The 44,152-nt window shown below is 47.6% G+C and carries 32 protein-coding genes (1 of these 32 cut by a window edge); 23 read left to right on the plus strand and 9 right to left on the minus strand.

The genetic code is table 11. From position 1 onward, the window contains the following. Both AC1RR2_RS14145 and AC1RR2_RS14150 read right to left on the minus strand, forming a co-directional pair. Positions 1-1,004, minus strand: partial view of an L-cystine transporter gene (locus AC1RR2_RS14145; protein ID WP_493222903.1) — the 5' portion only. 403 nt of this gene lie to the left of the window's left edge; only the first 1,004 of its 1,407 coding nucleotides appear in the window; the start codon lies at positions 1,002-1,004; its stop codon lies off the left edge, out of view. A gap of 212 nt (positions 1,005-1,216) precedes the next feature. Continuing rightward, a complete protein-coding gene (locus AC1RR2_RS14150) occupies positions 1,217-2,176 on the minus strand; it encodes a D-2-hydroxyacid dehydrogenase family protein (RefSeq protein WP_493222904.1) in 960 nt (319 codons plus the stop codon). A gap of 389 nt (positions 2,177-2,565) precedes the next feature. Here AC1RR2_RS14150 and AC1RR2_RS14155 point away from each other — a divergent pair, with 389 nt between their 5' ends. The 3 genes from AC1RR2_RS14155 (at position 2,566) to AC1RR2_RS14165 (ending at position 6,282) form a co-directional block, all read left to right on the plus strand. Beyond that, positions 2,566-4,425 (plus strand): phosphoenolpyruvate carboxykinase (GTP), encoded by a 1,860-nt coding sequence (locus AC1RR2_RS14155; RefSeq protein WP_493222905.1) that lies wholly within the window; start codon positions 2,566-2,568, stop codon positions 4,423-4,425. A gap of 187 nt (positions 4,426-4,612) precedes the next feature. Further along, entirely contained in the window at positions 4,613-5,560 is a 948-nt protein-coding gene (locus AC1RR2_RS14160; RefSeq protein WP_493222906.1) for a LysR family transcriptional regulator, read from the plus strand. A gap of 53 nt (positions 5,561-5,613) precedes the next feature. Further along, positions 5,614-6,282, plus strand: a complete 669-nt coding sequence (locus AC1RR2_RS14165) for a riboflavin synthase subunit alpha (protein WP_493222907.1) — start codon at positions 5,614-5,616, stop codon at positions 6,280-6,282. Here the strand turns inward: AC1RR2_RS14165 and AC1RR2_RS14170 are convergent. After that, positions 6,279-7,511 (minus strand): MFS transporter, encoded by a 1,233-nt coding sequence (locus AC1RR2_RS14170; RefSeq protein ID WP_493222908.1) that lies wholly within the window; start codon positions 7,509-7,511, stop codon positions 6,279-6,281. The genes AC1RR2_RS14165 and AC1RR2_RS14170 overlap by 4 nt on opposite strands. A 130-nt stretch (positions 7,512-7,641) precedes the next feature. After that, on the minus strand, positions 7,642-8,499 hold the full coding sequence (locus AC1RR2_RS14175; RefSeq protein ID WP_493222909.1) for a PhzF family phenazine biosynthesis protein: 858 nt from the start codon (positions 8,497-8,499) through the stop codon (positions 7,642-7,644). Between the two features lie 225 nt (positions 8,500-8,724). Between AC1RR2_RS14175 and AC1RR2_RS14180 the strand changes: the two genes are divergently transcribed. The 5 genes from AC1RR2_RS14180 to AC1RR2_RS14200 all read left to right on the plus strand — a co-directional run bounded on the left by AC1RR2_RS14180 (position 8,725) and on the right by AC1RR2_RS14200 (position 11,905). After that, positions 8,725-9,219 (plus strand): FKBP-type peptidyl-prolyl cis-trans isomerase, encoded by a 495-nt coding sequence (locus AC1RR2_RS14180; RefSeq protein WP_493222910.1) that lies wholly within the window; start codon positions 8,725-8,727, stop codon positions 9,217-9,219. 10 nt (positions 9,220-9,229) lie between these two features. Continuing rightward, positions 9,230-9,466, plus strand: a complete 237-nt coding sequence (locus tag AC1RR2_RS14185) for a VF530 family protein (RefSeq protein ID WP_493222911.1) — start codon at positions 9,230-9,232, stop codon at positions 9,464-9,466. A gap of 29 nt (positions 9,467-9,495) precedes the next feature. Beyond that, positions 9,496-9,987 carry an asparaginase domain-containing protein gene (locus tag AC1RR2_RS14190; RefSeq protein WP_493222912.1) on the plus strand — a complete coding sequence of 164 codons (492 nt, stop codon included), beginning with the start codon at positions 9,496-9,498 and terminating at the stop codon, positions 9,985-9,987. 20 nt (positions 9,988-10,007) lie between these two features. After that, positions 10,008-10,526, plus strand: coding sequence for a hypothetical protein (locus AC1RR2_RS14195; protein WP_493222913.1), 519 nt, complete (start codon positions 10,008-10,010; stop codon positions 10,524-10,526). An 83-nt stretch (positions 10,527-10,609) separates the two neighbouring features. Then, positions 10,610-11,905: a glycosyltransferase gene (locus AC1RR2_RS14200; RefSeq protein ID WP_493222914.1), complete on the plus strand. Its 1,296-nt coding sequence runs from the start codon at positions 10,610-10,612 to the stop codon at positions 11,903-11,905. A 36-nt stretch (positions 11,906-11,941) separates the two neighbouring features. Here the strand turns inward: AC1RR2_RS14200 and AC1RR2_RS14205 are convergent, their stop codons facing one another. Further along, positions 11,942-14,941, minus strand: a complete 3,000-nt coding sequence (locus AC1RR2_RS14205) for a bifunctional diguanylate cyclase/phosphodiesterase (protein WP_493222915.1) — start codon at positions 14,939-14,941, stop codon at positions 11,942-11,944. 195 nt (positions 14,942-15,136) lie between these two features. Continuing rightward, complete coding sequence (locus AC1RR2_RS14210) at positions 15,137-16,690, minus strand: B12-binding domain-containing radical SAM protein (RefSeq protein ID WP_493222940.1); 1,554 nt, start codon at positions 16,688-16,690, stop codon at positions 15,137-15,139. 274 nt (positions 16,691-16,964) lie between these two features. Between AC1RR2_RS14210 and AC1RR2_RS14215 the strand changes: the two genes are divergently transcribed. Then, the gene (locus AC1RR2_RS14215) at positions 16,965-17,291 is read left to right on the plus strand and encodes a hypothetical protein (RefSeq protein ID WP_493222916.1); all 327 of its coding nucleotides are present in this window, start codon (positions 16,965-16,967) and stop codon (positions 17,289-17,291) included. A gap of 200 nt (positions 17,292-17,491) precedes the next feature. On the opposite strand, the gene AC1RR2_RS14220 is transcribed toward AC1RR2_RS14215, so the two are convergent. The 3 genes from AC1RR2_RS14220 to AC1RR2_RS14230 are packed head-to-tail and all read right to left on the minus strand — an operon-like array spanning position 17,492 to position 23,532. After that, positions 17,492-18,454 carry a diguanylate cyclase gene (locus AC1RR2_RS14220; RefSeq protein WP_493222917.1) on the minus strand — a complete coding sequence of 321 codons (963 nt, stop codon included), beginning with the start codon at positions 18,452-18,454 and terminating at the stop codon, positions 17,492-17,494. Positions 18,455-18,472: 18 nt separating this feature from the next. Next, positions 18,473-23,347: a PAS domain S-box protein gene (locus AC1RR2_RS14225; protein WP_493222918.1), complete on the minus strand. Its 4,875-nt coding sequence runs from the start codon at positions 23,345-23,347 to the stop codon at positions 18,473-18,475. Next, on the minus strand, positions 23,332-23,532 hold the full coding sequence (locus AC1RR2_RS14230) for a hypothetical protein (RefSeq protein WP_493222919.1): 201 nt from the start codon (positions 23,530-23,532) through the stop codon (positions 23,332-23,334). The genes AC1RR2_RS14225 and AC1RR2_RS14230 overlap by 16 nt, the downstream gene beginning before the upstream one ends. Before the next feature lie 123 nt (positions 23,533-23,655). Between AC1RR2_RS14230 and AC1RR2_RS14235 the strand changes: the two genes are divergently transcribed. From AC1RR2_RS14235 to AC1RR2_RS14300, 14 genes are all read left to right on the plus strand, one after another. Then, positions 23,656-24,663, plus strand: coding sequence for an adenosine kinase (locus AC1RR2_RS14235; protein WP_493222920.1), 1,008 nt, complete (start codon positions 23,656-23,658; stop codon positions 24,661-24,663). 162 nt (positions 24,664-24,825) lie between these two features. Further along, positions 24,826-28,464 (plus strand): EAL domain-containing protein, encoded by a 3,639-nt coding sequence (locus AC1RR2_RS14240; RefSeq protein WP_493222921.1) that lies wholly within the window; start codon positions 24,826-24,828, stop codon positions 28,462-28,464. A 311-nt stretch (positions 28,465-28,775) separates the two neighbouring features. Next, on the plus strand, positions 28,776-30,413 hold the full coding sequence (locus tag AC1RR2_RS14245; protein ID WP_493222922.1) for a TldD/PmbA family protein: 1,638 nt from the start codon (positions 28,776-28,778) through the stop codon (positions 30,411-30,413). A 13-nt stretch (positions 30,414-30,426) separates the two neighbouring features. Further along, the gene (locus AC1RR2_RS14250; RefSeq protein WP_493222923.1) at positions 30,427-31,761 is read left to right on the plus strand and encodes a TldD/PmbA family protein; all 1,335 of its coding nucleotides are present in this window, start codon (positions 30,427-30,429) and stop codon (positions 31,759-31,761) included. Positions 31,762-31,976: 215 nt separating this feature from the next. Further along, positions 31,977-33,614, plus strand: a complete 1,638-nt coding sequence (locus AC1RR2_RS14255) for a TldD/PmbA family protein (RefSeq protein ID WP_493222924.1) — start codon at positions 31,977-31,979, stop codon at positions 33,612-33,614. Positions 33,615-33,661: 47 nt separating this feature from the next. Beyond that, entirely contained in the window at positions 33,662-34,990 is a 1,329-nt protein-coding gene (locus AC1RR2_RS14260; RefSeq protein ID WP_493222925.1) for a TldD/PmbA family protein, read from the plus strand. A 170-nt stretch (positions 34,991-35,160) separates the two neighbouring features. Then, positions 35,161-35,781 carry a DUF4159 domain-containing protein gene (locus AC1RR2_RS14265; RefSeq protein ID WP_493222926.1) on the plus strand — a complete coding sequence of 207 codons (621 nt, stop codon included), beginning with the start codon at positions 35,161-35,163 and terminating at the stop codon, positions 35,779-35,781. Between the two features lies 1 nt (position 35,782). Continuing rightward, positions 35,783-36,787: an AAA family ATPase gene (locus tag AC1RR2_RS14270; protein WP_493222927.1), complete on the plus strand. Its 1,005-nt coding sequence runs from the start codon at positions 35,783-35,785 to the stop codon at positions 36,785-36,787. Between the two features lie 6 nt (positions 36,788-36,793). Then, complete coding sequence (locus AC1RR2_RS14275; RefSeq protein WP_493222928.1) at positions 36,794-37,678, plus strand: DUF58 domain-containing protein; 885 nt, start codon at positions 36,794-36,796, stop codon at positions 37,676-37,678. Then, entirely contained in the window at positions 37,675-38,805 is a 1,131-nt protein-coding gene (locus tag AC1RR2_RS14280) for a hypothetical protein (RefSeq protein ID WP_493222929.1), read from the plus strand. The genes AC1RR2_RS14275 and AC1RR2_RS14280 overlap by 4 nt, the downstream gene beginning before the upstream one ends. After that, positions 38,789-40,912, plus strand: a complete 2,124-nt coding sequence (locus tag AC1RR2_RS14285; RefSeq protein WP_493222930.1) for a hypothetical protein — start codon at positions 38,789-38,791, stop codon at positions 40,910-40,912. The genes AC1RR2_RS14280 and AC1RR2_RS14285 overlap by 17 nt, the downstream gene beginning before the upstream one ends. Then, complete coding sequence (locus AC1RR2_RS14290; protein WP_493222931.1) at positions 40,905-42,584, plus strand: hypothetical protein; 1,680 nt, start codon at positions 40,905-40,907, stop codon at positions 42,582-42,584. Before AC1RR2_RS14285 ends, AC1RR2_RS14290 begins: the two co-directional genes overlap by 8 nt. Positions 42,585-43,119: 535 nt before the next feature. Continuing rightward, the gene (locus AC1RR2_RS14295; RefSeq protein ID WP_493222932.1) at positions 43,120-43,854 is read left to right on the plus strand and encodes a hypothetical protein; all 735 of its coding nucleotides are present in this window, start codon (positions 43,120-43,122) and stop codon (positions 43,852-43,854) included. A 23-nt stretch (positions 43,855-43,877) separates the two neighbouring features. Further along, positions 43,878-44,099, plus strand: a complete 222-nt coding sequence (locus AC1RR2_RS14300; protein WP_493222933.1) for a hypothetical protein — start codon at positions 43,878-43,880, stop codon at positions 44,097-44,099. Positions 44,100-44,152: the final 53 nt, after the last annotated feature.

Consider the following 44,152-nt stretch of genomic DNA (forward strand, 5'->3'; position numbering starts at 1 on the left):
AAATTGGCGATGCCTTCACTAGTACCCAACCGGTCACGTTGAATTTGAACACTCATGGGAATGGCACCAGCACTAGTACGTGAGGTGAAAGCAAAGACCAGAACCGGGAAAACTTTCTGTAGATATTTTTTCGGGTTTAAGCCGCACGCGGTGATAATCGCTAGGTGCACGCCAAACATGAGGAAGATAGCGCTGTACGAAGCTAGTACAAAATTAATTAAATTGAGAATATCGTTGCGGTTTGATTTTGCGACGACCTGTGTCATCAAGGCAAAAACACCATAAGGCGTGAGCCGCAAAATAATAGTCACCAGGCGCATGACGATGGTTTGCGCGACCTCAATGAAATGACTAAAGGATTTAAATACTTCGGCCTTCTTTTCTGCGATACCCGTTGCAGCGATGCCGACTAAAAGGGCAAAAATGACGACAGCAATGGTGGATGTTTTGCGCGCACCCGTCATATCAAGGAAGGGATTTTCTGGGATGAAACTTAATAACATACTCGGCAAAGTAATCGCCTTCGCGCTTGCCAAAGTGCCTTCTAAATATTGTCCGCGTGCGAATTCGGCCGATGAGTAGTTTAATCCCAGTGTCGTTAAGCCGAAAATTTTAGCCATAAGTAAACCAATCAGCGCCGCAATAATAGTGGTTGTGATGAGTGTGCCTATGGTGAGTGCGCTGATCTTGCCGAGCGAGCTGACATTTTTTAGTTTCAGTATGGCGCTGATGATAGATACCAGAATTAAGGGGATGACTATCATCTGTAGCAGTTTGACGTAGCCAGTGCCTATGATGTCGAGATAGGCATTAGTGCTACTCACAACGGCTGAATCGCTGCCGTAATAATACTGAAAAAATGCACCCAATATGATGCCTAGTCCTAAACCTGCAAATACGCGTTTGGTGAAAGAAATATGTTGATTCTGTAGCCAATAAAGAGTCGCACATGCGCTCAGGGCGGCTGTTAGATTGAGAATCAAAGGAAGAATAGGAAGGCTCATCGGCTTGTTTTTCTGGTTATTGTCATTTTGATCGGAGTGGGCATTCTAGCCCATATTTTTATCGCTATGCTACGTAGAATTGCTTCTTTGTTTATCGCGTTTTCTGCTATCAAGATGTAGTCAGAAATTCATGCCTGTTGATTTGTAGGACTTACGCAAAACAGACGCTGGCGTTGTTGCGTTCGCCTCGCCAGCGCAATTTTGCGTAAGTCCTAATTTGCATTGCGCCTGCAAAAGTCCAGAATGTTTTGAAATGCAGCGCCAAAATAAAGTTCATAACTATCCTTTTCTACATAGCCCAAGTGCGGTGTCAGCAAGACATTTTCTTTATTAAATAGGACGAAATCTCTTGGCAGTGGCTCGTTCTCAAACACATCCAGTGCGGCAAAGCCAGGACGTCCTGAAGCTAGCGCTGTGTTGAGCGCATCAGTTTCAATTAGCTCGGCGCGACTAGTATTGACGATCAATGCGTCGGTTTTCATGCGCTGTAAATCACTGAGTCGAACGATAGCCCGGGTCGCTGCATGCAGACGCAAATGCAAGGAAATCACATCGGAGGTTTCAAAAAATTCTTGTTGTGAAGATGAACTCTGAAAACCATCACGCACAGCTTGCAGACGACTTGCTTCGCTACCCCAAACTACTATATGCATGCCAAATGCGCGCGCGTAGCCTGCCACGAGTTTGCCGATGCGCCCATAGCCCCAGATACCTAGCTGGCGTCCCTTCAATACTCTACCTAGCTGATTGTATTGAGGGTGAATTGAGGCGGTCTGCCACAGTCCGTCTTGCAGATGTTGCGTGTAGTTGAAGATCTTGCGCGAGGATGCCATGATCAACGCCCAGGTAAGTTCGGCTGGCGCAGTTGGATCACCTACCCCCTCAAGAACTGTGATGCCGAGGTCGGCAGCTGCTGCCAGGTCAATATTGCCAGCGACCTTACCGGTTTGTGAAATCAATTTCAGCCTAGGCAATTTACTCAATAAGGCTCGATTCAGCACGGTACGCTCACGGATTAATACCAGTGCATCAAAAGAACTTAAACGAATGGCTAGTTGACCCAAGCCCACTGCGCGATTATTAAAGATTTTTACCTCATGTTCTTGGAGTAATGAAAAACAGTCTAAATGACGTACTACATCTTGATAATCATCTAAGATCGCAATCTTCATATTTCGCCTTTTTTGCAATTACAGTAAGTATATTTTCAAAAACAATTCCATTTTGATATGGATTGTGACGCAATTTTCGCCAGATCTTGGCTGGTCGGTGTAGAATACGCTGCACGTAGCTTTTTGAATCTTCCGTTTCGTGCCTCTTCTTCTGACAGACATAGAACGTAAGCTTGGATCTCAGACTCCAAATTTCACCTTGTCTGTGTTCCTGATTCCGACAAAAATTGCCGCTATCGTGCCAGTTGTGCTTGAGCTTGGATTGTTTTTGAATTCGGAAACGAATTTAGCCCACATTAATACCACTTGCTCGCATCACTCGCCTCCCTAGCCATTCTTGCCGTGCCGCTACACCGATTTTTTATTGAAATGGCATTGGAGTTAGTATTATGAATCAACCTTACACACAAGGCGTAGCTGCCGCATCTTATTTACAAGATGTGCCCGCGCACGTAAAGCATCAAAAACTCATCAATTGGGTAGCGGAAATGGCGGCTTTAACTAAGCCAGACCGTATCTATTGGTGTGATGGCACACAAGAAGAGTATGACCGCTTGTGCGCTCAAATGGTCGCCGCTGGCACCATGAAAAAACTCAGCGAAGCAAAACGTCCAAATAGTTATCTGGCATGTTCCGATCCTTCAGACGTAGCGCGCGTTGAGGATCGTACGTATATCTGTTCCGCGAAACAAGAAGATGCTGGTCCCACCAACAACTGGATGGCGCCAGACGAAATGCGCGCCACACTAAATCCTTTGTTTGATGGCTGTATGCGTGGTCGCACCATGTATGTCGTGCCATTTTCTATGGGCCCGCTCGGTTCTCCTATCGCGCACATCGGGGTTGAATTATCGGATTCGCCTTATGTTGCTGTGAATATGCGCATCATGACGCGTATGGGTAAAACCGTTTATGAGGTACTCGGTACCGATGGCGATTTCGTGCCTTGTATGCACACCGTTGGCGCGCCTTTGGCGGCTGGTCAGGCAGATGTGGCTTGGCCATGCAATGCGACCAAATACATCGTGCATTATCCAGAGACGCGTGAAATCTGGTCTTTTGGTTCTGGATACGGTGGTAATGCCTTGCTCGGCAAAAAGTGCTTTGCTCTGCGTATCGCTTCGACCATGGGACGTGACCAAGGTTGGTTGGCCGAGCATATGCTGATTTTGGGCGTCGAGTCACCAGAAGGCAAAAAACATTATGTCGCAGCGGCCTTCCCATCTGCTTGTGGCAAGACCAACTTTGCAATGTTGATCCCCGCGATCAAAGGCTGGAAAGTAACCACCATCGGTGACGATATTGCCTGGATTAAACCGGGTGCTGACGGACGCTTGTATGCGATCAATCCAGAAGCAGGTTATTTCGGTGTGGCGCCGGGTACTAACACCGCGACCAATTCCAATTGTATGTCTTCCTTGACCGCGAATACGATTTTCACCAACGTGGCTTTGACCGATGATGGTGATGTATGGTGGGAAGGCATGAGCAAAGAAGCTCCAGCGCATGTGATCGACTGGCAAGGTAAAGACTGGACTCCAGAAATCGCTAAAGAAACCGGTCGTAAAGCTGCGCATCCTAACGCACGCTTCACCGTGGCGGCTACACAAAATCCTGTACTTGATCCGGCGTGGGATGATCCAGCAGGCGTGCCTATCTCCGCATTCATCTTCGGTGGCCGTCGTTCTACCACGGTGCCTTTGGTGACTGAAGCGCGCAATTGGGTGGAAGGTGTGTACATGGCGGCGACCATGGGATCAGAAACCACGGCGGCGGCTGTTGGACAACAAGGTGTTGTACGTCGTGATCCTTTCGCGATGTTGCCATTCATGGGTTATAACATGAGTGAGTACTTCCAACATTGGCTCAATATGGGCGAGAAAATCACCGCACTCGGTGCTAAACAGCCCAATATTTACTGCGTTAACTGGTTCCGTACCGATGCGAATGGTAAATTCGTTTGGCCTGGCTTTGGCGAAAATATGCGTGTCTTGAAGTGGATGTTGGAGCGTATCGACGGTGCCACGACTGGCCAAGAAAACATTTTTGGTATCAGTCCAAAGTTTGAAGACATCACCTGGGACGGTTTGAATTTCACGGCAGAACAATTCGAAACGATCACCTCCATCGACAAAGATGCTTGGAATGCCGAATTGCTATTGCATACAGAATTGTTCGATAAATTGAAATACCGTTTGCCAGCAGCGCTCGAGGCAACAAAAGCAAGTTTAGCGAGCCGTTTGTCTTAAGCTGTTTCAGTGACCGAAGTTGCCTTTAGTGGCGGCAAGTAATGCTAATGGTGAAAAAAAGCCTTAAGGATTACTGGTAATTTGGCTAAAAGCGCGTACCCCACAAAAATGGAGACGCGCTTTTTTTGTGCATTGCAACTTTTTTGTCTAAATCTGGGATAATCAAGACTTAATAAGGAGCGTGCCCATGAATTTCCTGACCCTGGATCTTAATTTATTGCGCGTATTTGACACCGTCATGGTCGAGCAAAACTTGACTCGGGCGGCTGACAAACTGGCGATGACGCAGCCAGCGGTATCGAATGCGATTAAGCGTTTGCGTTACTCCTTGAATGATGAATTACTGATACGCACCGCCTATGGCGTGAAGCCGACACCGCGCGCTGAGACTTTGTGGCCTTCTATACGTGAGGCACTATCGACTTTGGAAGCGGCCATTGCGCCTACCAGTTTTGATCCATCGAAAGCGATTGCAACTTTCAGGATGGCGATGGCGGATTCGACGGCCGCTTTGTGGATGCCTACTTTAATCACTGCCTTTGAACGCGAAGCGCCGCACATGAATGCGCGTATGGTGCCGTTGACAACGCGTGAGCCACGACCATTGCTAATCCAAGGCGATATCGATATCGCGGTGGGATTTTTCCCCGGCGTGGTAGCTCAATTGTCAGGCGGCCAAGGTGCTGCACGCAGCCCGATTCGCCACGAGCGTTTGTATTCTGGGCATTATGTGTGCGTGATGAGTAAGAATCATCCTCTTGCCACGCAAGAATTGACGCTGGATAGTTACTGCGATGCCAATCATTGTCTGGTCAGTTTTTCCGGACGCGCGCATGGTCTGATTGATGACGAATTATTGAAAATGGGACGTGAACGACGCATCCTATTAACTGTGAATCAATTCTTCACCGGCGGTAAAGTTGTGGCGAATTCTGATTTATTAACGGTCTTACCTTTGCACTTTATCGCCTCTACCGGCATGAGTGATTCCTTGGTGTGGAAAGAGTTACCGTTCGAAACGCCTGAAGTTCACGTAGATATGTTGTGGCATGAACGAGATGCACGCAATCCAGCCCATAAGTGGTTGCGGGATCATTTTGTGAATATGACGCACGAAATGTTTCAAGCGCCTTAATAGTAAGTGACAGCTAAGCGGGTTTTGATAATAAATCGTAAGAGAAAGAAATTATGTTTACAGGTATCGTGCAAGGCGTAGCGAGCATACAGAAAATTGTTGATCAAACCGGATTGCGTACCGTGCAATTGGCCTTCCCCGACGGCTTCGATCACGATCTTGCGATTGGTGCCAGCGTTGCGACTGATGGTGTGTGTCTGACCGTGACCAAGTTGCTGCCCAACGCGGCTGAGTTTGACATCATGCAGCAGACTTTGAATATTACGACTTTGGGCGGGTATGCAGAACTAAGCCAAGTGAACGTAGAACGTGCCGCGAAGGAGGGCGCTGAGATTGGCGGACATCCATTATCCGGGCACGTCGATTTTGTGGCAAAGATCGCGCAGATTCGTCAGATTGAAAACAATTATGTCTTGCGCTTTGCTGTGCCTGAACAATGGATGCGCTACATTTTTGCCAAAGGTTATATCGCGATTAATGGTGCGAGTTTAACGATTGCAGAAGCCAATCGCGACGAACATTGGTTTGAAGTCTGGTTAATTCCAGAGACTTTGCGGATGACGGTTTTTGGGCAAAAGCAAGTCGGCGATGCGGTGAACATAGAAATCGAAAGACAAACTCAAATTGTGGTTGATACTGTGCGAAGTATGTTGCAAGACACTTTGGGCCCCTTGTTGCCAGCCTTAGAAGCACTGTTGGCGCAACAAGGAAAATCGCTCTAGTTTGAAGTGACGACAATTTGTGGTTCCGATTCTGAATTCGACTCCAATTGTTTTTTCCAAACACCAATACGCCACGCAGCCCACGCACTAAGCGCTGCGCCTAACAATAAAATGACGCGGGTGTCGATCAAGGTCAGCACGGCACCAGCCAAAGCCATAATGATATTGGCCAGGCAAAAAGTGGTGGAAATTAAACCCATCACCGCGCCATGTCCGTGATGACCAAATTTTTCTGAGCACCAGCTTGGTAGCACGGCGTTATAAAACGCATTTGGCAAGCCAAATAAAATAATCGCAATCAAACCCAACCAGATATTGCCTATCCCAACAAAGGCAATTGCCAGCGCGGCAAAATAGGCATGAATACGCACCCGTTTTAATGGTTCGATTTTACTAGGACGTCCGGCAAAGATAGAGCTGAACATCATCAAACCGCACAAGCCTGCGGTGACCCAAGCAATGCCTTGCGCATCATAAGCACCGTTTTCGACCAGCCACAGCGGGAAAAATTCATAAAACGCCGTGACACCACAGGTATAACTAAGCTGAATAATAAACAGGGTGCGCATGACGGGGTCGCGCACCAGATTCAGTGAATGTTTGTCACGCGCGACTTGCCACCATGACGTGGTTAAATGTGATTCGGCTTCTTTCGGTAAAGCAATCGCGATCAATGCGGCTGTCAGTAACAGCGCCACGACCGCGGTCCAAAATGGTACCGTGATGCCCCAGATTAAAGTGATACCCGCCAGCAATGGCCCGGCTAACCATCCAGCATAAAACGCGCCATTCAGCCACGCCAAAGCTTGTACTCGCAAATCGCCAGTTAATCTATCCGCCAGCATGGCGCGCGCGACGGAAGAATTACCTTCCAATAAACCGGTCACAAAGCGCGCAAAAATAAATAAGGGATAAGACTGTGCGATTAGCGCCCAGGCCGTAATTGCATGACCCATTGCCGCACCCACCGCGCTACCCAATAAGATAGGACGACGTCCATATCGATCCGACAATGGCCCAAGTAAACCTGAGCCTATAAGTAATCCAAGTGGATTAATACTCAAGGCGATACCAAATAATAATTTCGGCGGTAAACCCAGAAAATGGTTGAGATCATTGCTCGCATCGGCGGCGAATAAGGGCGGCAAAATCGGATAAGGCAGCGATGCGCCTATGGTGGAGAGTATCGCCAATAAACAGGCGGCCGCAATGAGTAATGAGGTTTTCATAACAGAGTTGGGGCGAATCCGGGCAAGTACGGGCAAGCAGAAAATGCCAAGATTGTACCTTGTTGCGCCTATCTGCACTTTGCATGACTGCGAACGCCACGGAGCATCAAGCCGCAGCGGTATGCAGATTTTAAATTTCCAAAACGCCTTTGCTGACCGGCCAAACCTGACCACCCACCAAGACTTCGCCAAGTGAATTGATCATCGTATCCAAGCGACTCGGACGACCGAGGAAGCGTCCCTGATGGAATTGCACGACATCCTGAATTCCTGATAAGCCATGGGTGTAATAATAGGCAGCAGCTGGACCGGCGGCACTGCCAGTGGCGATGTCTTCGACTTTGCCCAGATTGTCCCAAGTACGTATTTCCTTGTGTTCGACATCGAGTACAAACACAAACTTAGCACCGAGTTTCATCAATTCTGATTCCAAATCCTGCCCGCAAATCTTCGTTTTTTCTAAAGCAAGACCATGCACTGGAAGTATTAAGTAATCTAAACCGGTAGCTATCACTTGCGCGGGTAAATCTTGCCTTAAATCTTCGGTTTTTAAATTCATGCTCTGGAGTATGGGCAGAAGTCGTTCTGCTGATATGGGAACATCGATGCGGGGGCGGCCCTGATTCATCTGACAGACAAAATGGTCTTTGTGTTTCCAGCTTTCCACCTGTATGGTGTTGTGCGCTAAGCGAAGCGACCATTGTGCATAGTCATTTGCTGCCGCTTGGATTCTATGCAAGACGGCGGCAGCACCTAGTATGGGATGTCCGGCAAAGGGTAATTCTTCTTCTACCGTGAAGATACGAGCGCGTGCTCCATTGCTGCTGATTTCGGATAAAAAGATAGACTCAAACTGACGCATTTCTTGTGTTAGATTTTGCATCCATGCCTGATTCCAGCCTTCTGTGTTAAGAAAAACACACAGTCCATTACCGCTTAATGGGGCATGGGCAAACACGTCTACATGATAAAAATTTTCGGATTGCATGGTCAGGTTTATCGCTTTATGGATTTCGTTAACTAAGCCTAAGAATCAAGGGGAAATCATAATTGTAGAGGGAAATCGCACTGCGCCTGCGTCAGCTTGCTCTTCGCTGGCTTGAATTCGCCGTAAATTCCCCATGAAATCACAAATTTTTCGATTATCATGCAGCTATCGGCATTAATCTAAATTTTTATTTGAAATCTCTACTTAAACGACTCGGAACGCTTTATGAAATACAGTTTTTTCTTAGGTCTATTTGTCTCAGCCATGGCGTGCGCTCAGTCGCAATCGACCAGCCCTAATTCAGCAAATCAGGCATCGGTGGATGCAAGTGCCGCCAGTGCGCCACAAGCGGCGGCACCAGCACCTTTGCATATTACTAAGCTGGGCATTATTGATACCGTGATCGGTACCGGTGAAGAAGCGACTAACGGTAGTACTGTCGAAGTACATTACACAGGCTGGCTTTACAACCACAAAGCCTTGAATTTGCATGGGGCGAAGTTTGATAGTTCACGTGATGCTGGCGCGCCATTAAGCATACAGCTAGGCATGCGTCAGGTGATACGTGGTTGGGACATGGGTTTGTTAGGGATGAAAGTGGGTGGAAAACGTACCTTATTGATCCCTGCGTATCTGGCCTATAGCACTCAGGGTTCTGGCAATATTCCACCTAATTCACATCTGGTGTTTGATGTTGAATTAGTTTCTGTGAAGAAGTGATAAAGTGATAATGGCGCGTAGTTTAGAAGGCATAACTTTAGAGGCGTTATTGACAGAGTTGGTGGCCGTCTATGGTTGGCAGCGCTTAGGCGAATTAGTACCTGTTCAATGTTTTCTAAACGACCCTAGCATCAAGTCTAGCCTCAAATTCTTGCGCAAGACAGCCTGGGCCAGGACTAAAGTTGAGCAGCTCTATTTGGGTATGGAAACGAGTAGCGAAGTTATGCGTACTGAAATTAAAAAATAAGAAATTTGTAAAACCAAGAAAGACATTGTATGACATTGAGAATTATCGCCACAGGCGGCACTTTTGATAAACATTATGACGAATTGGCGGGCAAACTTACTTTCTCTGAAAGCCAATTGCCGGATGTGTTAAAACGTGCGCGTCTGACAGTGCCGGTTGAATTGGAAGTGCGTAGCAGTTTGATTGATTCACTCGATATGGTGGATAAAGACAGACAAGAGATTTTGCAGTCTTGTAAAGATTCGCAAGAAAAAGCAATTGTGATTATTCATGGCACCGACACTATGCGCGAAACGGCCCAGGTGTTGGGTGCTGCCAATTTGGATAAGACGATCATTTTTACGGGAGCGATGATTCCTTACGAAATCGCCAATTCAGATGCCTTGTTTAATTTGGGATTTGCTTGTGGTGTAGCACAGTTATTGGCACCTGGTGTCTATGTTGCGATGAATGGTCAGGTGTTTTCATGGGATAACGTGCAGAAGGATCGTAGTGCCGGGGTGTTTGTCACAAACGCATAATTTACTGATATAGGTATCGCATGAATCGACTGTCACGCTTCCCTTTGTTCGCTGTCTTAACGGCGCTGCTGCTGAGTCTGCTAGCCTGCGATACACCCATCGTGCCGCGTTTTGATTCTGTCTATTTCTTTCAAGAAGAAGATGTTTTAAAAGCGAAGAAAGTCAATTTCGAAGAGATGTCGATCTACACCCGCAGCCTGCAAACGGCTGTCGCCAAAGTGCTTAAAAAATCGCAAGTGAAACCGGGCAATGGTTACATCGTCGTGGCCGTTCGCTCTGATCAGGAGACCGCAGTCTGGCTGGATATGGAGCCAGCCTTACATGAATACTACGATTACGAAATCGTCGAAGCGATCAAGAAATTGCGTCCGTTTGCGGTCGATAATGGGATCGTGGTGTTTGCAATTAAGATGGCTATAGAAACGCCGAAACACACGGAAAAAGCAGTGCCAGAACCGCAAGCATGGAAAGACGCGAAGAAGAAAGTCGCTGACCCAAATGATGTGGAACAACTGGTTTTATCTATCTGGCCCGAATAGATAGAACAAAAAAAGGAGGCAAAGAGTAAGCAACTGAATACGATTTGCATCCTTTTTCTTATCTCAACAAAGCTCCCTGATTTATGCAAAAAGTCCTGTATTTAGGCTATGTTTGGCCGGAACCGAATTCGTCCGCCGCCGGCAGCCGGACTATGGAATTTTTGCGCCTGTTTCGCCAACAAAATTGGCAAGTCATGTATGCCAGCGCCGCCAGCCTATCTGAGCATAGAGCCGACCTCGCTGCATTCGACATAACAGAAAAAGTGATCGCCATTAATTGCGATAGCTTTGATCAGCTGCTGCAGGCATATCAGCCGGACATGGTGGTGTTTGACCGCTTTTTCACAGAAGAACAATTTGGCTGGCGGGTGGCGCAACATTGCCCGCAGGCCTTGCGTGTGCTCGATACCTGTGATTTGCACAGCTTACGTGAGGCGCGCCACCAACTTCTAAAGCAAGCGATGGCGGTCCACGCGAAAGAGGTAGAACGACATCAAGTGGCGGCGGTCACGGCTGACGCAGTTACGCTGTATGAATGTATGGCGGACAGTGATTTGGCGCAGCGTGAGATTGCGGCGATTTATCGTTGTGATTTGAGTTTGATGATTTCCTCTTTCGAGGTGAATTTATTGCGCCAGTATTTTTCGGTACCAGCGTATTTGCTGTGCGAGACTAATCTGATGTTGGTGCCGGCTGAAACTTCGCAGCTAACTTCTGCGTTCAGCTACGAGCAACGTCGGCATTTTATTAGCATAGGTAATTTTCGTCATGCGCCGAACTGGGATGCTGTGTTGTGGCTGAAGCACGCGATCTGGCCGCGCATTCGTCAACATTTACCGCATGCTGAGCTGCATGTGTATGGCGCTTATCCGCCCCCTAAGGCGATGGCCTTGCATCAGCCGCAACAAGGTTTTCATGTGCGCGGTTGGGCTGAGAATGCGCAGGCGGTCATGGCACAAGCCAGAGTCTGCCTGGCACCTTTGCGTTTTGGTGCAGGCATTAAAGGCAAATTAGCTGATGCGATGGCGGCTGGTACACCGAGTGTGACAACGCAGATAGGCATAGAAGGTATGTGTGGCGATTTGCCTTGGGGTGGCTTACTTGCCGATGAGAGCGAGGCTTTTGCCGAGGCTGCGGTAAGGCTGTATCAAGAGCAAAATTTATGGGCTTTATCGCAGCAACGGGGACAGGCTATTCTGCGACAATTTTTTAGTCGTGACGTGAATACCCCCAGTTTTTTACAAGCCTTATTATTGGCGCGTCAGCAGCAAGCGCAGCGACGATTGCAGAATTTTACCGGGGCGATGTTGCGACACCATTTGCATAAGAGCACGCAGTATATGTCGCAGTGGATTAGTTTAAAAAAACAAAAAATCTAATTGCACGGCCTGAATTTGTGGTTCTTCATTGGTCAATTACTCATCTGCATCGGGCGGTGTCAGTAAGAAATGGTGTTCACTGGCATCACCTTCTAATAAGGCATTTAAACCTTCAATCGGGATCGGTTTAGAATACAAATAGCCTTGGAAGGTCAGGCAATTATGTTCAATCAGGAAGCGGCGTTGTGCCACGGTTTCTACCCCTTCGGCAATCACATCTAAGCCCAGATTTAAACCTAGAGAAATAATCGCACGGACGATAGTCGCATCGCTTTCATCATCGTTCAAATCACGCACAAAAGACTGGTCGATTTTCAATTGATTCAGAGGAAGTTTTTGCAGGTAGGCCAGCGAAGAATAGCCAGTGCCAAAATCATCCATAGAAAAAGCGATACCGAGTTTTTTCAACTGCTGCATTTTCTCCGTAGTCGCATCAACATTATCAAGAATAGTACTTTCGGTTAGTTCGATTTTAAGGCGGCTTGCATTGATATTGTGTAAGCGTACGATTTCGGTGACCGTCTCAACAAAATTCGATTGCTGGAATTGTTTGGCGCTGACGTTGACCGCCAGACTCAGATGCGCCGTCTTAGGATTGCGCGCCCATTTTTTTAATTGATTGCAGGCGGTTTCTAAGACCCAGGTGCCGATCGGAACTATCAAACCGGTCTGTTCGGCGATAGGAATGAACTCTAGCGGCGAAATGAAGCCGCGGTCGGGATGTATCCAGCGTAACAAGGCCTCGGCTCCCACCACTTGGCCTTCTGCATCAACCTGAATTTGATAATACAACTGGAATTGTTCTAATGCTAAAGCCACCCGCAGATTCGACTCCAGCATCATTTTGACAACTAATACCGCTTGCATAGCCGGATCAAAAAACCGTACCGCATTGCGTCCTGAGGTTTTCGCTTCGTACATTGCAGTGTCTGCACGTTTGAATAAATCTTTGACCGTGATATCGCCACCTTGAAACAAGCATACGCCTATGCTGCCAGCCCCGTGGTGTATGAAATCCGTAATCTGGTAGGGTTCATTTAACAATAAGCGTATTTTCTCCGCGATGCGATCAGCCTGTAGTGCGGCCTCGTCTCGTTCAGCACTCAAGGCCTGTAGTACCACCACAAATTCATCACCGCCCAGACGCGCTACGGTATCGCTCTCACGAACACAAGTTTGCAAGCGCTGCGCGGCTTCAATCAGCAATAAATCGCCAGCATCGTGACCGCGCGTGTCGTTCAGTGTTTTGAAGTTATCCAGATCGATGAACAGAATGGCACTGTGCGCCTCATCCCTTTGATTCATGGCGATCAGATGCTGCAATCTATCCATCAGCAAACGGCGATTCGGTAAATGGGTCAGTGGGTCATAAAAGGCTAAATTCAGGATTTCATCTTCGTAGCCTTTGTGACGACTGATGTCAGTGAAAGATCCTATGTAGTTACTGATATGCCCGCTCTCATTGACAATCGCAGTTAAGGTTATGAGCTGCGGATAGACTTCTTGATTTTTTTTCTCAGACCACAATTCGCCTTGCCAAAAGCGATGTTGATCAAGTGCTTGATAAATGCCAGCAAAGAAGTCAGCATCTTGTTGTTGGCTGATATGACGTGGTAAGGGTTTGCCTATTAATTCCTCTGAAGAAAAGCCAGTGATGCGGGAATAAGCCTGATTGATACGTAAAACATTCCATTGATTATCCGCGACAAAAATACCTTCTTGAGATTCGAAGGTAATCGCAGCGACGCGTAAATCTTGTTCCGCGCTTTTTCTATCAGTGATGTCGCTAACGAAGCAATGCCATAAGGTACTGCCTTCGGGTTCTAACTCGGGTAAGGCATCGAGATACAGCCAGCGCACCGTGCCATTGAGTTTATGGTAGCGAAATTCCATTTGGTAAGGAATTAAGTGTTCGGTCGCGTATTCATGTTTTTGTAAAAAACGCTTTTTATCCGCGGTATCGATACGTTTCACCATCGGTGAAGCATTGTGGCGTATGTCTTTGGCCTTCATTTCAAACATCGATTCTATCGCGTCACTGACATACAGCACGCTGGTGCTGCGGTCAGGTTGAATCCGGTATTGCATAATTAAACCGGGCAAGCGCGAGGCAACTTTACTAATCCGTTCAAAGGCATCGCGTAATTCATTGGTTGCAGCAAGCCGTTCTGCTTGTAACGCAGTGATCAATAAAGCGGTGATGGAGAGCGTCGCCATATAGAGCCATAGCACGATAGAGCTTTCGGATGGCTCCAGCGACTTGAATGGGCCTATGCCTTGGTAGGTCGCAATTACTGCGATCGTCGATGAGGCCAGTACGGTCACGGAAGTAAATAATTGTCCCAGTCGTAAAGCTGCCCAGATCATCACGGCCATGGCGACAAAGGTCAGATGTAGCAGGCTTTGTTTAGAGAAAAAAATCAACCAATGTGCAGCAATAAAAAGTCCAATAAAGGCGAGATTTTCCTGTACGGTTTGTTTCAGCTTTTTACCTGGTTGGGTCAGTGCCAGCAAAAATGGAGCCGCTAAAAACAGGCCAACTGTGTCCCCAGCCCACCAACTAAGCCAGGCAAATAACGGGCTGGGAATGATGCCTGCCTGCCACAGACTCAAGCTGCCCATGGTGGCAGAAATACACATGCCCACCGCACTCGCCAGACAGAAACGTATCACATCTTCGCGGTGCAAAAAACTCATAGAGAAATTCTTGTTGCGTAAATAGATTGCGACGCAGAGTGGCGCTGAAGTATTACCAATGCCGATTAAGAATGAAGTAAAAACCGGCGCGCCGGTAGATACGTTGAGTAAGACCGATGCCAAAAAAATAGCAGGCGCCATACCCAAACCTGCTCTGACTAATGCCGCCAGTGCTATCCCAGTGGGTAGCCAGATTAAGGTGACATTGGGTGGGATGAAGGGATAACTTAGCCCTAGCTTGCCCGCCACAAAATAGGCGACAAATGTCAATAGCAGGCGCATAGCGAGACGCCGGCGGCTGGGATTGTCATAAAAGAGAAAGCTGCGAGACTCTGACATACTCAACAATAATTCCACACAAAGCAATTCTTCTATTATGCGCGAAACCATCTTGAAAAACATTCTCTGTGGCAAATTTCACAGGGAAATGCGCACAATTTTGCCTAAGCTCAATTATTTTAATGCTATGAGTTTGTCTTCAGTTGGTCGCCTGCTTGTGGATGTCGTCTCTTGCCCAGCACGACTTGAAGCGATTCAACTGAGTAAATGCCGTACTTGGCGTTTAGGAGCCTTGCTGGTCTGGGGGGAAATGTTGCCTGGTTTATTGTCGAGTGCAGCATGCACTTGTGCCAATACTTCCGGGCTTTGCTTGTGCTTCGCATCGCCAGCGTAGTCTTTACCTATCATGGTCTGCGCCGCCTGCAAATCCATGCCACGCTCTTGGCATAACCATTTGGTGACCAAATTGGCCAATCGATCCAGAGCGATTTTATGGGTGGCATCGGTTTGTGCATATATCCAGTCCGATAAATCCATAAAGTTTTCAAATGCTCGGGTACCGAGTATCACAGGCAAGGTATGCGTGAAGCGCCCCGAGTTGGCGATCAAGTCCCAGTAGCGGGCAAAACGTATCAACCTCTGCATCGCGGCAAATGGAACATCTTTATTCGCCAAAATAGTGTAGGGCGGATAAGGATCAAAACGCATGCCAAAATCTTCGGTGTGACGAATAATAGGCGTGCCACGCAAACGTTTTAAGATGCCAAATTGAATCTCATGCGGCCCTAAGGCGTGCAATTGATTAAAGCCTTGCGCAAAACTATCCACGGTCTCGCCAGGTAAGCCCGCGATCAGATCGACGTGCAAATGCGCCTGTGAATGTTGCATCAGCCAGAGAATGTTTTCAGCTGCTTTGACATTATTTTGTTTGCGGCTGATACGTGCTTGGACTTCAGGGTTAAAACTCTGTATGCCAATTTCAAATTGTAGCGTTCCGGCGGGGAATTTTTGTATGCCTTCTTTCAACGCATCAGGTAAATGATCGGGCACTACCTCAAAATGGGCGAACACCGGATCGTCTGGATTCGCTGCCAGTTTGTCGAGGAAGAATTGCATAATCTTCAGACTGGTTTTGATGTTCAAATTAAAGGTACGATCAACGAATTTAAATAGCCGCGCGCCGCGCGCATGCAGGTCTTCCATTTCTTCCAGAAAACGATCTATGTCAAAAGGCCAGGCGGTTTTATCTAAAGCGGATAAACAAAATTCACATTTGAACGGGCAGCCACGTGAGGCTTCCACATACAAAGTACGATGCTTAATGTCTTGATCGCTATAGTATTCGTAAGGCAGGCGCAGTTCATCCAAGTTGGCTTGTACACCGGCATGAATTTTCATCAGTGGTTTGGGACCATACAATATCTGCTGGCACAAAGCGGGAAAACTGACATCGCCCCACCCCGTGATGACATAGTCTGCCATGCCGACAATCGCTTGTTCTTGGGATTCGTAAGACACTTCGGGACCACCCAAGACGATGATAATTTCCGGTGCAACGCGTTTGATCAGCGCCACTAAGCGCGAGGTTTCTTCCACATTCCAGATATACACGCCAAAACCTATGATGAGTTTTTCATCGCTAGCTTGCCAAGACAATAAGCGCTCTAACAAGTCAGTGGTTTTGGCACCGATTACAAATTCCTGCAAATGGGTTTGCTCCTGCAATGCCCCCATATTGGCGTAAAGATAACGCAATCCTAAGGATGCATGGGCATAGCGGGCATTCAGGGTGGACAGCAGGATGGTCATAGCAACAAGAGCAGCGGGCGGGAAAGCCTCTATTGTACGCTGGACTGTCTGGTTCATGCCAAAAGGGCTGATGAAGCGTGGGATGTTACAGAAGCAATTAACTTTCGCAATCTGATTTTGTAGCTTTGTCCCTGCCTTTTTGCATTTCGTCGCAAGCCGCTCGCACTGCCAAAAGCAAATCTCTATAGTTCAACCATCGACAAACGTCGACGAGTTCAAAAAACACAGAACTGAATTCAACTGAACTTAATTTAACTTAACTAGGAAGAACAAAATGAAAACCTCTCTCTCTACAAAAACTTTTCTTGTAATCGCTTCTTTAGCTGCAGTCATCAGTGCAGCAACCGCGTTTCAAGGTAAGGCTGCTAATCAGCAAAATGCAGGCAATAAAGTGGCGGCACAAAAAATGCAAAAAGTGGTCGTCAGCGCAAAACGTATGAGTGCCGAAGAAAAATTATCGTTTGACTTGCAAAACAGCGCCATGCAAACCGTCGTGATCAGTGCCAAACGTTTGACAGAAGAACAGAAATTAGCCATCGATGCACAAGAGCGCGCTCAGCAAACTGGTTCAGCAAAAGCGATGCGCGCTACTAAAGGCTAATCGTATGAAACAATTATTTAATCCAAGTGTGAAGTAGGGCGCAAATTCATCCACGAATGTGATTGCCAGTGTGGTGGCAAACTACTTCACCCCTTGTTCGCTTATAAATCAAAGTCTTTTTTTGCACTAAGCTATTGAGAAGTTTTTGATTTGTATTCGAATAAAGCAAAAAAATCTGAAATCAAAAATGGATCAGATTATTAAGCCTCTAATTCAGCACCATAGATGCGGTGGCGCCCCTGCTCTTTGGCTTTGTACAGTTGGGTGTCGGCCAAGCTAATCAGCGTCATTGCGCTGCCATGAATATTGGCAGGTTTGCAGCCTACGCCGAGACTGACCGTGACATACGGGGCAACCGATGACTCCGCATGTTCAATTTGCAGACCTTTGATCTCATGTCGTATCGCTTCTGCTAACAGCATCGCACCGTTATAGTCGGTATCTGGTAACAGGCAAACAAATTCTTCCCCACCATAACGTGCAACGTGATCGCCTGCACGCATCAAACTATTTTTTAAAGTGCTGGCGACACGCCGCAAACAATCATCACCGGCCTGGTGTCCGTAGTGATCGTTATAACGTTTGAAAAAATCTACGTCCAGCATGACCAGACTCAGTGCGGTCTGATTGCGAATGGCGCGACCCATCTCAGCATTGACACGCTCATCGAAGAAACGCCGGTTATGCACGCCGGTCAAGCCATCCAGATAGGCCCAGCTGCGTAGTAAGTCAGATTGTGCTTTCAGCATCAGATGGGTCTTGACCCTGGCCTTAACGATGCGGGGATTGATAGGCTTAGAAATAAAATCGACTGCACCGCAGTCAAAGCCCATTTCTTCTGCAGATTCATCAGTTTGTGCGGTAATAAAAATCACCGGAATGTCACGCGTGACGGCATCATCTTTCAGACGCTGACAGACTTGATAACCATCAATATCAGGCATGATCAAATCGAGTAATACCAGATCAGGTTGGCGCGCAGCACAGAGTGCCAAAGCTTGCGCGCCACTGGTTGCCATGAACACTTGATAATCGTTAGATAAAATCTGATACAAAATTTGAATATTGGCTGGTTGATCATCAACCACTAAAAGGCGCGGCCTGGTCTGCGCAGGGAACAGTGCATCATGGGTCGCAGCAGATGAAATGATATGGTTAGCCATTTGTGTTTCGCTTTTGAATCACTTTTGAGTCACATCGTCTAATAAAGCCATGCATAGTTCCTGCGCCAGCATAAAGTCCAGTGCGCTGATCGCCGTTGCCAGAGGTACTAGCTTATCATGTAAATCCGCGCCGAAACGATTTTGTAACTGTATGATAGATTCGGTTGCTGCCATATCGGCATTCTCTAGCTGCTCAGCTAAATTGAGCAGGCTACGGCGAAATAAAACAGGATCAAATAGTTGCGTGGCATCGGGCTCTGGCGGTGCGGGTTCAGAAGCTAAATGCGGGACCAAGGCGGACAAATTTTGCGCCAGTGATTCAAAAATTTGACAGGCATCGCTGATCAATTGCTCAAATGCTGATGGCATTAAATCGCCATTCATAGACTTCTCTATCGCTGCTAAAGCAGCCGCATGAGAATTCGCCCCCAAAGTTGCGGTCAAGCCTTTGATGGTATGTAGTTGGCGTAACACGGCCTTGTTATCGACGGCCGCCGCATCGCGCAATTGTTGAGGTGCGGCTTGCAGATCGTTCAGGAACATGGTGAGCATACGCAAGTAAAGCGCCTGTTTTCCTCCCAAGCGATTGAGCGCGGGCACGATATCGATGTCCAAAGATGAAGCCATCTCGATCAGGCTGTCATCCGGTGGATTCGATTGATCGACATGATGCTCAAGGAAAGCGGTTGATTGTTTCGTGTATCGAAGTATTACCTGAACCAGATTGTGCAAATCAAATGGTTTTCCTATGTGATCATTTAAGCCCGCTGCCAGGCACGCCGCTTTATCTGTGGCCATCACATTGGCCGACATAGCGATTATCGGTAATTGTTTACGACCAAGTTCATTACGTATTTTTTTGGTCGCGGTGTATCCATCCATGACTGGCATCTGCAAATCCATCAGCACAATATCAAATGGAATTCTTTCGGTGGAAATGAACTCAATCGCTTCCAATCCATGATTGGCTATCTGCACACGAGCCCCTTCGGCTTGCAATAACTCACACGCCACTTGCTGATTATTGATATTGTCCTCGACCAGTAAGATGCGCAGATTATGTAGGCTGCTGAGGCTCGGCGGTGCGGATTTTTTTTCATCGGATTGAACTACTGGCGTTGCGGCAATTTTGTTGCTCAGGTTCGCTAACAGTTTTTGCTTGGTCAAGGGCTTATTCAGTACAGCGTCAAATAATAATTGTTCTTTGGGCGCGACTTTTTGTAGCAGGTCGCGCTCATTTTCACGCATCAACAGGAATAAGGATTGACCAGTCTGGTCGGCCAGGCCGCGCATGGTCCAAATATAGCCCCAACCGTCGACTTCGACGATGTCCCAGTCGATCAAGATGGCCTGATGCACTACTTTACTGGTTTGCATCGTTAATAAGGCCGCCATACTACTGTCGACAAATTCGGCATCGAAGTTGAGCTCTCTACAGGCCACTTTAATGTTTTCTCGTACGAAAATATTCGCCTCGACAATTAACAGGCGCGCCGACAATTGATCGGGAAGCGCTTGTTCAGTGTTCAACGCTAATGAAGAAGCGACTGGCAACTGGACATCAAAATAGAAACATGCCCCCTTGCCCAATTCGCTCTCTAAGGCTAGCGAGCCGCCCATCATAGAGACCAGCCCCTGACTGATGGCTATGCCTAAACCTGAGCCGCCAAAGCGGCGCGTGGTGGAGGTCTCTGCTTGAGTAAATCCCGTAAAAATTTTCTCGTGGTTTTCAGGTGCAATGCCTATTCCCGTATCTTTCACTGAGAAATGCAGATCCACTGTTTGCGCGTCTTGGCGCACCGCTGAAATAGCGATAATCACTTGTCCTTGTTCGGTAAACTTCACCGCATTACTACCGAGATTGGTCAGGATTTGGCGCAATCGCAAGGCATCTCCTACCAGATATTTGGGAATATTTCTGTCTATATCAAACAGAATATCGACAGGCTTACTACCCACTGTGATCGCTAACAAATCCGATAATTCGCCGAGTAGTTGATCGAGCTGGAAAGGGTGAGGATCCAGGCTCATTTTGCCGGCTTCGACTTTGGAAATATCTAAGATGTCGTTGAGCAAATTGAGTAGCGAGCGAGCCGCACCCTCAGTTTTGGCTGCGTAGTCATTTTGTTGCGGCGATAGCGGGGTTTTTCTGAGCAAACTTAACATGCCCAAAATGGCGTTCATAGGCGTGCGGATTTCATGGCTCATATTGGCTAAAAATGCGGATTTCGCCTGATTCGCATCATCTGCCGCTTGCTTGGCTTTACGCAATGCTTCCTCGGCATGGTATTGCAGCGTGATATCGCGATTAATCCCCGTGACCAGAATATGATCGCCATCACGCTCTACCCCACCTGCGGCCTGGATATATCGTATCCCGTGGGTCTTACTTAATATCCGGAAAATCGGCGCGTAGGGTGCGTTGCTTTCTACCGTGGCACGTAGTCTTGCTTCGGTATCGGCAATATCATCTGGGTGCACTTTAGATCGCCAGAAATCATAAGTTATTGGACCAGTCCTAAATTCTGCAGGAACTTCATAGATTTCGTACATACGCTCATTGAAAATAATTTCATTCGTACTGACATCCCAGCTCCATATTCCCAATTCGGCCACCTCGGCTGCTTTGGTGAGCTGATCTCTGACAGTGAGTAGTAATTTGGTGCTGTGCTGTAATTCGGTCTCGGCCTTTTTTCGCTCCGTAATATCCATTTGCGTACCAGATACCCATTCTGGTTTACCGGTCGAAGTGAAAGAGGATACTCGCCCCCGGGTTAGCACCCATATCCAGTTACCATTTTTATGGAGTAGCCTGGTTTCGCACTCGTAATACGGCAGATCATGGTCGAAGTGACGCAGCATCAACACTTTGGCTTTTGCCAGATCTTCCGGATGGGTCAGTGCATTCCAGGTTTCCACGGTAATTGGTGTAAGTTCATTGAGCTCATAGCCAATCTGATCTGCCCACCGTTCGTTTAAGCGCATTTCACCTGTTTCTACATTCCATTCCCAGGTGCCGACGTTGGTACCTTCAATAATATGCGCCAGGGCGCTGCGCTGACTGGCCAGCCGGCTAGCCGCTTTTTTGCTGGCGGTGATATCGGTGCGGATGGAAATGTATTTTTCTATCTCCCCCTGTGCGTTTTTGAATGGCGCGATGAAGGTATCAACCCAATACAAAGAACCGTTCTTAGCGCGATTACAGACCTCGCCACGCCACGGTGTACCAGTGGAAATAGTGCGCCACATGGTCGACAAGAAATCGGGCGATTGTATGCCCGTGGCAACGATACGATGATTGCCTTCTAAAATTTCTTCCTTGCTATAACCACTAATGCGGCAATAGGCCTGATTCACCTCGATGATACGTCCGACCTTGTCTGCAATCGAGACAATGGCATGCATGTTCAAGGTGCTGAGCAGCGCATCGCTATCGCGTAGCGCTGCCTGTAATTGTTGTGCTGCTTTTTTTTCTTCTGTGATATCGGTGCGGATAGCGATGTATTTTTCTATGATGCCCTGATTATTTTTAAACGGGGCAACAAAGGTGTTGACCCAAAATAGCGAACCATCTTTCGCCTGATTACACACATCGCCGCGCCAAGGGGTGCCGTTAGAAATGCTATGCCACATATCAGTCCAGAATTGACTGGATTGTTCGCGCGAGCGTATCAGTCTGTGGGTTTGCCCTATCAATTCATGACGTTGGTAGCCGGAGATGCGGCAGAACGCTTCATTCACGTCGATAATACAACCCGCCGCATCGGTCACAGAAACGATAGCGTGCATATTCAAGGTGCTGAGCAGAGCCTCGTTGTCTCGCAAGGCGATATCGAGCTTTTGTTGGGTCTGGTCACCCCAGGTCAGCTCTATTCGTAGCAAGGCCGCGAGGAGGCTGCATATGATGCTGGCGGCGATGAAAAAGAGAATAGGAATGGTGCGATTCATTCCTGCTTCAAATTGAGCCGTACTGCGTATATTTAGTTTGAACCCGTGTCTATGTAATTCAATTTCACGTTGACTCTCAAACATCGCAATATGCTCGTCTGCCGCGGGCGCATCACTTTTAAATGCCTTGTATCCAACAATATTGCCATCCGGATCAGGCAAAATATTTTGCAGTTCAAATTGCAGATTGCCGTTTTCTACATCGCGCATTTTTGCCAATAGATCGGGTAATACGACCGGCGCATAAACCAGTCCAAAAATGGCCGCCTGACGCGCTGCTGGGCTATCGCTTGCGAGCTCTTTTTTGAACACCGGCACAAACAGTAGAATACTGGCTCTTTTTTCTGTTTTTGGTGGCGCGTAGATTAAGGGACTAATCGAAGGCAGACCTGAATTGACTGCCTCTTCAATGGCCAATCGGCGCCTTGCGTCAGAGCTGAAGTCGGTACCCGGAACAAAATGGCTGTTAAATGGGGAAACAAAATACTTCGCGATATAACGCGATGCATTGCGTGGCCCCTGAAATTCTTGCAGACTGAACTGCGCGCCCAGTTCGATTTTCTGCTGTTCTATGTAGCCAGCCAGATCTTCCTGCGAAACTTTTTCTATGAAGCCAAAGCCGCGTACACCAGGAAACTCCAGTGGCAAGTTACGGGTTCGGATAGCCGATTCAAATTGGGCAGCACTGAGGTTTTGTCTGATCCCAAACAAACTTTTCGCGCCATTTAATCCAAAAATAGGATTGCTGAATCGTTGTTGAATTTCCGCCGTAATGCGATCTGCCTTATTTTGGAATTCTGTTTCTAGCTTATTCTTAAGCGTATTATTGAGCCACCAAGTGCCGGCCGCAGTGATACACATACCCAGAATGAAAATGGCGGTGGGTAGTGATTGTGGAAAGAGCCACTGTCTGTTGCGCCAAAAATTTTTCACAAAGCCATCCATGAAGTCTGCTGCAATTGATGCCCACTTTGCCCATACTGTCCTGATTGGCTCATACCAGTGGTCAACCAATTCGTAAATTGGCGAGCCTTGGCGGCGTGGCGTAAATGGCAATTCAGCCTCAAGCTACTGGCGTAAAGTAATGAGCTGCTGCCTACTGAAATCGATTCAAGACGTCCTAGTATCATGGTGTTTTTACATTGCCGTCAATTAAATATTTCTTTGGGGAAGCGTCGATTTGCGCCAAAATGCAACATATATAGGGAATAATTTACAAATTATTGGAAACACCACTTTCTTTAAAGATGAAAATGAAAAAAAAGTATGACATTTACGGCCTAGGTGCGGCTTTGGTTGATACCGAAATTACTTTGCTCGATACGGATTTGCAAAATATGAAGGTCGATAAGGGCGTTATGACACTGGTTGATGAAGCGCGCCAGCAAGAATTGATCGCTGCATTGGAGCACCACCTGGTCGCATCAAAGCGTGCTAGTGGCGGCTCGGCGGCTAATACAATTATCGCGGCCAGTTATTTTGGTTGTCAGAATTTTTACTCTTGCAAAGTCGCTGCGGATGAAAATGGCGCATTTTATTTAAATGATATGAAAGCGGCTGGCGTCACCACGCCTTCACACTTCACGCCACCACCGGGGACTACCGGCAAATGTCTGGTCATGATTACCCCTGATGCAGAGCGCACGATGAATACTTATCTTGGTATGAGTGAGCTGTTATCGGTTAATGAAATTGACTTTGCGGTGGTGCCGGATGCGCACTATGTTTATATCGAAGGTTATCTGGTGACCTCGGTGACGGGCAGAGAGGCCGCGATTCGCTTACGTGAACATGCGCAACAGCAGGGAACAAAAATTGCGCTGAGTTTGTCTGATCCGGCGATGGTACAATTTTTCCGCGATGGTCTGTTGGAAATGATAGGCGACCAAGTGGATTTGATCTTCTGTAATCGCGATGAGGCACTGGGATTTATTCAGACCGATGATTTTGAATCGGCATGTAAGGGCTTGCAACAATACGCAAAACAATTTGCGATCACCTGTGGTGCAGATGGTGCGTATGTGTTTGATGGCGAACAATTGATACAGGTGCCTGCACCTAAGGTCGCTCCGATAGACACGAATGGCGCAGGTGATATGTTTGCCGGTGCTTTTCTGTTTGCTCTCACGCAAGGGGAGTCTTTCGCAAAGGCAGCCGCCTTTGCCAATTTAGCGGCTGCGAAAGTGGTGACACAGTATGGTCCACGATTGCAGGCAGCCCAACATCAGGCTTTGAAGCAGAGTTTTTTTGAAGCTGGATGATTATTGAGGGATAAATTCATCGCCTTTGCTTGCCCCTGGGACACCCCAAAAAACCAGAGAGGGCAGGGCGGTAGCGCTGTTTAGTGCAGATCATCTCCTGATAGTTGCAACTTCGTTTACAGAGTAAATCACCAACTCATGTTCGCATCATTTTCTAATCGAATGACAGGTTATTTCGCAGCGGTGCTAGTGGCATCGCTGGGGATACTGTTTGTTCTTTGGTATTTTGGTTTAGGTGCGCTGGGTTTGGTGGGAGCCAGTCAGCAAAGGCTAGACGCGGTGATGCAAATGCTGAGTGTCAAAGTGGATTTGCAGCGCGATATGATCGCACGTGAATTACAAGAAGCCAGTGGCGACGCCTTGTTGTTAGCAGAAAGTGCAGAATTGCAGCAATCTCTGCAGCAGACATTAAAACAGCCGGCCACTGCTTTATCGCACACCATGCTGACTTTACTAAAACGTCAGGAACGTGCCTACCCGCGACGTTTTACTCGCTTAATGCTGATCGATCCCGAGCATGCTGTGATCCTCGCCAGCAGTGAGGAGACAGAAGCGCAAACCGCGCTGTTTGATTCCAGCTTTACCGCACAGTCAAGCGATGCGATGACATCACGTCGTGTTACGAGTTGGATGCGACCAGATGGTAGCCGTGAATTACTGGTAGTCAGGGAAATTGATTTGCCCCCGGCAGTGCGCCAGCGTGATTTCAATAGAAGCACCGCGTCCGATGCTGGGAAAGTTTTATTGCCGGCTAAGGTGTGGCTGGTTGCGGTACTCAATTGGCAGCAAATGTTAAGCGCTGATATTGCAGTCGCAACCGGTTTACATCATCAAAGCGACAGCACCTTGTTATTTGATGACAAGGCCAATTTACTGATGCGTTTTCCTGCGCAAAAGATCGATCGAAATCAGCTCGATAATGTGGCGCCCGGCAGTGGGCTGGAGCAGGTCTTATTACAGACCAATAGTGTTGGTGAAGAATTTATTGTGGTGTACCGCCAGTTGCGATTGGGGACGCAACAAACCTGGAATATGGTACATAGCGTGCGCAAAGAGGAAGTTCTATCTGGCATGCCAGAAGGTTTGAATTTTCTGTTATTCGCAGGTGGTTTGATCACTTTGCTCGCTCTCAGTTTGATTTATCTGGCTTCACGTCGATTGACCCGTCCCTTGGGTTTTTTGGCCGATGTTGCCAATAAACTCGGACATGGAGAACTGCAGGTAAGGGTTCCTGCAAGCGTCTCTGAATCACGCGAAATCCGCGTTTTGTCTGAAGCATTTAATGGTATGGCAGATGCGGTACAAAATGCACAGGAATTATTGGAAGCTCAGGTCGCGCATCGCAGTCAGGCGCTGGCTTGGTCGGAGGCGCGCCACTTAACTCTGTTTAATGCGACCGCCAGTGCCGTCATGGTGATGGATGCAGATCGCATGATAGATTGCAATCCCGCAGCGATCACTCTGTTTGGAGCGCAGGACAAAGAGGATTTACTGCAATGTAAGCCATCAGATCTGTCACCCACTTTCCAAAAAAATGGTATCAGCTCCGGCAGCTTGGCGCGTGAATACATTTTCCTGGCACGCGATCAGGGCCAACATAGTTTTGAATGGATACATCGACGTCTGGATAATGGCGATTGCTTTGATGCTGAGGTTTTGTTAAATCGGGTTGAGTTGGATGGTCAAACGGTGATACAGGCCAGCGTGCGGGATATCTCGGCACGCAAACGGGTAGAGGATGCCTTGCATGCCAGTGAAGAACGACACCGGACTTTGGTCGAGTGGTCACCCGAGGGTATTAACGTCCATCGCAAATCGCGCTTGATCTATGTCAATGCTTCTGCCATACGGATGTTGGGGGCAGATTCCGCTGATCAATTAATAGGTCGGCCGATACGCGAAATTATGCATCCCGATCATCATCATTTGATACATAACCGGATTAAATCTATCAACGAGGTCGGCGGACGTGATCAGAATTTCGAGATGAAATTCATCAAAATTGATGGTAGCGTGATTGATGTGATGGGCCAGGGTGCTCTGATCGATTTTGACGGTGCGCCTTCTGTTTATGTGGCGTGGCACGATATTACGGCGTCCAAACGTCATGCCGAGTCGCAAAGGATAGCTGCGACCGCTTTTGAGTCGCAAGAAGGCATGTTTGTGACCGACGCCGCCTGGAATATTTTGCGCACGAATCAATCCTTTAATCAAATTACGGGCTTCACCGCAGATGATGTGGTCGGCGCGCCGCCGCATTTTTTCGATAAGCAATTTAATAATGAAATCGCTTATGCCGCTATGCAGAGCAGTATTCGTGAGCGCGGCTCCTGGCAAGGTGAGGTGTTAGATCAGCGCAAAAATGGTGACATGTTTCCGGCCTGGATTAATATTTCCAGCGTGACCGATGAGCAAGGTGTTATTACCCATTATGTAGGTACTTTTAATGACATCACTTTACGCAAGTCGGCCGAGGATGAGATTCGTAATCTGGCATTTTATGACCCTCTGACGCAACTACCAAATCGTCGTTTGCTGATGGATAGATTGGAACAAGCCTTAGCCTCAAGTAACCGACACCAGCGCAAAGGTGCGCTACTGTTTATTGATTTAGATAATTTCAAAACTTTGAACGATACCTTGGGACATGATCAGGGTGATCGACTGTTGCAGCAAGTTGCGCAGCGTTTGAGTAGCTGTACTCGTGAAGGCGATACCGTGGCTCGTTTGGGAGGTGATGAGTTCGTCGTCATGTTGGAGAATCTGGATGAGTATTCTTTTGATGCTGCGAATCATGCAGAGACCGTCGCCATCAAAATTCTTTCTGAATTAAATCAAACCTATTGGTTGGGCGTGAATGAACATCACAGCTCACCGAGTATCGGCATTACCTTATTTGGCGAGAAAGCAGAAACCATTTCTGAACCACTGAAACGCGCCGATCTCGCCATGTATCAAGCCAAAGCGGCGGGACGCAATACCATACGATTCTTCGACCCTAAGATGCAGGCCATGGTGACGCAGCGTGCAGAGTTGGAAGAAGATTTGCGCGATGCGATGCTGAACGATCAGTTTGAATTGTATTACCAGGCACAGTTTAATGATGAAGGACGTTTATTTGCCGCCGAAGTTTTGATCCGTTGGCATCATCCTACTCGTGGCATGATTTCGCCCGCTGAATTTATTCCAATTGCCGAAGACACGGGTTTGATTGCCATTCTTGGCTACTGGGTGCTGAACACAGCAACAAATCAATTGGCACGTTGGGCGAGTCAGCCAGAATTTGCTGATCTGACGATTGCAGTCAATGTCAGCCCTAGTCAATTTCACCAGAAAAATTTTGTCGATCAGGTGGAAGATGTGCTGGAACTGACTGGCGCTAATCCACGTCGCTTGAAGCTAGAGCTGACCGAAGGATTTTCTATTTCGAACATCGAAGACGTGATAGAAAGAATGTCGCAATTGAAAAAAAGAGGTGTGAGTTTTTCTCTCGATGATTTTGGTACTGGCTATTCATCCTTGTCCTACTTGAAGCGTCTACCTTTGGATCAATTGAAAATTGACCAAAGTTTTGTACGCGATATTTTGATCGATCCGAATGATGCCGCCATTTCAAAAATGGTGATTGTGCTGGCGGAAAGTTTGGGACTAAGTGTGGTGGCTGAAGGCGTAGAAACCTTGGCGCAAAAAGCCTTTTTACAAGAACAAGGATGCCGTGCTTATCAAGGCTATCTGTACAGCAAACCACTGCCGCTGGCGCAATTCGAAGTGTTCGCACGGCAAGCTTATCAGGCACTTTAAAATTAATTTTAGCGCAAGGTATTTTGTTAATGTTTGTGGCGCAATTTTGCTTAATTGACGGCGCTCATTAATTCTTTGTTACCACGCCATTTACACATCTGATTAAATCCGCCGTTCGTGCGGAACTTATTCCCTCTTGTTTTAGTCCTAATCGTCTAGTAACAATTCGTTCCAAGTAAAATCAATTGGCATCCAAGCGTCGTCGTCTCCAAGAAGAGAATCGATGGCGGGACTGCGATGACACTTGGTAAGAAGACTTTAACCCGGATCCTAATGGAAATCTGGGTTTAACCGATAATTCAGGAGACAAAATGCAAAGACGTGATTTTCTTCAATTTGGTGGCGCTGCACTAGGTGGTTTATTGATGCCTGCATTTGCCAGGGCAATTGAGGTCGATGAATTATTAAAACCCGTGTCCAACCAATTTCGTAAAAGCTTGGCTGATGTGGCCTTGAATGCGGCGACCAGTGCCGGTGCCAGTTATTGCGACGTGCGTATAGGACGCTATCTCAACCAATTCATTTCTACCCGTGACTTAAACGTAGAAAACGTCGCCAACACCGAATCAGCCGGTGTTGGTATCCGCGTTGTCGCCAATGGCGCATACGGCTTTGCTGCCACCAATGATATGTCGCCAGACAGTGTTGCCGCTGCGGCACGTCAAGCAGTGGCGATTGCAAAAGCGAATAGCAAATTACAAACGGCACCTTTGCAGTTGGCCGCGGTGAAAGGCGTGGGCGAAGTGAGTTGGGCAACGCCGATTAAAAAAGACTGGCGTATGGTACCGATTCAAGAAAAAGTTGATCTCTTGATCGCTGCCAATAAGGCCGGTATGGAAGGCGGCGCTAACTTCATGCAATCAGTGATGTTCCAAGTGAATCAACAAAAATATTTCGCCTCCACCGATGGCTCCTACATAGATCAAGATGTACATCGTCTGTGGATGCCGATGACAGCGACTGCGGTCGATCAAAAGACCAATAAATTCCGTTCGCGTCAGGGATTGTCTGCGCCAGTCGGTATGGGTTATGAGTATTTAGATGCACGCCCAGAGGACAAGATCAAAGCGGCTGGTGGCGTTGCAACGCTGTACAAAAATTCCTACGATCTGATCGCTGATGCACGCGCTTGCGGTGCCAGTGCTAAACAGAAATTGACAGCGAAATCGGTGGTTCCAGGTAAATATGATCTGGTACTGAGCCCAGAACATATGTGGTTGACCATCCACGAGTCAGTCGGCCATCCAACCGAATTAGATCGCGTACTTGGTTACGAAGCGAACTTCGCCGGTACCAGTTTTGCGACTATCGATAAATGGGAAAGCAAGAAATTCAAATACGGTTCCAATAACGTCAATATCATCGCCGAGAAAACCACACCGGGCTCACTTGGTGGCGTCGGTTACGACGATGAAGGCGTGAAGACTAAACGTTGGGACATTATCAAAGACGGTATCTTGGTCAACTACCAAGCCACCCGTGATCAGGTGCATATGCTCGGTCAAACGGAATCGCATGGTTGTTCTTATGCCGATAACTGGAGCAGTGTGCAATTCCAGCGTATGCCAAATATCTCCTTAGAAGCAGGCAAAAAACGCCTGACGCCGGATGAAATGGTTAAGGATGTTAAGAAAGGGATTTACATCATCGGTGATGGTTCCTTCTCTATCGACCAGCAACGTTATAACTTCCAGTTCGGCGGTCAGATGTTCTTTGAAATCAAGAACGGTAAGATCGGTGAGCAATTAGAAGATGTAGCCTATCAATCGAATACACAAGAGTTCTGGAATGCCTGCAGCGCCACTTGTGATGAGCGCGATTGGCGCATGGGCGGCTCTTTCTTTGATGGTAAAGGTCAGCCATCGCAATCGAGTGCGGTATCGCACGGTTCTAGTACCACGCGCTTCAATGGTATTAATGTGATCAACACTGCTCGCAAAATTGCTTAAGGAGGGCTTGATCATGAAATTACTGAGTCAACAAGAAGCGCAAGCGATTTGCAATAAAGTCTTGAGCTTGTCCAAAGCGGATGAATGCAATGTGCAATTGGGCGGTGTCAATACCGGAAATATTCGTTTTGCGCGCAATGCGGTATCCACCTCGGGTGCAGTCAGTGACACCCAATTGGTGGTGGCCGTTGCTTATGGCAAAAAACAAGGGATCGCGACCATCAATGAATTTGATGAGAAATCCTTGGAAAAAGTCGTGCGCAGAGCCGAGGATCTGGCACGGTTAGCACCAGAAAACCCTGAGTTCATGCCAGCGGTCGGCAAGCAAGACTACAAAGCCTCGCCGACTTTTAGTCCTAAAACGGCAGCGATAGATCCCGATTTTCGTGCTGAATTGGCGGCTTACACGATAGAAGCTTGTCGCAAAAAAAATCTGGTAGCAGCAGGATTTTTTACCGATAACAGCAGTTTCTCCAGTATTGCTAATTCAAATGGTGTATTCGGTTATCAGCAAGAAACTGGCTTAGATTTTACCTGCACCGTGCGCACTGAAGACGGTCGCGGTTCGGGTTGGGTCAAACGTTCTATCGGCGACGCTGCACGTTTCGACGCGCGTGAAGCGGCTGATGTGGCGATAGAAAAAGCGCTACGTTCGGTCAATGCCAAAGCCTTAGAGCCAGGTCGCTACACCGTGATTTTGGAACCAGCCGCGACTTCCGATTTGATCGGTAATATGCTCGGTGGATTCGATGCACGTCAAGCCGATGAAGGCCGTAGTTTCTTATCTAAAAAAGGCGGTGGAAATCGTCTCGGCGAAAAGTTGTTCGATGAGCAAGTCAATATTTGGGCCGACCCTTGGCATCCTGAAGTCGCCGTCCTGCCTTGGGATGGTTCTATGTTGCCACGCCAACGTACTGAAGTGATTAAGAACGGTCGCGTGAATGCTTTGGAATATTCTCGTTTCTGGGCGCAAAAACAAAAGCGTGATCCGCTCGCTGGCCATGGCAATATGATCATGGCAGGCACAGATAAAAGCACGGCAGAATTGATTGCGAATACTAAGAAAGGTGTGTTGGTCACACGCACTTGGTACATCCGTATGGTCGATCCGCAATCAGTGTTATTGACGGGCTTAACGCGCGACGGCACTTTCTATATCGAGAACGGCAAGATCATGTATCCGATTAAGAATTTCCGTTTCAATGAGAGTCCGGTGACGATGTTGAACAACATCGAGGAAATCGGCAAACCTGTGGTGATCGCGGGTGACGAAGTGCCGTATCAAATGCTGATACCACCGATGAAAGTGAGAGATTTCAACTTCACTTCTTTGTCGGATGCGGTGTAGTGTCGGTTTTATCTAATCGTAATTATTAAGTCAGTTATGAAAAACAAGTCAGAAGTATGAACCGCAGAGGCGCAGAGTACGCAAAGAAACACATAGAGCATTCTCTGCGTACTCTGCGCCTCTGCGGCAAAAGCTATTGATTTGGGAGCTTTTCATCGAAGTTTACATATTTACCGCTAGTTACAGTCATTGTTCAATTTTATTCAGGAGTTGCTATGGAAAGACGTAGCTTTTTAAAGATCAGTGGCATCGCCGCCGGCAGTATGATTATCCCGGTTTATGGCAACGCAATCGCTGCCGAAGCGCTGATGAATCCAGTCGGTAATGCCGTCAAAAAATCCTTAGCAGATGCGGCAATGAGTGCTGCGACGCAGGCAGGTGCCAGCTATTGCGATGTGCGCATAGGGCGTTATGTCAATCAATTCATTACCACCCGTGATTTGCGCGTTGAAAATATCGTTAACAGTGAATCGATGGGCGTTGGTGTGCGTGTCATTGCGGGTGGTGCTTACGGCTTCGCCTCTACCAATGATTTGTCCGTCGATGCGGTGGTGAGCATGGCACGGCAAGCGGTAGCGATTGCCAAGGCCAATGCCAAGTTGCAGACCGAGCCGCTGATACTGGCACCAGTCAAAGGCGTGGGTGAAGTCGCTTGGGCTACCCCATTCACAAAAGATTGGCGCACGATTCCTGTTAAGGAAAAAGCCGATATGTTGATTGCGGCGAACAAAGCAGGTTTAGAAGCCGGCGCGAATTTTATGCAATCGAATTTATTCCAGGTGAATCAGGAAAAATACTTTGCCTCGACCGATGGTTCTTATATCGATCAAGACATACATCGCTTGTGGGCACCGATGACAGCGACTGCCGTCGATAAAGCGACTAATAAATTCCGAACTCGTGAAAGCCTTTCATCACCAGTCGGTATGGGTTTTGAATTCTTCGATGTCAATCCTAAAGATAAAGTGATGGCCGCTGGTGGCGTGGCAAGCTTGTATAAGCACTCGTTAGATGTCATTGAAGAAGCGCGTGAAGCAGGTCGTCAGGCACGTGAAAAACTCTCCGCTAAATCGGTAGAGCCAGGCAAATATGATTTGGTTTTGAGTCCAGAGCATTTATTCTTAACGATACACGAGTCAGTCGGTCACCCGACTGAGTTGGATAGAGTCCTTGGCTATGAAGCGAATTACGCGGGCACTAGCTTTGCGACGCTGGATAAATGGCGCAGCAAAAACTTTAAGTTCGGTGCGGATCGCGTCAATTTCTTCGCTGATAAAACGACACCGGGCTCGCTCGGAGCGGTTGGCTATGATGACGAAGGCGTGCCAGCAAAGCGCTGGGATATTATCAAAGACGGCGTACTGGTTAATTATCAAGCGACCCGCGATCAGGCGCACATCATTGATGAAAAAGAATCGCATGGTTGTTCCTATGCCGATAGCTGGAGCAGCGTGCAATTTCAACGCATGCCGAATGTCTCTTTAGCCGCAGGCAAAGCACCATTGACACCGGATGAGATGGTGAAAGACGTCAAGAAAGGAATCTATATCCTGGGTCGTGGTTCCTACTCTATCGATCAACAACGCTATAACTTCCAGTTTGGCGGTCAGCTCTTTTTCGAAATCAAGAACGGCAAAATTATTGGTCCGGTGGAAGACGTTGCTTACCAATCGAATACCCAGGAATTTTGGAATAGCTGCAGCGCGATTTGTGATGAACGTGATTGGCGTATGGGCGGTTCTTTCTTTGATGGTAAAGGTCAACCTAGTCAAGTCAGTGCAGTGTCACATGGTTCTTCTACTGCCCGCTTCAACGGCATTAATGTGATCAATACAGCGCGCAAAATCGCTTAAGCTAATCGCGGCAAATAAGATAAAGCAAAATAAATAAGGACGATAAGATGAAAAAGATGACTCAGGAAGAAGCAAAGCGTATTTGCGACCGTGTAATTGGTTTTTCTAAAGCAGATGAATGTCGTGTTGCTATACAGGGCACGCGTGCCGGCAATATCCGTTACGCACAAAATAGCGTGTCGACCGCAGGTTTGAATCAAGATACCCAGTTGTCAGTCAGTGTCGCCTTTGGCAAACGTCAGGGCACCGCTACTATCAATGAATTCGACGATAAGTCTTTGGAAAAAGCCGTGCGTAGAGCAGAAGATATCGCGCGTCTGGCACCTGAAAATCCAGAATTTATGCCCGCGGCATCCAAGCAAGAATTCAAAGCGACGCCAACCTACTTTGAACAAACAGCGGCAATCGATCCCGACTATCGTGCCGAGGTCGCCATGCAAAGTATCAGCTTAGCAAAGAAAAATAAACTGATTGCAGCAGGATTTTTCTTAGACACTTTGGGCTTTGAAGTGATCGCCAATTCCAATGGCGTATTTGGTTTTCAAGAATCTTCGAATCTCAGTTTTAGTTGCACTGCGCGTACCGAAGATGGCCGTGGCTCCGGCTGGGTGACCCGTACGGCAAATGATGCAAGATTGTTTGATCCGCGTGAAGCTTCTGAAGTCGCGATTGAAAAAGCCATGCGTTCGGTCGATGCTAAGGCTTTGGAGCCTGGTCGTTATACGGTGGTGTTGGAGCCAGCCGCTTCCTCAGATATTTTGAATTTCATGTTCAATGCCTTCGATGCGCGCCAGGCCGATGAAGGCCGTAGCTTCCTTTCTAAAAAAGGCGGCGGCAATCGTCTCGGCGAAAAGATGTTTGATGAACAGGTCAATATCTGGACGGATCCTTGGAATGCCGATGCCCCGGTCAGCCCTTGGGATGGCGGGTCTATGCAAGCACGGGAACGTAGCTCTATCGTTAAGAACGGTAAGATCGAGTCGCTGCAATATTCAAATTTCTGGGCGAAAAAACAAGGTGTAGCCGCCAAAGGTCGCGCTGGCAATACCATCATGGCGGGCGGCAATAAGTCCACCGAAGAACTGATTGCTTCAACCAAAAAAGGTATTTTGGTGACACGCACTTGGTATATCCGCTCGGTCGATCCACAATCCTTATTGGTAACGGGTCTAACACGTGACGGCACTTTCTATATCGAGAATGGCAAAATCAAACATCCGATTAAAAATTTCCGTTTCAATGAAAGCCCGGTCACGATGTTAAACAATATCGATGATTTGGGTAAGACGCAGGTCTTCGGTGATGGTCGTAAATCGGTGGTGCCCGCAATGAAATTGCGTGATTTCAATTTTACCTCTTTGTCTGATGCGGTTTAAAGTTTTGGAGAAGCTTAGAAACATTTGACGCAGAGGCGCAGAGGGCGCAGAGAAAACATAAGATGAGATTCGATTTTCTCTGCGTCCTCTGCGCCTCTGCGGCGAAGCTCTTTTGTAGCCCCTATAGCTATGCTCAAGCCTAAACATTTTTTTCTATAATACCTCTCCGCATGAGCAATTACGACTTCTATTTCACCCGTTTAATGTATGACTCCGGCGATTGGGATGTGGATATCCGCATGCCTAGCAATGTCTTAAATTCCTTGGTCGAATACACCACGCTACGGGTCGATACGGTAGAGCGCGTGCTAGCTTTATCCGATCCCAAAATGTTGGAAGCGCCATTTTGTTATATGGCGGGACATAAGCTGGTGCAATTAAGTCCTATAGAGCGAAAACACTTAGAACGTTACATCAAGGGTGGTGGCTTCTTATTTGTCGATGATTGCAATCACGATATTGATGGCTTGTTCGCTAAATCATTTGAAGCAGAAATCGCGAAAATATTTGGAACTAAAGCCTTAAAAAAGATTCCTAATACGCATCCGCTCTACACCAGTTTTTTTCGATTTGATGGGCCGCCCAATACCAGTGTGGAATTGAATGGATGGGGCGATGACCTGGTGCATGATTATCTAAAAGCGATAGAAATCAACGGTCGTATTCGTCTGCTCTACAGTAATAAAGATTATGGCTGTGAGTGGGATTACGATTTTAGGAACAAGCGTTTTTTAGCGGTAGATAACACCCGTTTTGCGGTGAATATTATTCAGTATGCTTTAGGAGCGTAGTATGCAGTCGAATGTGCAAGCGAGTTGGAACGAGCAAGAAATCAGCGATCTGAGCAGTAAAGTACACGCACTTACCGAAAGCATGTCGCAGGTGATTATTGGTCAAAAAGACGTGATCGAATCTTTGGTGATCTGTCTGTTAGCAGGTGGTCACGCTTTGGTTGAAGGTGTGCCTGGACTGGGCAAAACTTTGCTGGTGAAATCATTAGCACAAGCGACTGACTTGGAATTTCGCCGCGTGCAATTTACCCCGGATCTGATGCCCTCAGATATTGTTGGTACTGAGATTTTAGAAGAAGATACCACGACACGTCAGCGCGTATTTCGCTTTCAAAAAGGGCCTGTGTTCACCCAAGTTTTATTGGCTGACGAAATCAATCGCGCACCACCGAAAACGCAATCGGCTTTATTAGAAGCGATGCAGGAACGTTGTGTGACTTTCGCTGGACATACCCATCGTTTGCCCAAACCTTTCTTCGTCCTAGCCACTCAAAATCCTATCGAACAAGCCGGGACTTATCCCCTACCCGAAGCGCAGTTGGATCGCTTCTTATTGCGTATCGACGTCGGCTATCCAAGTGAAGATGAAGAAATGCTGATGGTAGAGCGCACCACGCATGCAGGCATTGCTGATGCCGTCAGTGCGATGGATGTCGATACGCTTTTGCGTTTACAAGCTCTGGTGCGTGACATCGAAGTTGGTGAACATCTAGTTCGTTACGCCACCCGTTTGATACGCGCAACACGTCCACAATTGACGCAAGTGCAAAGCGTGAAAAAACACGTAGGCTGGGGCGCTGGGCCTCGCGCTGGGCAAGCTTTGGTGTTGGCATCGAAGGCGCGCGCACTGATGCATGGTCGTCTGGCGGTAACGCGCGAAGATATGGCGGCGATGTTACTGCCGGTATTAGCGCATCGTGTTTTGCGCAATTTTGAAGCGGAGGCAGATGGTGTTGCTATCGCTGATATCTTGCTTGCTTTGCGTGAGCAGATAAAGATAGATTAAGCAAAAATGTTGGATACAGCCGCTCTATTGGCGCACAGCCAAGACCTTGATTTGATCATTCGTCATGTATTGGCGGGTCTGGGACATGGCTTGCATGCAGGACGTGAACGCGGCGCTGGCGTTGAATTTTCAGAATACCGTGCCTATGCGCCTGGCGACGAATGGCGTCGTGTTGATTGGAAATTATTAGCACGCAATGATCGCTACTATGTGCGCGAAGCCGAGCGCGATAGTCATGTTGCGATCTGGTTGTGGCTAGATGCCAGCGCGTCGATGGCGGAACCTAGCTATCAATATCCCGGCGTGACCAAATTACACTTTGCGCGTGCGATTTTGGCCTGTCTGGCAGCCGTCGCACAGCGTCAGGGTGATGCATTCGGTTTGCTAGTCGCGCAAAACGGCAGGCTACAAATCACACCTGCATCACGTGGGCCGCGACAGCTACACCGCATCATGGCGCAGCTCAATCAAACACAGGCACAAGGCGCATTGCCTGACGCTGCTATGGTGAAATCGCAGTTGCATTTCGCCCGCGCTCCGAGTTTGATATTCGCGGTCAGCGATTTCCTCGAATGGCCTTCTGCCAGTTCGGAGAACCTGATTCGTTTGCGTCAAATGCAGCACGATGTACGTGCTTTATGTTTGCTGACCCAAGCCGAACGCGATGCCAGTTTTTCGACTGAGGTCGCCTATGTTGATCCCGAACAGCCAGACAGTCTGGTGAAGATATCGGACAGCACCCGAGCCGACTACAAGTCCACGCTAGAGGCGCATTTTGCGAACGTCGCACAGCAATGCCGCCAAGTGAATATTCCTTACCTCGCCGCGTGCATAGAGCAAGACATAGGTAAAGTCTTGCGTGACTGGCTAAGATTGGCGGGGCGCGCATGAGTAGTATGTCTGCTTACTGGTGGCTATTGCTGCCATTGATTATTTTCCCGATTTTGTGGTTGCGTCAAAGACGCGAAAGTTCGTTGCGTCAGAGTTTAGCGACCGCAAAATTTTTAGCAGCAGCCAGTCCGCACATGGTGCAAGTCTGGCGTTGGCAAGCGTGGCTATTACTCATTCTGCGGTGCCTATTACTGCTGATCGCTATTGCATATCTGGCGAGTATCTTGATGCGTTGGCGCGGTGACACGGTATTGATTGCCTCCGGCAGTGATAGCGCTTGGGTAGAACAACAAATTAATGTCGGTAAAATGCAGGATGCGAAGCGCATGAGTTTTTGCGCCGATGTTGGCTCTGATCTTAACTGTGATATCCAAAGCTCACAGATTTTGTATTGGCTAGAACAACATCAAAGCTGGTGGAAAAAATCAGCAAGACTCTTGGTCTTGGGTGACGCTAGTCAGATTCGACTTAACGCACAAGCTCCCCAATTGGCACAGACCTTGGAAGCAAAAGTACGGCCCCCTTCAAATGCCAACAAGCCAGTAAAAACGAAGCCGGCAGATCGCTACATCGCCTTGCACAGCGACAGAGTAGCGGCATGGCAGCATATGTTTTCTGCGTTTGCGGTGGCGGGTATGGCTGATCAGCATTATGTCTGGCAACAAGAACCCGACGCGCGGACTGAATTAGTGATTTGGGATAGCGCGCAGGCAGTTCCGCAAAACTGGAAAACGAATTCAAAAGCCCATCTTTGGTGGCTCAGTTCAGGCGCCGGCATCGTCAATGATCAGACAAGGGAAGAGAAACATCCTGGTTTGCAGTCACTGGCCGACAATAAGCTTCAAATTAAACAGTTTAAAACGACTGAGAGCCGTTATTGGTTAATGCAGAGTGGCAGTGATTGGCCTATCAACCTGAATGATAAGCAAAACGCAAAAAAACTATTCGAAGCCTGGCAAATGATGAGTTTGAAGACGCCGGATTATCCCGCCACTTCGTTCAACCTGCCAGCGAGCAAGAACACCACTCCACTGCAGCAGCAAGAAAACACGCGTGATGTATTGCTGGTTATGCTGCTGTGTATTTTTGCCTTAGAACGGATATTGACCCATGTCAGACGTCGCTGAAGTGCGCCGTCGTGTGACGGCTAAATTATGGCGTGCTGCCAGTTTCCATAGCTTGCCAGCATGGATAGCAATACTCGCGCCTTGGATCATTTTGCACCAGCTCTGGCCGGTGCTAACCGGTGTATTTGCAGCCGTTCTCTATTTTGGGTGGACAAAAAAACGCATAGACACACATTGGATCAGTTGGAGTAACGCCCGTTTTCCTGAGTTGGAAGACAGTATGCATTTGCTGGCAAGCGATGCTGATACCGCAGCATTAAGCTCCGTCGCGCAATTGCAAAGGGCACGCCTATTACAGAAGATTGAGCACGCATTTAGCGATGCTGCTTGTCGCAGTTTGGTCAGGCAATATCTAAATTTTCCTCGAAGCGTGATGGTGATCAGTTGGCTGCTTGCGGTGGCGTGGTTTTTCTTACCAGCGCAAACGCCTGGTCTTAAAAGTAATCCTCTGGTAAGCGATATCAAGGCTAAGCAAGCCTTGCAACTGAACTCAGCATTGAGTGTGCATGTGGTACCACCGGCTTACACTAAGCTGCCTGCTTTCACCAGCGCCCCAAAAGAGATGCAGATTCCAGAGAATAGTCAGGTGCGCTGGTGCGTGACGTTGCCGTCTGGAGCCGAGAGCGCTAAAGAAGCTTTGAATATAAATTTGAGTAATGGACAAACGCTGAATTTTACTCAACATGGTGAACACCACTGTGCGGAATGGCAGGCCAGTGAAACGGTGTTCTGGAGTTGGAGCGCCGATGCAGCGAAGACCCGTGTCGTACTCAAAGTGCTGTTAGATCAGGCACCACAAATCAAAATCACGACGCCGAGCGAAATGGTTCAGGTGTTGGCGCAGGACGCAAAACAAGTTCGCATCGCATTGCGTATCACGGATGACTATCAAATTACGCAAGCCAGCATGCACATGACTTTAGCCCGTGGTAGCGGCGAGAATATTCGTTTCAGCGATAAGGAGATGCCAGTCCCGCAGAGCAAAGACAGTAAGCTGCGCGAGTGGGACAAACTATGGTCTTTAAGTGAATTGGGCATGGAGCCTGGTGACGAGTTGTATTTCTTCGTTCGTGCGACCGACAATGCCGATAAAAATCCGCATATGACGCGTTCACCGACCTACACTCTACGCCTGCCATCACCCGAAGCCGCAGCAAAAGAAAGCTTGGCATTGCCGATGTTGGTTAAAGTAGAGTCCTTGCGTAGTCAGCGGCAGATTATTATCGACACCGAACAACTACTGACTGATATCAAGGCCAATCCAAAATTGAATCCTAATTTAATCCGTACGCGCAGCGAAATGATCGCCGGTGATCAGGGCGCTTTAAGACGACGTTACGGAAAATTCTTGGGCGAAGAGTCAAGTCTGTTTGCCGATGACGATGGTGATCACGGCGATCACGATGGACCTGGCAAAAAGGGTGAAAGTGCCCCCGTCGATTTAGCTGCCCAGTATGGTCATGCCCACGATCAAGAAGAGAGCGCGACTTTATTCGACGAAGCGACTAAGAAAATCTTAAGGCGCGCTCTGGCTGCCATGTGGGACGCAGAAAAATCTTTGCGAGCCATCAGTCCAGCCAGTGCATTAGCACCAGAAAATAAGGCCTTAGAAGCCATCAAACAATTGCAACAAGCTGATCGAATCTATCTGCACAAGGCCGCATTTACACCGCCTGTGATCAAAGAAGAAAAGCGCTTGAGCGGTGATGTTTTAGATTTGAAAAATACGAACAAAAAGCAGAACGAGGCTGCAGTTATCGTGCCAGAAGATATTCGCAACTTATTGATCGCCTTGCAGCGTCAAGACAGCTTGCCAGCGCTGTGGTCAAAAACAGCACGTGACTGGATTGCGGAACAAATCAACAATGAAGAACAACGACTTGCAGCACAGGCGGCGATACAAGATGTGATTGATGGATGCGCGACTTGCCGTCCTGCCCTAGCGGCGTGGATACGTCAGGGTATTTCGCATGCGGAGCTAATTTTGCAAGGTCGTAGCGTTTTAAAACCCAAGCAAAGCAGTGCCTTTGATAAAGCATGGGAAGCGTCTTTGCAAAACAAGCAGCCGCAAACAGCAAATGGGCGAACGGAAAACAGCCATGAGTGAACTAGACTTTTCTTTATCGCTATCGCCTCTGCAGTTAATTTTGCTCTTAGTCTTAGTCGCCATTGCGGGATTTTCTGCTTTCCATTATTGGCGTAAGGGCCAAAGTTTGGATGCGCTGTTGATTAGTTGTGCCGCCATTTGTATAGCCGTGTTGATCCTCGATCCGCGCATGCTCGCGGGTGACAAAATTGCCTTGATCGACAGTGATGACAGTCAATTGAACATGGCGCAATTGACGCTAGACATGAGCAAGGCACAAAGTGCCCAACTCAAAGGTGATGGCTTGAGCGAGGCGCAATGGCAAGACTTGCCGCGCATACCTGTGCAATGGTTAGCGCAAGCTGAAAAGCAAAAGACGACCGAAATTGTGCGCTTAGATTTCCCTACACATCTTGCGCAAGGTCGGGTGTTTAATCTCGCGGCAGAACGTGAACAAGTGCCTGACGAATGGCGACTGCAATTGCTAGCAGAGAATCAAACCGTATTGGCCGAGGCCCGTGGTAAGGAAAAACGTTTGAGCCTGAATTGGTTACCGCCAGTTTCCGAACGCATGGTATTGCATGCACGTTTGCTCGATAGCAAAGAGAAGATAATAGAGCAAGGCCCTATTCCTTTAGAAGTCACGCCTGTACAAAGCCTGAACGTACATGCGCGGTTTGCCGCCCCTTCTTTTGATACGCAAACTTTGAACGATTTGCTCACTCAAAGTAAGGCCAAGTTGGACTGGCAAACAAGGTTAGGTAAAACCGTTACGCGCATTGAGGCTCAAGACGACGCAGCCAATACGAAAGACAGTCGGCCTCTACTAGACCATCAGCAGGCACCAGACCTAGTGATACAAGATGGCGCTTACTTTGAACAGATGAGCCTTGTTGCACGTACTCAGCTCTTACAACAAGTCGCTCAGGGAAGTGCCTTGATACTACTAGGAGCTAACGCCAGCGACAGCAACGTATGGCAGCGTGAATTAGGTTTACGCGTGTCGCCCACGTCTTCGGATAAAGTGCTAACCATTAATGCTTTGATGAATTTGAGCCCAACTTCACTGGTTCCGCAAATGAAGCAAAGTCAAAACTGGACTCAGACCGCAGAGCGTCCTTGGTTAGCGCAACGCAGTTGGAAAAATGGCCAAATACTCTGGCTCGCTGTCGCCGATTGGCACCGCTACAAAATCAGCGCCCCAGATGCTTTGAGTTTGTGGTGGCAAGATATTCTAGATCTGGCGCAGGTAGAGAAAAATCAAGACTGGCGCCTGCAGCCTGAACAAGCGATGCCACAAATAGGTCTACGCATGCGTGTCTGTAGCCTGGGTTTAGCAGCCCAAGACCTGGTCTTACTCCCACAAAATTCGCACCACCGTTTGCAAGCGGCGGCGGATAAAGCCGATGCCTTATGCGCGGCATTCATTCCAAACAAAGTGGGGTGGCAAGAATGGCAAACGCAAAGCGAAGCCAAAACAACTGCCAGCGGTGCCTACTACGTTTATCAAAACCAAGACTGGCCAAGCTGGCAAAGAGCACAACGCCGTGACGCGACAGCGGCGTTCATCGCCAGCACAGCATTGCAAAATAAATCCAAGCTAGCATCGCAATCAGCGACAGAGAAATGGCCCTGGGTTTTGGGTTTGATGGCCCTGATGTTGATCTTGTGGTGGCGCGAGCAGCGGGCTTGAGTTGTTAAGCCATTCAAATAAACGATCAATAAGAAATGGTCGATCACTATTGATGAAGCAATGATATTGCTATAAGGTCATGTTCTTGGGCATCAGTCCTTGTGACCGATAGACATTGCATCATCAAGAGCCGAGTCGGACTACTTTCTGCGCGCAATAAATATGCTTTGCGTCTTCACTAGAATGCCTTCCTCATTCGACCTTGCTGGTTTAATGGCGAGCTTGTATTTTACGAATTAATGATTACGACTCTGCTACATCTCCCCGCAGCATATTGAATTGTGGCTGGGCCCCACAATGTGTATTCCTTAGGAAGAATTTCAAGAAATCGCAAAGTCGGCAGGATAAAAGCTCGTCGGTGAGACACAATTTTTTTATCATCAAACATTTCTTCGTAACACTTATGATGAAGATGGAAGTGATGTCTTTCTGTTTTTGGATTTGTCTGACGATAAAATGAACTGCATCACTGGCATTAACATGTTCAATCGTTCTTAAAAATTCTATTTTTACTTTTTTATCCTTAGCAATTTATATGACCACAACAAATAATTTTTCAGTCAAATTGAGAGCGCTATTACATCGATTTACAAAGCAACTCTTGCTTGCGAATGTGAGCTATTTGTGTCATAAAAAAAGAATTCACCGGTTGTTTCTGTCGTTGGTGATTGTCGGAATCTCGATAGTCACGTTTGGTCATTTGTTTAGTGAATCAAAGGCGAATGATTTGTCTGGGCAGGAAACCTTGAAAAGCAAGAGTGATCAAGGCAAAAAAACGATATCAAACTCTGAAGAAGTGCAAGAATTTATACCAAATCATCGGCCTCCAATGGAGAGGTTTTTCCAGGTCATTGGTAAAGTATTGGCGAGTGAAGATGGGCGAATTACAAAAGAACATCTTGAATTCATATTTAGTGTGAAATTGCTCGATCGCCCATTGTCAAAAGACGAAATAAAGAAACATCCACTTATGTCCAATTATTATTTTCGACCAGACGTGGATTGGCATGATGGTTTCTCTTTAACGAGAAACGAAAGCTATTCCAACTTTACACTGATATTTAACTCTGCATTTTGTGTCAAGTATCAAGGTTTTAGAGAAGTTGTTAAAAGCGCTGGCTGGGAACTATCTGAATCACCTTACTTCCATCACCCGATGGCATTGAGGGAACGATATAAAAAGGACGTTGATGGCGCTGGTCTATTCGTTGATTTTAATATTGATGGATGTATCAAATTATTGGTAATGTCCAATTCGCAATACAATTAATTTTTCTATCAGACGAGATCCCAATGACTTCAATAAATAATTATTCAGAAAAACTAAGAGAATTATTCCTTAAAGTCGCAAATCAACAAGTTGTTGTGACTGCAGGTGGCGTAAATTCTCAGGCCTCTTTAACGCTGTTAAATGCTTTGAATTCGTCCCCTGTACTTTTTTTGCAAATGATAAATGTAGTCAATGCAGGCTTAGTCACAGAAATTAAGGCGGGGGGTGTCCTGAATTTTGTGTAAACGGTGTTTAAGTTAAGCTACAGGCATACGGTCGCCGAACTGAATAGTAAATC

The sequence above is a fragment of the Undibacterium sp. GW821-FHT11H02 genome (genome assembly GCF_058808015.1).

Coding starts and splice junctions, on each gene's coding strand:
- AC1RR2_RS14205 (WP_493222915.1), bottom strand. CDS start 14,941: ATGTCAGAGTCTCGCAGCTTTCTCTTTTATGACAATCCCAGCCGCCGG.
- AC1RR2_RS14190 (WP_493222912.1), top strand. CDS start 9,496: ATGACATTGAGAATTATCGCCACAGGCGGCACTTTTGATAAACATTAT.
- AC1RR2_RS14245 (WP_493222922.1), top strand. CDS start 28,776: ATGCAAAGACGTGATTTTCTTCAATTTGGTGGCGCTGCACTAGGTGGT.
- AC1RR2_RS14170 (WP_493222908.1), bottom strand. CDS start 7,511: ATGAAAACCTCATTACTCATTGCGGCCGCCTGTTTATTGGCGATACTC.
- AC1RR2_RS14165 (WP_493222907.1), top strand. CDS start 5,614: ATGTTTACAGGTATCGTGCAAGGCGTAGCGAGCATACAGAAAATTGTT.
- AC1RR2_RS14275 (WP_493222928.1), top strand. CDS start 36,794: ATGTTGGATACAGCCGCTCTATTGGCGCACAGCCAAGACCTTGATTTG.
- AC1RR2_RS14235 (WP_493222920.1), top strand. CDS start 23,656: ATGAAAAAAAAGTATGACATTTACGGCCTAGGTGCGGCTTTGGTTGAT.
- AC1RR2_RS14265 (WP_493222926.1), top strand. CDS start 35,161: ATGAGCAATTACGACTTCTATTTCACCCGTTTAATGTATGACTCCGGC.
- AC1RR2_RS14270 (WP_493222927.1), top strand. CDS start 35,783: ATGCAGTCGAATGTGCAAGCGAGTTGGAACGAGCAAGAAATCAGCGAT.
- AC1RR2_RS14280 (WP_493222929.1), top strand. CDS start 37,675: ATGAGTAGTATGTCTGCTTACTGGTGGCTATTGCTGCCATTGATTATT.
- AC1RR2_RS14255 (WP_493222924.1), top strand. CDS start 31,977: ATGGAAAGACGTAGCTTTTTAAAGATCAGTGGCATCGCCGCCGGCAGT.
- AC1RR2_RS14285 (WP_493222930.1), top strand. CDS start 38,789: ATGTCAGACGTCGCTGAAGTGCGCCGTCGTGTGACGGCTAAATTATGG.
- AC1RR2_RS14180 (WP_493222910.1), top strand. CDS start 8,725: ATGAAATACAGTTTTTTCTTAGGTCTATTTGTCTCAGCCATGGCGTGC.
- AC1RR2_RS14210 (WP_493222940.1), bottom strand. CDS start 16,690: ATGACCATCCTGCTGTCCACCCTGAATGCCCGCTATGCCCATGCATCC.
- AC1RR2_RS14195 (WP_493222913.1), top strand. CDS start 10,008: ATGAATCGACTGTCACGCTTCCCTTTGTTCGCTGTCTTAACGGCGCTG.
- AC1RR2_RS14260 (WP_493222925.1), top strand. CDS start 33,662: ATGAAAAAGATGACTCAGGAAGAAGCAAAGCGTATTTGCGACCGTGTA.
- AC1RR2_RS14295 (WP_493222932.1), top strand. CDS start 43,120: ATGACCACAACAAATAATTTTTCAGTCAAATTGAGAGCGCTATTACAT.
- AC1RR2_RS14150 (WP_493222904.1), bottom strand. CDS start 2,176: ATGAAGATTGCGATCTTAGATGATTATCAAGATGTAGTACGTCATTTA.
- AC1RR2_RS14290 (WP_493222931.1), top strand. CDS start 40,905: ATGAGTGAACTAGACTTTTCTTTATCGCTATCGCCTCTGCAGTTAATT.
- AC1RR2_RS14230 (WP_493222919.1), bottom strand. CDS start 23,532: ATGATACTAGGACGTCTTGAATCGATTTCAGTAGGCAGCAGCTCATTA.
- AC1RR2_RS14200 (WP_493222914.1), top strand. CDS start 10,610: ATGCAAAAAGTCCTGTATTTAGGCTATGTTTGGCCGGAACCGAATTCG.
- AC1RR2_RS14240 (WP_493222921.1), top strand. CDS start 24,826: ATGACAGGTTATTTCGCAGCGGTGCTAGTGGCATCGCTGGGGATACTG.
- AC1RR2_RS14250 (WP_493222923.1), top strand. CDS start 30,427: ATGAAATTACTGAGTCAACAAGAAGCGCAAGCGATTTGCAATAAAGTC.
- AC1RR2_RS14175 (WP_493222909.1), bottom strand. CDS start 8,499: ATGCAATCCGAAAATTTTTATCATGTAGACGTGTTTGCCCATGCCCCA.
- AC1RR2_RS14300 (WP_493222933.1), top strand. CDS start 43,878: ATGACTTCAATAAATAATTATTCAGAAAAACTAAGAGAATTATTCCTT.
- AC1RR2_RS14225 (WP_493222918.1), bottom strand. CDS start 23,347: ATGGATGGCTTTGTGAAAAATTTTTGGCGCAACAGACAGTGGCTCTTT.
- AC1RR2_RS14155 (WP_493222905.1), top strand. CDS start 2,566: ATGAATCAACCTTACACACAAGGCGTAGCTGCCGCATCTTATTTACAA.
- AC1RR2_RS14220 (WP_493222917.1), bottom strand. CDS start 18,454: ATGGCTAACCATATCATTTCATCTGCTGCGACCCATGATGCACTGTTC.
- AC1RR2_RS14160 (WP_493222906.1), top strand. CDS start 4,613: ATGAATTTCCTGACCCTGGATCTTAATTTATTGCGCGTATTTGACACC.
- AC1RR2_RS14215 (WP_493222916.1), top strand. CDS start 16,965: ATGAAAACCTCTCTCTCTACAAAAACTTTTCTTGTAATCGCTTCTTTA.
- AC1RR2_RS14185 (WP_493222911.1), top strand. CDS start 9,230: ATGGCGCGTAGTTTAGAAGGCATAACTTTAGAGGCGTTATTGACAGAG.